Here is a 57,671-nt window from a genome sequence, read left to right as displayed (position 1 = left end):
ACGACAGGCACTTTTTAGATGCTGTATGTACGCATATTGTGGATATTGACTTTAGCAAAATGACTACTTACTCCGGTAACTATACCTTCTGGTATGAGTCCAGTCAGCTTGCCTTAAAACAACGTGGTGATCAAAACAAAAAACTAGAAGAAAAAGTAAAGGAACTGCAGGAATTTATCCAGCGTTTCAGTGCGAATGCTTCCAAATCAAAACAGGCTACTTCCCGTAAGAAAGCGCTTGATAAAATTGACCTGACTGAGATTAAACCATCCAGCCGTAAATACCCTGCTATTATGTTTAACAACGTAGGTGGCAGAGAAGCTGGTGATCAGATCCTTCAGGTAGAAAACCTTTCACTGACCAGTCATGGAGAAGTCTTGTTTAAAGGCGTGAACTTCATGGTCAATAAAGGCGATAAAATTGCTGTTGTTTCTCAGAACAGTTTAGCGACTACTGCTTTTTATAATGTATTAACAGGTCGTGATAAAAACTATACCGGAGAATTCAAATATGGTGTAACGATCAGTACTGCTGATATTCCAAATGATAACTCTTCTTATTTCGAAGGAAAAGATATGAACCTGGTTGACTGGTTAAGAGAATACTCTGACACAGACAAAGACGAGCAGTTTGTAAGAAGCTTCCTGGGCAGAATGCTGTTCTCTGGAGAAGAAGTATTAAAGAACTGTAAAGTATTGTCAGGTGGAGAGAAAATGCGTTGTATGTTCTCTCAGATGATGCTGAGACAAGCTAACCTGTTATTATTTGATGAGCCAACGAATCACCTGGATCTGGAATCAATCACAGCATTGAACAACGGGCTTAAAGATTTCAAAGGAACTGTTTTATTTACTTCACGGGATCATGCCTTAACTGAATCTGTAGCGACCAGAGTTATTGAACTGACACCTAACGGATCAATTGATAAAATGATGAGCTATGATGATTATATCAACAGTGAAGACGTAGCACAAATCAGAGCAGAATTGTATAAATAAGCTTATAACCTGACCCTATAAAAAAGGGGTGTCTGAAAATTTCAGGCACCCCTTTTTACATTTATAACTTAAGAAGCAGGCGTAACTACCTTTTTCTTATTGAAGCTCTTCTGTAAACTTTGATATAAATTCTTAGCCGTATAACGTCCCGGATCAATAATCCTTCTGATCGTATAAATCGGATTCACCTCATCCATTGGCGTAGACAAAATAAACGCCGCCTTAAATCCATGCGCTTTTAATTTGTGCAGGTTAGCTGCCTTGAAAACTCCATAAGGATAAGCGAAGTACTCCACCTTTTTCCCGGTAATTTTCTCTAAAGCCTGCGTAGGCTTATCAATCTGGATGTCCCAGTCTTCATCCGTAAACTGCGCAAAGTTCTTATGGTTCCAGGTATGACTGGCAATCACATGCCCATCATCCGACAGCTCTTTAATCTGCGCTTTGCTCATATATCTTGGTCTGCCGATAGATACAGTCATAATAAAAAACACACCTTTAAATCCATGCTTTTTTAATTCCGCCGCACCAACTGTATATTGATCCAAATCCGTATCATCAAAAGAAATCATAATCGGTTTTGAAGGTAGTTTTGTACCGTAATTCAAATAATCATACAGCTGATCGGGTAAAATAGTATGATAACCACTATCTGCGAGCATCTTCATATGATCCCTGAAATTAGCAGGAGGAATAATATCGTCATGTGCTCTTTGAGAATCCGAAGCTTTCCAGTCCCTGATCTGGTGATAACACAATACCGGGATTTCTTTACGTGAAATAATCGTTTTAGCGTCTGCTGGCAAAGATTTCACAGGAGCAGTTGATTGCTCAGCAACGATTACAGTATCCTTAGCAGTTTTAGCTATTTGTTGTTTAGAATCAGAATGACAGGCGAAAAGAAACAATGAAAGAAAGAGAAATAACGAATGAGGGTGTGTTTTCATGGACGCAAAAATAAATATATTTTACGAACAGTATTAAAATTACCAAACACCTTGCCTTAAAAATTGTTAAATTCAAGTATGGAAAATGAAGAAATCAAAAGAATACTGGAAACAGTGGAACAACAAGTAAGCTCTTCTATTCTTGGCGGAATGGAAGATGCTTATGAAGAGCTGGAGCGTCTGGGTTATATCCTTATTCATCCGGATAGTGCGCACCCCTCCGCAACAATTACGCAAAAGGGAGAAGATTTCCTGGAGAATTACTAACCCGGAGCAATAAAAAGAAGGTCTGAATGAATAAAACGCTGATCAGGCCTTCTTTACTATTTCTTTTTCTGAAGCAGCCATTGCTTATATCTTTCTTCAAGGAAGCCAGACAAATCAGCCAGATATGCTGTTGTCTTTACCGTAAAATGATCTCCCGGATAATATTTAAAAAGCATATCTGCCTGTACCGCTTTCATTTCCTCATTCATTAACCTGACCGGATAATTCAGCATAAAATTATCCTCATCACCTATTGATATCCGTATTTTTCCATTCAGATCTTTACTTAAATCTTTCCAGTTGTCTCTCAGGTATAAAGAAATATCATATTTTTTCCAATTTTCAACAGTATGCTGATTGATCAGCCCTGTTTGAGGATCACAAATTGACTCCGGCAATCCATCATTCCCTTTTTTACTGAATACTGCTTCAAAAGACCGCTGCTGCTCCCCCCTTGAAATTACATTTTCCACCTGGTACATTTCTTTCAAATAAGAAAAAGGAAATCTGCCAGCCACCGTTCCCCCTGGATTGAGCCGCCCCTTAGCATCATAAAACAGGTTACTATCTTTATATAAATTGACATTCAGAAACTTACGGAAATCCACATAATCAGGACTACTGGAAGCCGTAGCCACGAACAGCTTCGGATAATGCGTTTGTAACCATAAAACAGACCAGCCTCCACTACTATGACCCGTTAATAATCTTGCCCCATTACAGCGATACTGCTTTTCCAGCAAAGGAATAAATTCCCGGGTCAGTGCATCTCCCCAGGGGCCATTGTTATCACTATTGGCGTAGGCCGAATGCCCCAAAGCACAATTACCATCCAGAAATACCCGGATCACCGGCGTAGTACCAATTACTGAAGGCAATTTGCCCGTTACAGCCATGTAGTGATGATCACCGCCAAAACCAGTCACGACAAACAGTACAGGAAATTTAGCCGACGGATTTTTATAATATTCAGCAGGCAACTGAACGGCTGCATCTATTGTAAACTTTTTCTGGTAAAAATCACTCAATAATTTGGAAGGAGCTTTAAATTCTTTAATCAATTCTGTTTCCTGAAAAACCTGTTCAGGAACCACCTGATCGGCCAGTAAAGTAAAAGACTGCTTTAAATCTTTACCAATCACTATTTTTTGCGGGTGACTAAATATATTACCCGGACTCGCTTCAATAGCTCTTCCACCCAGATTTAAATCCCATACTGCCTGAATATAATAAGTTCCACGCTCCATTTCTGAAGGTAGCACTGGATATGCAGTTGCCAGATCGTCAATAACCACGCTTTCACCAGGTTTAATCCCTTTAACTTCCACAGCAAAACAATTTAATGGCTCAATACCAATAGATGCAGTTAAGGGCTCAGGATTATTCTTTGATAAGTACAGAAAAACCTTTCCTGTAAAAGGACGGTTTAATGAAGCTGGAGAAAAAGCCACTTTAAATTGCTGTGAAAAACTATTTAAAGCAAAAACAAGGAAGAAAGATAGTAAGTAGCATATCTTTTTGATCATAACGATTTAGAGAATTGATTAAACCCCTAATATACGCGTATGATCGGATATTAAAATTTAAAAGCACTGTAACAGGGTGATGAATCCCGTTACAAGTGCTTACCTATTAACTAAATAATGAAGATCAAATATACTATTAACGCAACACAATTGCAACTATATTGCATTAATAATACAGGCCTGTAACCAATTCATTACAAAAGCAGGCTGCTGATCACCCGTTATTGAATTACATTTTCAAAAGGATTAGCAAATACCTCTTTATTCTGCTGCTGGAGCTCTTCTTCCACAGTCAGCAAACAAGCATTTAAGTCCTGGTGCAATTGCTCTTTCTGAAGATCCTGCGCAATAAATACCAGCTCATTCATCCGGTCACCATAACGCTTATCCCAGCGGTTCTCAATTTCTTTTCTGTTCTCCGTAAAATCCTGGTAATTCAATCTTTCAGAAGGCAGCATACTTGCCCACCAGGTTCCGGCACTCTCAACCCGCAGTGATCCACCCGCCTGCGAAAAATTCAAAGCACGGTCTGGCATAGCCGCTAACCAGAACAATCCCTTTGTTCTGATTACATTCGGAGGGAATTGTTGAGTCAGATAATCCCATAAACGTTCCGGATGAAAAGGTTTGGAAGAACGAAATACTGTGCTGCTGATCCCATACTCTTCAGTTTCGGGCAGATGCGCTGCATTTAACTCTTTAATCCAGCCAGCCCCTTGTGAGGCCTCTTCAAAATCAAACAAGCCAGTATGCAGTATCTCTTTCAAATCGACCTTGCTAAAAGAAGTATCAATTAATTTAGCTGAAGGATTCAATTTCCGGATCACAGCTTTCAACAGCAATAAATCTTCTGCAGAAACCAGATCTGTTTTATTCAGGATAATTACATTCGCAAACTCAATCTGATCTGTTAACAAATTGACTATAGTCCGGCGATCTGCCGTATCATCCACCCATCCCCTGTCCACCAGCAATTCATTGGTACCAAAATCTTTCTTAAAATTAAAACAGTCCACCACGGTCACCATCGTATCCAGTTTACTAAACTTACTTAAGTCAATATTCATGGCCAGATCTACATAACTGAACGTTTGCGCCACCGGAACAGGCTCAGAAATCCCGGTACTTTCAATAATCAGGTAATCAAACCGGTCTTCCTTCGCAAGCTTCTCTACTTCAGCAATCAAATCTTCCCGAAGTGTACAGCAAATACAACCATTACTCATTTCTACCAATTTCTCTTCCGTCCGGGATAACATATTTTCCCGGTGAACTGCATTTGCATCAATATTTATTTCGCCCATATCATTGACAATCAACGCTACCCGCAAGTTTTGTTTATTATGGAGAATATGATTTAACAACGTAGTTTTCCCACTTCCAAGAAACCCACTGAGTACAGTTACAGGTAATAATTTAGTTTTCATTTTATGTGTATATATAATGCAATCAAGTTGCAAATATAGAATAAACAATATAAATGCAATATGATTGCATTTATATTTACCAGGAAATAACAATCCTGAAAACAGCACGTTTACCTATTCAATTGCAGTAGCAAACTCTTTACATATATACTATATGCAATAAACTTGCATATAGTACTTTTGTTAAAAATTAAACAGACCTATACAAATGATATCCATCAAATCAGTTTCACACAGTTATGGCAATGCACACCGCATTGGATTTAAAGACTGGGAAATCAATAATGGCGAACAATGGTTACTTTTAGGAGAATCGGGCAGCGGAAAAACGACGCTGCTTCACATCCTTACCGGGATATTAAAACCAGCTGCCGGAGCAGTAAATATGGATGGCACATCAATCTATTCCCTAACCTCCCGTGAACTTGATCAGTTTAGGGGAAGAAATATAGGGATTATCTTTCAGCGTCCCCATTTAATTAAAAGTCTGACCATTGCAGAAAATCTCGTTATGGCCCAGAGTTTTGCCCGTCTTCCCGAAGATTTGAAAAGAGTAAACGAGGTCTTAACTTCATTAGGTATAGCAGACAAGAAAAACAGTTATCCCAGTGAATTAAGCCAGGGACAACTGCAAAGAGTTTCTATCGCAAGGGCAGTCATTAATAAACCAGCCCTACTAATTGCTGATGAGCCTACTTCGAGCCTGGACGATAAAAATGCACAGGCTGTGCTTGAATTATTGCAGCAACAATCCGGATTAAACCAGGCCACACTAATTGTAGCCACCCATGATAAAAGAGTTAAAGATGCATTTACCCATACTTACGAATTAAAATGAGTCCATTAAAAATCAGCTGGAAAAGTCTGTGGTCTAAACCATTATCTTCCGCATTAAATATTATGCTCATTGCCTTTGGTACAGGGATATTAACAATTTTGCTTCTGGCCTCCACGCAAATCGGGGAAAAACTAGATAACAATGCTAAAGACATAGACCTGGTGGTTGGTGCCAAAGGGAGCCCGCTGCAACTGATTCTGAGCAGTATTTATTATATTGACTTCCCTACCGGAAACATTCCATTGAAAGAGGCACAGGAATTAGCGCGCAGTCCTTTTGTTAAAAAAGCTGTTCCTTTAGCACAGGGCGATAATTACCAGGGTATCAGAATCGTGGGTACAGATAGTAATTTCGTCAGTATCTATAAACTAAAAACCAGTACAGGTAAATTCTGGAGGGCCGATTTCGAGGTGACTATAGGCTCAACCGTTGCCATCAATCAGAAACTAAAAATTGGAGACACCTTTTTCGGTGCCCACGGACTTACAGGCAGCACAGATATTCACAAAACGCATGCATATAAGGTAGTGGGGATTTTAGCCCCTCAGGGCAACGTCACAGACAACCTGATTCTCACTAATATTTCCAGCGTCTGGAAAATGCATGAAGATCATGAAAAAGAAGAAGCTGCAGAACATCATAACCATCAGGAGCACAGACCTGATCAAACCGACCACAGTGATGAAAAGGAAATCACAGCATTGTTGATACAATACAGATCACCAATGTCTGTAGTGATGTTTCCAAGAATGGTGAATCAATCTACCAGTCTGCAAGCTGCCTCTCCTGCGATGGAAAGCACCCGCTTATTCTCACTTATTGGCGTTGGTGTAGATACCTTACAATGGTTTGCCGTCCTGATTATGCTCATCGCTGCTATCAGTGTATTTGTCAATCTGTACAATTCTCTCAAAGAAAGAAGTTACGATCTGGCCATCATGCGGACATTGGGCGCTTCCAGAAGTCAGTTATTCTGTATTGTGATTTTTGAAGGAATACTGCTTACTTTAGCTGGTACAATTATTGGAATGGTTTTGGGACATTTAGTCCTTCAACTTATTGGAAACTATCAGGAAAGCAGTCAGGCCAGGTTAAGTGGTTTTATCCTGCTGAAAGATGAAATTTATTTATTTGTTGCCGGGCTCGCGATTGGTATATTTGCAGCTGTGATTCCTGCCTTGCAGGCTTACCGGTCAAATATCTCTAAGATATTGTCTAAAAACTAAATATGAACATAAGAATGAAACCACTGCTTATTATATTTTTACTATTTTCAGGTTTTGCAGTGAAAGCTCAGCATAATCCGAATGATCAGATCAGTTCTTCCAATTGGGACGTGATTGGAGGAGTAGATTTTAAAATTGTGAAGGATACACAGATGTTTGCCATTTACAATGCCGATATTAAAAAATATGCAAACAAACCATTTGAACTGGAAGGATATTTAGTGCCTATTAAAGATGGGATGAAACAAACTAAATTTATGCTTTCTACCCTTCCGATTAATCAATGTTATTTCTGCGGAAAAAACGGCGTACCGATTATGGTGATGGTTGAGCTTGCTGAACCGATTAAATTCACCTATCAAACTATAACCATCAAAGGAACGCTGAAACTGAGCACCGGAAATGCAATGGATAATCCACCAATAGCTCTAGTGAATGCAAAGTCAATTTAACGAACATGAAAATCGATCCTACTAACATACTCAAAGAACACGCGCTGAAACATACTAAACAAAGAGTTCGTGTTTTAGAAGAAATAGCTTTAGATACTGTTGCCATTTCACAACCCGAGCTGGAGAAAAAGCTCGGCAAAGAAATTGACAGGGTAACACTTTACCGCATCTTAAACATCTATGAGGATAAAGGAATTCTGCACCGGATTATGGATATGAACGGAACCGCTAATTATGCGATTTGTTCTTCTTCCTGTTCAGCAGATCATCACCACGATGAACACATTCACTTCAACTGTACCACCTGCAATAAAATATATTGTCTGGATGTTGCGGTTCCACATAGCACGATGCCAAAAGGGTTTACCGCTAAAACAGTAAATACAACTGCTTATGGAACCTGCGAAAAGTGTAATCTTGATTTAAAAAGAATTAAATAGCCATAAAAAAAGGTGCAGAAGTTAAAACTGGACTGCCCCCAAAAGTTTAGACAAATTTAGTATTAGATTTGTTATAATGAGCCCGATATTCCATCGGGCTCATTCCGTTTAAGTTCAATTTTATTCGTTCCTTGTTGTAGTACCAGATATAGTCATTTATATCTTTTTTGAGCTGATCTGTCGATTCATATTCATTTAAGTAGAAGAGTTCCGATTTTAAGGTTCCGAAAAAGTTTTCAATTATAGCATTATCTAAGCAATTACCTTTTCTGGACATACTTTGGATAATCCCATTTGCTTTTAGCAGTTGCTGATACTTTGGCATCTGGTATTGCCATCCCTGGTCAGAATGCAAGACTAACTGAGAAGTATTCCTAGCTTGTGGTAATACTTTTTTGAGCATGTCCAATACTCCCTTGAAAACCGGCCTGTCAGTGAGTTCATAGCTGATAATCTCCTGATTGAACAGGTCTATTATTGGAGAGAGGTACAATTTCTTTCCCTTGACTTTGAATTCTGTAACATCTGTGGCCCATTTTTGCATAGGTTGGTTAGCCTTGAAATTCCTATTAAGGATATTTGGAGCTATTTTCCCTAGCTTGCCCCTATAAGACCTGTATTTTTTTATCCTGATCAGGCTCTTCAACCTCATTTCTCCCATCAATCTAAATACAGTCTTATGGTTAATAGCCATTCCGACCCGTTTCAGTTGCAAGGTAATGCGCCGATAGCCGAAGCGACCTTTATGGGCATGATAGACCTTGTTGATCTGGATCTTGACCTGTTCGTATTTATCAGGCAAACTGGCCTTCTTAGAATAATAATAAAATGTACTTCTTGCCATGCTAATACAATTCAACAGGGTATCCAGGTCGAACTGATGCCTTAGTTCCATTATGGCTTGCGCTTGTTTTCGGCTTGAACTAAGGCCTGGAGCTTTTTTAGCAGGGCATTCTCTGCACGTAAATATTCATTTTCCCGTAAAAGCTCTTCCTCACGGGTAAGTGGCCTATCCGATTTTCTCGGTTTTCGCTTGTTTGCTGGATTCTCCTTATATGCCATCGGTAGTCTTCCTTTAGGTCGCGGTTCTAGTCCAGATGATCCAAACTTCTCAAATCGTTTCTGCCATTCGATAATTCCCGCATCACTTGAAAGCCCAAAACGTAGCACCGCCGCTCTCAAAGATAACTTTTCTTCACGAATTGACTTCAGGACTGCTAGCTTAAAGGATGGACTAAAAACTCTTTTCCCCTTTCTGGGAAGTAATCCAGGAGCTCCCAGATGCTCGTATATCCTAAACCAATCTTCGAAAAGAGAATAAGTAATCCCGTATTCCTCACCCAGAGATTTTGCAGAACGATAATGTTCCGATATCTGCTTCACACAGTATAACTTGAATTCAAAACTGTGTCTGTTTTTCTTTTTCATAATAATGCCCCCAGAAAGTGTCTAACTTTTTGGGGGCATTGCAAACCTCTGCACCTTTTTTATTATAATTTATCAGGATTAGTGTCCTGCGTGTCCATCAGCACCGTGTGCATGACCGTGACTTAATTCTTCTTCAGTTGCTTCACGTACCGAAAGGATTTTACCACCAAAAATCAGGTTTTTACCAGCCATAGGGTGGTTCAGATCTACTGAAATAGTAGTATCATGAATAGCAGTAACACCTGCTCTGAAGTGATTTCCTTCGTTATCCTGTAAAGGAATTACATCACCTACGTTTGGCAGGTCAACTTCTTTGAACATATCTTTTGGTAAGTCAGCGAAAGCTCCCGGATCTAAATCTCCGTAACCATCAGCTGCACTCAGCTCAAAATTATACTCATCACCAACATTTAATCCAGTTAAATGCTCTTCAAATTTAGGCAACATCATACCTGCACCGTATAAGAATACCAATGCATTTTGCTCATCAGCTTTTTCTACGAAAACTTGTTGTCCCTCTTCATTAGTCGTATGCAGTTCGTACGTTAATGAAACTACTGTATTGGGTTTAATACTCATTGGAATCTTATTTAGTTAATTAATTTTAATGCTTCTTCAACTGTTGTTACAGGCAGCTGACATGATTTATTTCGGCAAATATAGATTTTTGTTTCAATGCTTTGCTTATCTTTTAACAAAGGAAGTACAGAATTTGTTCCTCCTAATATAATTTTGTTTGGAATGTACCTCTCATTCAGCGATTTCCTCACCTCAGTAATGGAATCTCCAGTTAATGCAATTTCATTAATTCCAAACACTTCATTCATCATCTGGATCGCCCAGTTCGAATAAGCAGAGCCATAGGTTTTAATTTGAGGATGCACCGCAGCCAGCATAGCATCTGCTTTTTCCGTATACCGGACCTCATCAAATAATAAGCCCAGATGTTTTAAATTCTGCGCCATAACAGAGTTCGCAGCAGGAATCACATTGTCCATAATCTCATGCTTACGTGCAATCAGCGACTCCCCATTTGCAGGTGTATAAAATAACATCGGGCTATCCAGATCACGGAAGTTGCTCAGCACCCAATCTGTCAGTTTCTTTGCTTCCAGTAACCAGTTATCTTCAAAATCAGCTTCATATAAAGCAATCAATGCTGAGATAAGGAAGGCATAATCATCAAGAAAACCCGTAATCGAGGCCTTATTATGTTTGTAATTCCGGTATAGTCCGCCATTTTCAGCCGTTAAATTAGCCAGAATAAAATCTGCTGCTTTTTTTGCGGCCAGGTAAAACTCTTGCCGGTCAAAAATCTGGCTGCTTTCTGCCAATGCTTTGATCATCATGGCATTCCATGCAGTCAAACACTTATCATCTAAACCAGGATGCATTCTTTTGCTCCGTACTGCCAGTAATTTCTCTTTAGCAAGATTTAACTTCGTGGTGAAATCAGCAATTGGAATCCCTTTTAATTCTGCGTATTCTTCTGGTGTATATTTTCTCAGCAGGATATTGATTTCTTCCTCTTCCCAATTCCCCTGAGCTGTCACATTGAAATAACCGGCCATTAATGCAGCATCAGCACCCAGTATTTTTTCGAATTCCAATAAATCCCATACATAGAATTTACCTTCAACCCCTTCACTGTCGGCATCCAGCGCAGCATAAAATAATCCTTCAGGAGAAGTCATTTCCCGCTCAATCCAGGCAATGGATTCTATAGCCACTTCTTTAAATAACCGGATACCGGAAAACTGATAAGCTTCCGCATATAAACTGATCAGCTGTGCATTATCATACAACATCTTTTCAAAGTGAGGTACATGCCAGTTGCCATCTACCGAATACCTCGCGAAGCCTCCACCAATCTGATCATAAATCCCGCCAAAAGCCATCTTTTCCAGGGTCAGCAGCGTAGACACATGCGTTGCATTCTCCTTCATTAAGTGACTGTAACGCAATAAAAACTGCCAGTTATTAGGTAAAGGGAATTTAGGTGCCCTGTTATATCCACCTTCCATCATATCGAAATTACGTTTCCAGGGTGTAGTAATATCCTGTAAGTCTTTTTCTGTATAAGGCGTAGTTCTGATATTAGGAATAACTTTCTCTGAGTTGCGGATACCTTCAGTTAGCTGAACAGCATACTGCTCTGCTTTGCCCGGTTCAGTTTGCCATAAATCGGCAACATTTAACAAAATATTGATCCAGTCTTCTTTCTTAAAATAAGTACCTCCGTAAATTGGCCGCTGATCTGGTAAACAGATACAATTCAGTGGCCAGCCCCCGCTGCCAGTCATCAACTGGATAGCCAGCATATAAATCTGATCAATATCAGGTCTTTCTTCCCGGTCTACTTTAATGCAAACAAAATGTTTGTTCATCACCTCTGCTACTTCGTGTAACTCAAAGCTCTCCCTTTCCATCACATGGCACCAGTGGCAGGCTGAATAACCAATACTGACCAGAATCAGTTTATTTTCCTGCTTTGCTTTGGCTAATGCTTCTTCCCCCCATTCATACCAGTTTACAGGATTATAAGCATGTTGCAAAAGGTAAGGCGAAGAGGCGCGGATTAAACTATTTGGTTCCAGGTTCATATGACAAAGATAAAAACAATTCTGTACGGGCACGTCACTTCTTATCCTGCATCAACTGATGCGGACGCGGTTCAAGGTATATTTGTATAACGAAAATCAACGCATGTTGTTATTAAAATGAATACAGCAGAAGAAATTCATCAGGCAATCGAAGATTTCAACGCGGGCAAATTTGGTATATTGAATTAAGTACAGGAAAGAAATGAATGAAGAATATATAAATCTGCCCCTGGTTAAGAATCAGGATCAGAACCGTTTCGAACTTAAAGTAGGTGATTACACCGCATTTATAGATTATAAAGAGCGAAGTAAAAAGATCTGGCTCATTCATACCGAAGCACCAGAAGAACTGAAAGGGAAAGGGGCAGCAACCGCAGTGATCGAAAAGACACTGGCCTATATAGAAGAAAACGATTATAAACTGATTCCGCTATGCCCGCTGGTTGTGGCCTACCTTAAACGCCATACCTATTGGAACCGGATATTAGAGGAAAGTATCGATCCTTTTTAATTGATCATTCATAAGAAGCCTCTTAAGGGGGCTTCTTATTTCCGGTAGACTGGCGATTAATAAAAATAAATATTAATCCCTGAATGTATTACCTATTTGATCAGCAATTGCTGAAAAGATAAGCTATCTCCTCTAAATGCATTAAAATCTACTACATGATTGATCCCCGTAATTCTGGCTTTATCGGAGTGCTGCCAAAAAGACCATTTGGTATTCGCGCCAGCTTTCAGCTCTGCTTTATAATAATGCGCAATCCATAAAGGATAGCCATCAAAATGCCCTTTCAGATAATCTTTGTAAAATACCAGCCCGGAATAAATGATAGGTTTTACGCCCGTTTTTCTTTCTACATGTGTAATAAAATCCTTCAGTTCTGCACGCATCTTTTCTGGAGAAACACCACTTAAAGTTTCAATATCAATGACCGGAGGTAAATCTCCAGACTCATACTTAACCGTTTGCAGGAAAAACCTGGCCTGCCATAAACCCGATTTTTTAGGAATAAAATAATGATAAGCACCACAAATGATACCTGCTTTTGGTGCTTCACGCCAATTGCGCTGAAAATAAGGATCCACACTGGAAATCCCTTCCGTAGCTTTGATAAATGCAAATTTGATACTGACATCGTCATCCTTCATTGCCTTTACCTTAATCCAGTCAATTTTCCCCTGGTAAGAAGAAACATCAATTCCATGAATGCTATAACGTTTAGGGATTTGAATATCAAAACTCTTATAAGTCCGGTAATTCGGATCTTCTCCTATATCCAGTATCCACCGGGTTGTCGAAGTAAAAAGCTTTAGTACATACCCATAATATAAGGGGGAAAATAAAATAAGCAGTAATCCTGCAATCACAAACTTCCATTGCAATGAAAGTCCTTTTTTCTTCTTTACAGCAGGCTTTCTCCGTTTGGGAGCTGCTTTTGAGGCCATTTTTGGAGTCGCCTTAGGTACAAGCGGCTGATCAAAAATAAGCTTTCCCTGGTTGGCAGGTGTTTTCTTTAGAGGTGGAGGCACGGGGTAAAAATACAAAAGGGCAGCCATTTGGCCACCCTTTTTGGATAGAATTATCTAAAATTATTTGCTTAGTTCCGCAAAATACTTGTGAAATAAAGGCAAAGTTTCAATTCCTTTATAGTAATTGAATATATCATACTTTTCATTGGGTGAGTGTAAAGCATCACTATCAAGACCAAAGCCTAACAATACAGATTTAATTCCCAGCACATCTTCAAACAAAGCAACGATAGGAATACTGCCACCACCCCTGGTTGGAATTGGTTTTTTACCAAAACTTGTCAGGATCGCTTTTTCAGCAGCACGGTAAGCAATGCTATCAGTAGGGGTAACGACCGGCTCACCACCATGATGTGCAGTCACTTTTACCTTTACAAAATCAGGAGCGATACTTTCAAAATGCTGCTGAAAAATAGCAGAAATTTCATCCGAACTCTGGTGAGGTACCAGGCGCATGGAAATTTTAGCATTTGCTTTGGAAGGCAACACTGTTTTAGCACCCTCACCGATATAACCACCCCAGATACCATTGACCTCTAAAGTTGGTCTTGTTCCCGTACGTTCTAAAGTAGAATATCCTTTCTCCCCCCATTCCGCATTGATATCAAGATCTTTTTTATAGTCATTCAAATCAAAAGGAGCCGAATTTAAAGCAGCTTTTTCATCTGCTGTTAAATCTATTACTTTATCATAGAAAGCAGGAATAGTAATATGATTGTTCTCATCATGTAACGAAGCAATCATTTTGCATAAAATAGTGATAGGATTGGCAACTGCACCGCCATAAACACCCGAGTGAAGATCTCTGTTCGGGCCGGTCACTTCTACTTCCATATAAGCTAAGCCACGTAAGCCGGTTTCAATAGAAGGATTCTCCATGCTGATCATTGAAGTATCAGAAATCAGAACTACATCAGCTTTCAAACGTTCCGTATTTGCTTTGACGAAGACTCCAAGGTTACTGGAACCGACTTCCTCTTCTCCTTCGATCATAAATTTCACATTACAGGCAAGTGTGTTGGTTTTCATCATCAATTCGAAAGCCTTTACATGCATGTAAAACTGTCCTTTATCATCACAAGCACCACGCGCATATATTTTACCATCACGAACAGTAGGCTCAAAAGGAGGCGTATGCCATAATTCCAATGGATCCGCTGGCTGCACATCATAATGACCATAAATTAAAACAGTAGGTAATGCTGCATCAATAATTTTCTCTCCATATATAATAGGATATCCGGCAGTCTCACAAATCTCCACTTGATCTGCACCCGCTTCTTTCAGCTTTTCCGCAACAAAAGCAGCGGTATTCAACACATCACCTTTATATTTCGGGTCTGCACTTACTGAAGGAAAACGTAATAATTCAAACAACTCTTCTAAAAAGCGCTGCTTGTTGTCTTCTACATATTTTTTGATCTCTTGCATAACAAATGATTGTTTATAATTTAAAACCCGCAGCCTTGTTTTTGATGTCAGTCAAGACCCGGTAATTTAAGCGGTTAAAACTAGAAAAAAATTCCCAGAATAGCTGTAAAAAGATCCTTTCTTTCCCGAATGCTACTGCTCATCCTTTTCAAAAAAAAGACGGATATCGACTTCTAATTTTTCGGCAATCAGGGTCAGCATCGTGATATTCGCATCAGTTAACCCAAGCTCTATCCTGCTGATCTGGTGGGGATCCAGCTCGCACCTGAAGGCGAACTCAGAAATGGTCCAGCCTTTGATTTTACGCAATTTCCTGACATTGTTGCCAACGATTAAGATTGCCTCCTGATTTCGCCTTTTCTTAAAAGTTGCTTTAGCCATTTAAGTACGAATGAAGCAAAAAAATCATAGCTAAAAAGTACAGAACTGTACTTTTTATTAAAAGATAAAAATTATAGGTTTAGTAATTAAATATATAGCATATGGAAATTAAACTAGATCAAAACAGTTTACCAGCAGACCAGCAACATATCCGGTTCCAAATTGTTCTTCAGGAGCTTTACGGTATATGGCACGAAGGAATATATATTGCCGATGAAGATATTTTCAAAGTGAATGACGACATCTGGTATGATCTCTGGTCAGAAATTGTAAGATGGGAGCCTATTAACCGGGAGGCAGGAACCCCTAATTAAGCCACACGATACTGTTATAAGCTTGGTCGAAAGATAAAAAATAAAACATGACCTGATTGAAATAAGAGGTATAGTTTTGTTATTTTTGTATCTTTTCATACGCAAAACAGTATTTCAATTTGGATTATTTAGCAGGATTAAACCCTCAGCAACGTGCAGCAGTAGAGAATACTAAAGGACCGGCAATGATTGTCGCTGGTGCGGGATCAGGTAAAACAAGGGTAATTACATACAGAGTCGCACATCTTATTGAAAAAGGTGTGGATGCTTTTAATATTTTAGTATTGACCTTTACAAACAAAGCTTCGAAAGATATGCGTGAGCGTATCTCAAAAGTTGTGGGTACAGAAGCAAAAAACTTATGGATGGGAACATTCCACTCTGTTTTTGCCAAAATACTACGTGTTGAAGCAGAAAAGATAGGTTATCCTTCTAATTTCACTATCTATGATACAGATGATAGTAAAAGTCTGATCAGATCTATTCTGCGTGAAATGCAATTAGATGATAAATTATATAATGCGAACTTCGTATATAACCGGATATCTTCTGCAAAAAACAACCTGGTCAGCCATATAGAATATATGAAAAGTGCCGAAATTCAGGCGGAGGACATTAGCAATAAACGTCCTTTAATCGGCTCTATCTATGAAACTTATACTAAACGCTGCTTTAAAGCAGGCGCAATGGATTTTGATGATTTACTTTTCAAAACCAATGTATTGTTAAAAGATCATCCTGATGTATTGAATAAATATCAGCAGAAGTTTAAATACCTGATGGTCGATGAGTACCAGGATACTAACTTTTCACAATATACCATTGTAAAAAAACTGGCAGCCGCTTATCAGAATATCTGTGTAGTAGGTGATGATGCGCAAAGTATTTATGGTTTCCGTGGTGCTAATATTCAGAATATCCTGAATTTTGAAAAGGATTACCCGGATTTAAAAGTTTATAAATTAGAGCAGAATTACCGCTCTACCCAAAATATTGTTGATGTCGCCAATAGTATCATTGCGAACAACAAAAATCAGCTGGAGAAAAACGTATTTTCTGAAAATGAATCTGGTGACAGAATCAAAGTATCAAGAGCATTTACTGATAATGAAGAAGGTAAAATAGTTGCCGAAGCTATCGTTCAGGACAGAACATCAAAAGGCTTAAATTATAGTGATTTCGCCATTCTTTACCGTACCAATGCCCAGTCAAGAGCAATGGAGGAAGGTTTGAGAAAACTCAACATCCCTTATAAAATTTTCGGAGGACTATCTTTCTATCAGCGTAAAGAGATTAAAGATTTAATTGCTTACTTCCGTCTTACTTTCAATCCAAGTGACGAAGAAGCTATCAAAAGAGTGATCAACTATCCAAAAAGAGGATTAGGTGATACTACAGTTGATAAAATTATAGTAGCTGCTGATCAGCATAACATAACAATGTGGCAGGTAGTCTGCGAGCCGCAAACTTATATTGCCGGCCGGATTGCGAACCAGCTGAATGATTTTTCTGTACTGATTCAGAGTTTTCAGGCCGAAGCCAAGAAGCTGGACGCTTATGAAACTGCATTATATATCGCACAACATTCCGGTATCCTGAAAGAACTGCATACTGATGACAGTGTAGAAGGCCGCAGCAGGTACGAAAACATTCAGGAATTACTGAATGGTATCAAAGAATTTGCTGAACGTGAAGATATTGAAGACAGAAGCCTTGCTATTTTCATGCAGGACATTGCGCTGTTAACGAATGATGACCGTCAGGATGATAAAGAAAAAGATACCGTTTCGATGATGACCATTCACTCGGCAAAAGGACTGGAATTCAAGAACGTTTTTGTGGTAGGGCTGGAAGAGAATCTGTTTCCTTCTCAAATGTCGCTCAATTCAAGAACTGATCTGGAAGAAGAACGCCGTTTATTCTATGTCGCCATTACCCGTGCAGAGAAGAAACTGACCCTGACTTATGCCACTTCACGTTACCGCTGGGGAACGCTGACCAATTGTGAGCCAAGCCGTTTTATCAGTGAGATCAGTGCAAGGTTCCTGGAACTGGAAGTAGTTAAAGCACCCAAAACAAGTTTATCGTCTGATAGCTTTGACGGGGAACGCAGGTCATGGACACAGCAAAGAGATTCTTTCAGCAAACCTAAACCAGCAAGCTCAGGCTCAGCTACTCAGACCGCTCCTGCAAGACCAAAAACCAGTACGATTCTGCCTACTGCGCACATCCCTACACCTGGTTTTACTGCTGATGCAGCCAGTGCATTTCAGAACGGTATGGAAGTGGAACATGAGAAGTTTGGATTCGGTAAAATTATCAATCTGGAAGGTACTTTACCGGACGTAAAAGCGACGGTATTTTTCCAGGGATTAGGAAACAAGCAATTGTTATTAAAATTTGCTAAATTGCGGATTGTAAAATAAGCTTTATCTTTAAACCTTATTACAATAAAACAGGGCCATGGCCCTTATAATCCTCCTTCAGCGAATACCACAAGAAATAAATAGAATGAATTTCGATTACAATACCACAAGAAACGAGTTAATTCTTGCAGAATACGGACGTAATGTACAGAACATGGTGAAGTACATTTGCGAGCTGCCGGATCTGGAAGAACGCAATAAATATGCTCAGGCAGTGATAGATCTGATGGGTTTTTTAAACCCTCATCTAAGGGATGTTGCCGATTTCAAGCATAAATTATGGGACCATTTACACATTATCTCCGGTTATAAAATCGATGTAGATAGTCCCTACCCAAAACCAACTCCTGAAATGGCATTGGTTAAACCTTCGCATATCGGTTATCCGCAGCAAAGGATCAAATACAAGCATTACGGCAAAACTGTTGAGGTGATGATCGAAAGAGCCATCGCAGTAGAAGAACCTGAACGCCGGGCAGCATTGGTACAGGGTATCGCCAACTTTATGAAAATGGCTTATGTCACCTGGAATAAAGACAGTGTGGCCGATGAGACTATTCTAAAGAACCTGAGTGAGTTATCAGGCGGTTTACTGCAGCTGGAAGAAAATATCAACCTGAATAAGGTAGAATTCAGACCTCCGGTAAACAGAACTTCTACCAATACCAACCGCGGGCGCAACAATAACAACAATAATAATAAGGGAAGGCAAAACAATAACAATAATAACCGCCCGCGCAGCAGCAATCCCAATCCAAAACAAAGACATTAAACGAGCAGATTTAAATAAATATAGGTTAATAGCACATGAACGCATTTGAAATTATAGGTGGGAAGAAGTTAAAAGGTGAAATCCATCCGCAGGGGGCTAAAAATGAAGCGTTGCAGATTATATCTGCCGTTTTACTAACAGAAGAGAAAATCACTGTAAGTAATATCCCTGACATCAAAGATGTAAATAAACTGATTGAACTTCTGGGTGATCTGGGCGTTAAAGTAAACCGTTTATCAAAAGACACTTACACATTTGAAGCCAAAAACATCGATCTTGAATTCTTTAAATCAGCTACTTTTAAAGCTAAAGGTGGAAGTTTAAGAGGTTCAATCATGATCGTAGGCCCGCTTCTTGCACGTTTCGGACAAGCAGCCATCCCTAAACCAGGTGGTGATAAAATTGGACGCAGAAGACTGGACACTCACTTTCTTGGATTTGAAAAATTAGGTGCCAAATTTGTTTATAACGCTAAAGAATCGTTCTTTAATGTAGATGCAACAAACCTTAAAGGTGCTTATATCCTTTTAGATGAAGCCTCTGTAACTGGTACAGCGAATATAGTAATGGCTGCAGTACTGGCTAAAGGAACTACAACGATCTATAACGCTGCCTGTGAGCCTTATTTACAGCAGTTATGTAAAATGCTTAACCGCATGGGGGCCAGGATATCCGGAATTGGTTCTAACCTGCTGACTATCGAAGGGGTGACAAAACTAGGTGGTACTGAACACAGAATGTTACCTGATATGATTGAGATCGGATCTTTCATCGGCCTTGCAGCCATGACAGAATCAGAGATCACGATCAAAAATGTATGTTATGATGAATTGGGTGTTATACCTGATGTATTCAGAAAGTTAGGGATCAATTTTGAACGCAGGGGTGATGATATTTACATCCCTTCTCAAAAGCATTATATTATTGATACTTTTATCGACGGATCTATCCTGACTATTGCAGATTCACCATGGCCAGGCTTCACTCCTGACTTGCTGAGTATTGTATTAGTGATTGCAACTCAGGCAAAAGGTTCAGTCCTGATTCACCAGAAAATGTTCGAAAGCCGTTTATTCTTCGTAGATAAACTGATTGAAATGGGTGCTCAGATCATTTTATGTGACCCGCACAGAGCTACTGTAAACGGAATCAACAAACAATATAAATTAAGAGGTATCAGCATGACTTCTCCTGATATCAGAGCCGGAGTATCCTTATTAATTGCAGCTTTATCTGCAGAAGGCACTTCAACGATCTACAATATAGAACAAATTGAGCGTGGTTACCAGGATATTGACACACGTTTACGTGCATTAGGTGCACAGATTAAACGTGTTGATGCGAATTCTCCATCACACTAGTTCATTTAAAATTACAGTAAAGCCAGGATTTGATCCTGGCTTTTTTTTTTACCATAACTCCCCATCGATCCAATTAATCCATATACAGAGAAATAATCACTATTATAAAATAAAATGTAACTTCATTAACACCCCGGTGTCTTATTACAAAAGATAAAGACCAGATGCGTTTCAATTCTACACCTCAAACCACGACACTCCTTATTTACCTGTTTGCCCTGATCAGTCTTACACTTCATCTGATTGGCTTAAATAACTATGGTATTGGCCGGGATGAATTTTTACATATCGCTCTTGGTAACCATCCCGCGGCAGGTTATATGGAAGTCCCCCCCTTTATAGCGTGGATAGCTAAATTTTCCATTACCTTTTTTGGTGACAGCGCTTTTGCAATCAGGATAATCCCCGCTACTTTCGCTGCCTTAACTATACTGACTGCAGGTTTCATCGTTAAAGAAATTGGCGGCAGAAATTTTGCCATCACCATCAACGGTCTTGCACTTTGTTTGTCTCCCGCATTTCTGGCTTCAGGGTACCTGTTACAGCCCGTAGTATTTGATCAGTTCTGGTGGGTGCTCACCTACTTTTTGCTGATTAAATACACCTTTACCCGGCAAAGCAAATATTTACTCTTCCTTGGCCCTGTTATCGGCCTTGGTCTATTAACAAAATATGCAATCCTGTTTGTGATTATTGCAATCATTGCCGGCCTGTTACTCACAGCACAACGAAAATTACTAGTCAAAAAGCAGCTTTATATGGCTGTATTCATTGCATTACTGATTTTCTTGCCGAATATTATCTGGCAATACCTGCACCACTGGCCTGTACTTACCCACATGAAAGAGCTTACAGCAACTCAGTTGGTTCACAATACAGCCATAGGATTTATTAAAGCACAGCTGATCTCTAATGGAACTGCAGTGCTGCTATGGATACCGGGCCTGCTTTTACTGCTCTTTCATAAAAAAATGGCAAACCTCAGGTGGATGGGTTTCAGTTATTTCCTTCTTTTGGCGCTGCTGATTTATTTCAAAGGAAAACCTTATTATGCTTTCGGCGTATACCCCGTATTGTTTGCTTTAAGTGCTTATGGTATTGAGCTTGTAACCCAGCGCACAAATACTTCACTAAAATATGTGATTGCTTTTCTGGTGCTCTTACCAAATGCGGTTTTCATGCCTATGTTTATTCCTATCTTACCCATTGACCGGGCTGTAGTCTATTTCAAATCCCTGCACATGGATGATTTCCTTTATTGGGAAGACGGAAAGAAACACCAGACCACACAAGATTACGGAGATATGTTCGGTTGGGAAGAAATGACTGCAATCACAGCTAAAGCCTATGCTATGATTCCTGAAAATCAACGCAACTCGACTACAATCTTTGTCGAAAATTATGGAGAAGCCGGTGCAATTGACCATCTCGGCAAAAAGTACAAGCTCCCGCCAGTGGTATCCTTAAGCAGTAGTTTTACCCTTTGGGCACCTGAGCGTATTCCTTATCAATGTATTATCTATGTAGATGATAAAGGACAGGTAGAAAAAATTAAACCAGCCTACGCTAAGGCTGAACTGATTGGGACAGTCACCAATAAATTATCCAGAGAATACGAAACAAAAATATGGCTGCTTACAGGGGCAAAGGTCGATATTAACCCGGTTTATCAGTCTGCATTGAAAGAGAAAAGACAATGACAGGATATAAAAATAGCTTGCCGGATATCCTGCAAGCTATTTTTATAAAACATTGAATACTATATCTTATGCAGAGATTGCATTGATAATATCATACTGCGTAATAATTTCAAAATTACCGTTTTCATCTTCAACAAGTACTGCACTGTTCTCTTTATTGATTAATGAAGAAATCTTATCAATTGAAGTGTTCATATCTACAAAAGGGAAAGTAGCAGACATAATCTCTTTTACCGGGGCAGATTTCAACGAAGGATTTTCTAATAATGCTTTCAGGATATCCCCTTCAGCTAATTTACCAACGACCATTCCCTGCTGCGTAACCGGGATCTGAGAAATATTCAGCATATTCATCGTATTGATAGCTTCTACAATCGTTTTTTCACAATCAATAGTTACAATCTCAGATTGCTCTTTTTTGGCCAGAATAGATTTAGCTGTTAACTTTTCGTCTGTAAGGAAACCGCGTTCTCTTAACCAGTCTTCATTATACATCTTACCCATATAACGGCTACCGTGATCATGAAAAATCACCACAACAACATCTTCAGGCTTTAATTTATCTTTTAACTGTAAAAGTCCGGCAATTGCTGAACCAGCAGAGTTACCTACAAATATTCCTTCTTTACGGGCAATATCACGCGTCATTAATGCCGCATCCTTATCCGTTACTTTTTCAAAAAGATCAATAATATCAAAGTTCACGTTTTTAGGAAGAAAATCTTCTCCGATGCCCTCAGTGATATAAGGGTAGATCTCATTTTTATCTAAAATACCGGTCTCTTTGTATTTTTTGAAAACTGATCCATAAGTATCAATTCCCCATACTTTGATATCAGGATTCTGTTCTTTCAAATATTTTCCGGTACCTGATATTGTCCCGCCTGTACCTACACCTACCACCAGGTGTGTAATTTTACCTTCAGTTTGTGCCCAGATCTCTGGCCCTGTCTGCTCATAATGCGCTTCAGTGTTAGCCAGGTTATCATATTGATTAGGTTTCCATGAATTTGGTACCTCACGCTCCAGGCGTGAAGAAACAGAGTAATAAGAACGTGGATCTTCAGGCTCTACGTTAGTAGGACATACGATTACTTCTGCACCAAAAGCACGTAAAGCATCCACTTTTTCCTTAGATTGCTTATCTGTGGTTGTGAAAATACATTTATATCCTTTAATAATAGCAGCCATAGCAAGGCCCATCCCGGTATTTCCGGAAGTTCCTTCAATGATGGTTCCACCAGGTTTAAGCTTACCGCTTTTTTCTGCGTCTTCTATCATCTTTAAAGCCATACGGTCTTTAATAGAGTTACCTGGATTGGTAGTTTCCACCTTAGCCAGTACAGTCGCCTGAATTTCTTTCGTAACGTTATTCAATCGCACCAATGGTGTATTGCCAATAGTTTCTAATATATTATTATACCACATGTTACAAAAGTACGACTTGATTCCTAGAATTTTATTTCTATTAAATATTCGTAATCATATTTTGTATAATTCAATTTAATGAAATTATATTCTGAATTGACTCCAGGAACCCCATCTTCACTTAGCTTTTATATGGCAAAACAGGCTACAACCGGGTGCTAAATCAGCTGATATATCTTTCCGGGAAGCGAAATCAGGACACCTTTCATCTCCAGATTGAGCAAATGAAGTGCAAGCTTACCCTGTTGGATATCAGCTTTTAGTCCAAGTTCATCTATACTTTGCGGAGCCGTTTTAAGGAGATTAATCAGCACGTGCTCTATCCCGGAAAGCCCGCAAGGTAAATTCTCCTGCAGAACAGGGCTGACCGTCTCTGCAGCTTCCCAGCCCATGTAATAAACCAGATCTTTAGCCTCGTTAATCATTCCTGCACGGTTCGTTTTAATCAGAAAATTACAACCCTCACTATATTCATCTGTCGTGCGGCCAGGAAAAGCATAAACTTCTCTGTGATAAGAATTCGCAATTCCGGCAGTAATCAAAGCCCCTCCTTTAATTGCCGCCTCTATGACAACCACTACATCAGCCAGTCCGGCAATAATCCGGTTCCGCTTTGGAAAATTCCCCTTTTCAGGAGTCGAATTCAGCAGAAATTCAGAAAGCAAACCACCCTGTTCAAGCATCTTTTTTGCAATTTGATGATGCGCAGCAGGATAAATACGGTCCAGCCCGTGCCCCAGTACCCCCACAGTTGGAATACCATAAGTTAAGCTTTGCTGGTGTGCCGAGACATCAATTCCATAGGCCAGTCCACTCACAACCAGCACATCATAATGTTGTAACAAAGCAACCAGCTGCTGACAGAGCATTTTCCCATAGGGAGTAGCCCTTCTGGAACCTACAATGCTGACAATCCTGGGATGATTCAAATCAGCCGTGCCCTTATAATATAAAAGTACCGGCGCGTCAGCACATTCCTTTAGTCGTTGCGGATAATTTTCATCTGTGTAAAAAAGGACTTTAACCTGATGTTCTTGCAGTAAGTCTGCATGCTCAGCAGCCAGTTTAAGCGCATCAGACTGAAGAATAGCAGTAATTTTTGAAACGTTTAAACCTTCCACCTCTGCTAATTGTGCCCTGGTGGCAGCAAATATAGCTTCAGGAGTTCCAAAATGGGACAGCAGGTGTTTTGCGGTTACCGGCCCTATAGCTTTAAGCAGGGTCAGTGCGATTTGACAAGTTAAACTCATCGGCTAAATTAATACTTAGCCTACTGATACTGGTAATTTATTATCCCTTAATTAACAAGGGATATAAACCACAAATTTAGTCTCGAAGAAATCTTCTTCAAAATAGGCAGCTAATGGATATAATTCAGCTTTAAGTCTTGATTCTTTAATTTCTTCTTCCAATTCCCCTCCTTTTAAATACAAAATACCGTTGGCAATTGCATTTTTAGAGTTTTTATTGAATTTATCTTTAATCCATGGATAAAAATCTATCAGACGGGTAACTGCGCGGGATACCACGAAATCATATTTATCGTCCACCTGCTCTGCTCTTAAATGAGATGCTTTTACATTTTTCAAGCCCAGTGCAGCAGCAACTTCAGTAACCACCTTAATCTTTTTACCAATAGAATCTACCAGGTGAAACTCTGTTTCAGGAAATAATATTGCTAAAGGAATACCCGGAAAACCGCCTCCAGTACCCACATCAAGGACTTTTTCCCCTGGTTTGAATGTACAGAATTTAGCGATTCCTAAAGAATGCAGGATATGACGCTCATATAATTCTTCAATATCCTTCCTGGAGATCACATTGATCTGCGCATTCCAGAAACTATATAATTCAAACAACTGATCAAACTTTCCGATCTGATCTGCACTGAGATCTTTAAAATACTTTTGTACGAGGGCTGAGGTTATTTCCACTTTACTTTTTTAACAAATATAGACAGAATGCCATTAAACACCAGAAAAATGAAAAGCAGAATATCCAAAACAGGAAACCACCATCTCAAATCAGGGTAATTGAGGCGTTTGAGCAAACGGGGATAAATAAAACTTCTAATGATCAGGCTCAGTGCAAAAACACCACCAGCCAGGTAATTAGCAGGTTTAAAAAACAATAATGCGACAAACAGCGCATAGAACAGAAACTGAAATATAATCTGTACAGATAAAATAAATTTATGTCTGGCTTTGTAGAATTTACCGGCACCAAAATGTCTTTTCTTCTGTCTGAGGTAAGCTGAGAAACTCGTATTTGGCACAGACCACACCTGTGTGCTGCGGTTTAAACGAATTTCTGTATTGCGGGCCGTAGCATGTGCATTCACGAATAAGTCATCATCCCCTGATGGAATGTGCATATGTGCTGCAAAGCCTTTATTCTTAAAAAACAGAGACTTTTTATAGGCCATGTTTCTGCCAACGCCCATATAAGGCATGCCCTGAATAGCAAAAGCCAGGTAATTGACAGCAGTAAAAAAGGTCTCAAAACGGATCAGACTGTTCAATAAACCACGTTTACGGATATAAGGAGAGTATCCAAGTACAATTGCCGTCTCGTCATTTTCCGGCTGCTGCATTCCTGATAACCAGTGCTCTGAAGCAGGTACACAATCTGCATCTGTAAAAACCAGCCACTCATGAGCAGCGGCCTTAATTCCCATGGTTACCGCGAATTTTTTACCGGCAATAAACTTTTCTCCTTCAGCAACTGTCACTACTTTCAGGTGTTTATATTGTGCAACAAAGCCTTTCAATACTTCGCGGGTTTGATCCCAGGAACGATCATTCACTACAATAACCTCAAAATCAGGATAGTCCTGCTGTAAAACTGCAGGTAAATACTGCGTCAGGTTTTCTGCCTCATTCCGCGCGCAAATAATTACGCTCAATGGCCTGGCAGCCTGTGCTGGCAACTCTTCTACTTTAACAAGGGCCAGTTTTAAATGTATAAATAAACTAAAATACAGCTGAACGGCAAAACAAAAAACGAGGGCACCCAGCAGGCAACTCTCTAGTAAGGTTAATTCCACAATGGTTTTTTTGACAAGCGCCAAATTTCTGATTTTTAATCTGTAATGCAGCCATATATTGATAAAAAAATCGAGAACCGGGTGTTTTTTCATACTTTTGCCGAGATTTTTTGAAGCGTACACACATTTATGAAATTTACCTTACAGGCAAACGACCCTCAGTCAAAAGCAAGGGCAGGAACAGTTACTACTGCTCATGGAGATATCCAAACACCGATTTTTATGCCCGTGGGCACCGCAGGAACGGTAAAAGCCGTTCATCAGCGCGAGCTTAAAAATGATATTGATGCACAGATTATTTTAGGAAATACTTATCATTTATACTTGCGGCCAGGACTTGACGTGCTGGAAGGTGCAGGTGGATTGCATAAATTTATAGGCTGGGACCGCCCGATTTTAACAGATAGCGGAGGCTACCAGGTCTATTCTTTAAGTAAAGTCAACAAAATCAAAGAAGAAGGAGTTACTTTCCGTTCACATATTGACGGTTCAAAACACCTTTTCACTCCTGAATATGCAATGGATATTCAACGGACTATCGGTGCTGATATTATTATGGCTTTCGATGAATGTACGCCTTATCCATGTGATTATAAATATGCAGCGAATTCAATTAACATGACTCACCGCTGGTTAAAACGTTGCTGCGCACGTTTTGATACCACTGAGCCTAAATATGGCTTCGATCAAACCTTATTCCCTATAGTTCAGGGATCTGTTTACAAAGACCTGAGAAAGAAATCTGCAGAATTTATTGCTTCCATGGGGCGTGAAGGAAATGCGATTGGCGGCCTTTCGGTAGGAGAGCCAGCAGAAGAAATGTACGGCATGACCGAAGTAGTCTGCGACATTTTACCTGCCGATAAACCACGTTATTTAATGGGTGTGGGTACTCCGATCAATATTTTAGAAAATATAGCGTTAGGAATAGATATGTTCGACTGTGTAATGCCGACCAGAAATGCGAGGAACGGAATGCTTTTCACCAGAAACGGGATCATTAACATTGGCAATAAAAAATGGGCTGATGATTTTTCTCCTATCGATGCAGAAAGTGATTTATACGCTGACCAGGTTTATTCAAAAGCATATCTGAGGCACCTGATGCATTCGAAAGAAATGTTAGGTGCGCAAATTGCAACTTTGCATAACCTCCATTTCTACCTTTGGTTAGTTAAAGAAGCCAGAGAAAAGATCATCAGCGGCGAGTTTTACGCCTGGAAAAACAAAATGGTGACTATATTAGGGAATAAATTATAAATGAATATCCTCAAGGGCAGATTTAAAATTATTGACCGTTATATTATCGGGAAATACCTGGGTACATTCATTTATACCCTGAGTATTTTCGTGGTCATTATCGTAATTTTTGATTTATCAGAAAAAATGGACGACTTCTTAAGAAGTAAGTTGTCTGCCTGGCAGGTTCTTTCCCAATATTACGCAGGTTCTATTCCTTTTTACGTAAACATGCTTTCTCCGCTGATCAACTTCATTGCCGTAATTTTCTTTACCGCAAAAATGGCCGATCAGACTGAGATTGTCCCGATTTTAAGCGGAGGTGTAAGTTTCAATCGTTTTTTACAACCCTATTTCATTTCCGCATTTATCATATTTGCAGCCAATCTGGGTTCCAATTTATATGTTCTCCCCTATACCAATCAGCTCAAGAATACGTTTGAAAACACCTATGTAAAAAAAAATGACCCAACCAGTAAGCTCCAGATTCACATGAAATTAGATAACAATACCTATATCTATATGGAGAGTTTTGAGAATAAAACCAAAACGGGTTACCGTTTTATGCTGGATAATTTCAAAGGTGATGTACTGACTAAAAAGGTAATTGCAGATCAGATTAAATGGGATTCACTAAAACGCAGCTGGAAATTAACCAACTATTCGATCAGAACAATCAACGGGCTGAAAGAAAATATGTTTAAGAGCGTTGATAAGCCTAAAGATACTATTCTGGATATGCGTCCGGATGATTTCTCTGCCTATGATAACATTTATGAGATCTTAACCAATAAGGAGCTTTCTGATAAGATCAAAAAGGAAAAAACCAGGGGTACAGGTATAGAAAATGATTTACTTTTCGAACAATATAAACGTTGGTTACAACCGCTTTCGGCATTTGTATTAACCCTGATTGGAGTCGCGCTTTCTTCCCGTAAGGTAAGAGGAGGTGTTGGCCTGCCTTTAGGCATAGGGATTATTCTGAGTTTCCTTTACATTGTGATGAACCAGTTTGCGAAGATGTTCTCGCTCAAAGGCGGAATCCCACCCCTGCTGGCTGTTCTGATCCCCACTATATTCTTCGGATTACTGGGTCTTTATCTGTTAAAAAAAGCACCTAAATAATGAAACCGCTCTCTCCTTCGGAAATCAACAGAAACCTGCTGATTCTTCATGCTACTGTTTTTATCTGGGGATTCACCGGAATTCTGGGTGCGCTGATCTCTATTGGTTCAGTTGAAATGGTCTGGTACAGGGTATTAATTGCCAGCATCACTTTACTGATCTATTTTAAAGCTACAAAATTCAGTATCAGGGTAACAAAAAAAGAGTTTCTGCAGTTCTTTTTTACTGGCAGTATTGTAGCCCTTCACTGGATTCTTTTCTTTCAGGCCATCAAAGTATCAACAGTATCCGTAACGCTGGTATGCCTCTCCTCTTTCACCTTGTTTACCGCGATCCTTGAACCTGTCATTAAAAGGACCGCGATTCAGCTCAGCGATATCTTTATTGGAATAGTGATCATTTTTGGGATTTATCTGATCTTTCATTTCGAATCCAATTATACAGCGGGCATCATTTTCGGTCTTTCTGCAGCAGTAGCTTCCAGCTTGTTCTCTATCATCAATTCTAACTTTGCACAAAAAAGCGATGCCAAAGTAATTAGCTTTTATGAGCTTTCCGGTGCTTTTTTCTGGATTACCATTTACCGTTTATTTGACCATAGCCTGCTGAATGAAAGTTTCAACCTGAGCGTATCCGACTGGATTTACCTGATGATACTAGGAACGGTCTGTACCGCGCTTGCTTACATTGCCGGGGTCTCTGTGATGCGCACACTGTCTGCTTTCCGCGTTGCACTGATCAGTAATATGGAACCTGTTTACGGGATTATTTTAGCCTTCCTTTTCTTTGGCCACAAAGAGACGATGTCTGCCGGATTTTATATGGGTTCTGCCCTGATTTTAGGCGCTGTATTCTTATATCCAATCTATAAGAAACGCCAGAGTAAAAGTTAATTATCTTCCAGGGTAACCAAATTTCCATTTAAATTTAGCATATAAATTTGTTGATAATTTGTGCGGAATAACTGTATCTTCAGCACAAGGAAAAACATCCATTCAAAAAAACAATTCTTTTAGTACAACAACATAATGCACTATAAAACAAAGAATAATAAATTTATAATCACTGCCTTAATACTACTCATCTCAATTTTTATCACAGATAAAGCCACCGCTCAGATTTTTGGCGGACAGCAGAACCCTTTTGGTGTAAACTGGAGACAAATCAATACCTCAGGATTCCAAATCATTTACCCGGTAGAAATGGAAACTGAAGCACAGCGGATGGCCAATAATATCCGCTACATCTTTCCTAAAGTTGGCCGCAGCCTGAATGTCAGGAAAACCACCATTCCGATTGTATTTCAAAATCAGGGTGTAATTGCAAATGGCTTCGTTCAGCTTGGCCCTAAAAAGTCAGAATTCAACACTACCCCTCCCCAGCAATTTGATAGTCAGGACTGGTTGAATAACCTGGCCGTCCATGAATTGCGTCACGCTGCTCAGTTCGATAAGCTGACTAGTGGCAGGCCTTATCCATTTCCCGAAGAAGTTTACTTCGCATGGATGGGGGTAAGTATCCCTTTATGGTTCTTTGAAGGAGATGCAGTTTCCAATGAAACTTCTCTGACCGATGTGGGACGCGGCAGACAGCCCAACTGGATTATGCCTTACCGGACTGCGCTGCTGCAAGGAAAAAACCTCTCTTACAGTAAAGCAAATTTCGGTTCTCAAAAAGATGTGACACCAGGTTATTATCAGACCGGTTACCTGATGGCTTCTCAAATCAGACAAGCTGCCGGAAAGTTTGTTTTCGACAGCGTATTAACTGATATTAAAGATCGTCCGGTGCGCATTTATCCATTTGCCAAAAGTCTTAAAAAATTCAGTGGCAAAAACGGTAAGCAATGGTACGAATATACTTCGGCAAAAGTCAAAGCAGACTGGGAAAAGCAAGCCCGGCTTAGTCCTGTTAAAGATTATGCGGTATTGAACCGGGAAGCAAAATATGCAACAGACTATTTCCTTCCGGTGAAAATGCCTGACGGAAAAATCCTGGTCCTTAAACAAAGTAAAGCTATGCCAGCAGCGCTGATGCTGATCGATAAAGATAAAAAAGAGCAAAGAATACAAGGAATTGGTCAGCAGGAGCAACCTTGGTTCAGTTACGCAAACGATCTGATCGTCTGGGACGAAGTCAGGCTCGATCCGAGATTTCAACAAAGGAGTTACAGCGTAATCTGTACTTATAACCTGCAAACCAAAAAACTGAATAAGTTAAGTTCCAGATCAAGAATCTTCTCTCCTACCCTTTCTGCGGATGGGTCTAAGATCGTTGCCGTACAAATTGACCTGAGCAATAAAGTAAAATTAATCGTGATGGATGCTGCAAATGGTAAGATCCTCCGGACATATAAGAATCCTGAAAACCTGTTAATCCAAACCCCATCTTTCAACAATGACGGCTCTGTAATTACTTATATCAGTGTCAAAGAAGCAGGTAAAGCACTCTGGACAGTGGATGCTGACGGCAAAACTACTCAACTGATCAGTGAAACTCCGCAACAATTAAGCAGGCCAGTATTCATCGGTGCAAACATCGCCTTTAACGCCCATTACAATGGAATCAACAACATTTACAGTATCAACGTCAATTCTAAAAAAATAAATGCCCTGAGCGCTTCTAAATATGGCGCATTTAATCCTTCGGTAATTAAAGGAACAGACAGTATCTTATTGAATAGCTATAACCTGTTTGGCTATGAAATTGCGCAAACAAAAATTGAGGAACAGCCTGTCGGCAAGGACAATTTTGTCTTCTTTGGCGCAGCTGCCGAAAAACAGGAAAATACAGGCAATGTATTTGATCACATCCCCGACAGCAGTTTTACTTCCGCACCTTACCACAAGTTAGGCCACCTGATCAATGTACACAGTTTAATCCCGGTAATAGAGGATGAATACAAAGGAGGCTTACAATTCAGGTCAAACAACTTATTGAATACTTTTGATGCTTATGCCGGAGTAAACTATCAGCGCGATCTTGGCAGGTTTGAATATAATGCAGGAGCCAGCTTTAAAAGTTTATATCCTATTTTCAACCTGACTTACAGTAACCGGCCGCGCAGAACTTTTTATTCTACAGGGTCAGGTACTAAACAAGGAGACTGGCGGGAGAATTATGTCAGACTGCAGGCAGTTGTTCCCATTAATCTGAGTGCACAAAATCACAATTATAATTTTTCGGTGAATGCAGGAACAAGCTATACGCAAAGATACGATGCGCAGAATTTACCTGCCAATTTTGTCACCGCACTCCGGTTTCCATTAGAAACAGGATTCACCTTTACCCATACCACCAGAACTGCTGAAAGAGATATCGCCCCAAAATGGGCACAGATTTTAAGGTTTTCTTATTATAGCCAGCCTTTCGACAAACAGTTAACCGGAGATTTATTTACAGTAGCAGGTTTTCTTTATTTTCCCGGACTGGCTAAAAACCACTCCTTCCTCGCCAATTTCAATTACCAGGAGGCAACCGGAATCAGGACTTACAATAACGATATCAATACAGTATATGGTTACAACAATATCATGGCGAAAAGCAGGCTTAAAAATACTTTGCTTTTCAATTATCGTTTCCCTCTTTTTTATCCTGATGCAGAAATTGGCCCGCTGGCTTATATCAGAAATGTGAGGGGCGGTATATTCTGTCATTATGAGAATCTGGGTACAGACAGCAATATGTCCCAGCCTAAAACTTATGGATTTGAATTACATGGCAATATGAATCTGCTGCGTTACCAGCCGAATGTTGATTTAGGTACAAGATTTGTGTTTGTAAACAAAGAATATCATCATCATCCTATTTTTGAATTAATTGTTAACTATACTTTCTAAGCTCATGCGTACTAAAACCATCCTGATCATCATTCTCACCGTATTAATCACTATTTTTCTGATGATGAATACAGACGCAGTACAATTCGACTTTATATTCATTAAAAAGGACATTTCTAAATTACTGGTTGTAGGAATATGCACATTTGCTGGTTTCCTGCTGGGATATTGGGCAGGCCGTCCAAGAACTGTCATCAGTACTTATGATAGAAATGAAGACGAAATCCTTCCCGTTAATCCACCTCCTGTAAAAGGCGCTTTGAGTGACGAAGACAGAGATTATATCAGCTAAGCCTTTTTACAATTCAAATACGTCGTTATACCGTGCAATATGGAATCCGTTTTTAAGAACAGTTTTTGTTTGTCCGCTTTGTGGATTCAATAAAGGATTGGTATGGTTCATATGGATAAAATAAATTTTATCTTTTTCCTGTAACGGCAGATTTTTGAACAGTTCCATACTCTCCACCACTAAAGGGTGCGGAATTTCAGCAATTGGTCTGTTGTTCATCTCCGCGGCATCGTAAAATGTAGCATCAATAAACGCATAATCTACCTTCTTGATTTCATCTGCAATATTTTTGTCCCATTTGGACCATTTGTCAATATCCGGGATAAACAATGCTTTTTTATTTGGCCCTTCGATCTGATAACCAACTGTTTCAGAAAACTCATCCCGGTGCGGGACTTTAAAAGCCGTTACTTTAATATTCGAAGACAGCGTATTTGTCTGTCCGTTCTGAACAGGCCTGATGCTGATATTATTCAGGGTAATCAGTTGGCTCCACGGCCCGTTATGTTCCAGAAAATACTTCATTTTTGGCATAGCATAAACGGGTACTTGTCTGGAGTTCAAAGCTTCCCTGCCCAGATACATTAAACCTGTGTAATGACCCATATGTGCATGTGTGATAAAAATACCGTCAGGAACTTCTTTAGCACCAAATTCAGCGGCATTTTTTAAAGCTTTCGACTGAAAAGTAAAATCCGGGGTAGCATCAAATAACCAGGTTAATTTATGCTCCGGATCAATGACCCCCAAAGAGGAAACCATACGGGTTGGGTCTGGATTAATGAACAATTTTTCACAACACGTCTTCATACAGCCAATATGTGGCGAGCCACCATCCTGCACATTACCCAATACAATCAGAGATGGGGTAACAATTTTTAATTTATCTTGCGGATGGATGATAGACTGTCCATTTGCCTGAATAAAAATTAGTGAAAGCAGTACTATAGCAGCTGATATTTTCATAGTTTCGCCAAAGTAAATAAAAATAATTATTTAACCTATGTCCCACAGAGTATACCTGTATAACACCAGCGAACCAGATGCCTATAATGAGCAAAGCATAGAAATGATGGAATGGGGATATGAACTTTCTATTCTGCTTCATCCATTATTAGTTAGTGACGGCCGTATTATTGCAGACGGGAGCTTTGATGTACATCTTAGTTTTAATCCGGAGGAACCAGAAGATAGCCCTGTTCTTTTTTACCACGCTGAAGCAGGTATAGCAAACTTCAAAAGATTCTACAACTTCATCGAAAAGCATCAGGATGAATTAATTGCTCATACAGAAGCTTTTCAACTCGCTAAAGAACGTCTTTTTAATTATCTGGATGGCTTGGATCAGCCTTATTTCCTGCTCAATGCTTCTGATGTATTTAACATGAGCGACGAAACCCATGGCGATCAGGCACAGGAATGGCTGGAAAACATCAGGTATAACAATGCAATTCTCACCAATGCGATGGACACTGATGATTGCTCGCAGTTAAATCTTTCTTTGGCCTCCGGATTCACGGGCCAGGGTTTCACAAATTTCAAAGAACTGCTGAATTACGAAGGATTTGATTATGGATGGGCAATGATTGATCATCCTGCACCCGCAGATACTGAGATTTTTGAAGAAAATGGACTGAAAGGTTTAAAAGATGGAGCAGGAAAAATCATAATTGCTCCGGTTTATGAGCACATTTATGATTTTAGCTATGATGATATTGCTGTGGTCTCCACAGGCGGTAAGTTCGGCTATGTAAACAAAAGTGGTCAGGAATTTATAAAGCTTCAATTTGATGACGCCTTTGATTTTGAAGAGGATTATGCTGCTGTAGTCAAAGCAGGCCAATATGGCTTAATTGATAAAAAAGGATTGGTTGTTCTTGATTTCCAATATCAGGATCTGACAGATATACTTTCAGACGGCCGCTATTTCACGGCCAGGTTAAATGATCAATGGGGAGTCGTTGATATAAAAAATACAATCCTCATTCCTTTTGAGCATGAAGAGCCTGTAACCTCCGACGATTACGGATCAACCTTTATGATTCCTGTTCCGGATAAAGAGACAAAATTAATCTATACTAACCGTTTTATAAGGCTAACTGAAGGCAGCCCGCAATGGGTGAACAGCTTCAATATCCCAGGGGAATCCTATCTCTATGAACTTATCAAAAGCGAAAACACAACAGAGAATTTATTATACAATGATCAGGCACAACTGCTGATCAGCGGCTATGAAAAGATAAAAGAGAATCTCTACACCATTTTCATCCTTAGAAAGCAGAAAAAACAAGGCTTAATCGATTATAAAGGGCAACTGCTTCTTGGTTTCGATTATGATAAAATTGAAAAACTTGACCTGGTTTTAAACGAACCAATTCAGCTTTTATATCCGGCAATACCTGATGAAGCGAAGGATGAATACTGCACATTTCTAAAAATCAAGAAAGGTAAGAAATATGGAATTTATCTTTCAGTGGGTAATTTTAATCAGCAAATCACTGAACTGTGCTACGACCAGATCAATGTATTGAATCAGACTACCCTTGCTGTTCAGCAAAATGGTTTATGGGGTGTGATCAATGCATTCGGAAAATCCGGGTCACCTGTTAGCTATGATTTTATCATCAGCAGCAATGATCACGAAGACTCTTGTTATGCTTATAAAGACAATCAGGTCTATTTGATTAATCAAGATACGATCACAGATGCCGACCCGCAAATATTGCAGGATTATATTGATTCCAATAGTGCATATGAGTTTTACTATTTCAATGCAGATCAGGCTATTCAGCTTCAAGCCTTCATCAATAAAAATCTTCCTCCGGGAGATTCGCTTTATAAACTGGCAAAAGCATTGCTGGCAACAGGAAAAAAAGCGGATATAGCAAAAGCTGTCAAACTTTTTCAGGAGGCCGTAACACTGAATCATGCGTATTCGATGAATGATCTGGCTCTTATCTATGAAGATGCAGATGACCTTTATCCGGAATATAAAAACGAAGAAGCATCCTTCCAATTATTTCTGAGCTCAGCAAAAGCAGGTTCTGTTGTGGGAATGTACAACACAGGTATTTGTTATTCGGCTGGTATGGGAATTCCGCCGGACGAGTTGCAAATGTGTTATTGGTATACACAGGCCTTTGAAGCAGGTTACCAGCCAGCAGCTTTTAAGCTCGCAACCTATTACTATGACGTTTTGCCAAGAACCCCTGAAAATTACGAACTGGCTTTAAAGTATTATCTGATAGCAGAAAAAGAAGATGAAAACGTGAATGTCGAATTAGCCTGGCTATATAACCATCTTGGCGACACCGCTAAAGCATTGCCTTATTTAGTGAAGGCAGCTGCCGATAATGAAAGTTATGCGCATTGGCAGCTCGGTACTTATGCACAGGATGGGATAGAAATGAAAGTCAATATCCCACTGGCCATTGACCGCTATAAAAAAGCAGCAGAATCAGGTTATGAAGAAGCCAACCTGAATTTATATGAGGTTTACACGTATGTACCTGGTTTTGAAAACAAGATTTTAGCAGAAGAATACAAAGAAAAAGTAAAAGCATCAGGATTTGAGATCCCGGTAGCCAGACAAAGCCTTCTGGATAAATTTATCAATATATTCAGAGGCAAAAAGTAGTGTGCAGAGGGTAAAAAATAGTTATCCTTCAAAAATCAAGGATAACTATTTAATATTTTGTTTAGCTCAATGCCTGCTCAATATCAGCAATAATATCATTGATATGTTCCAGCCCGATAGAAAGGCGGACAGTTCCCTGTTCAATACCCACCTGCAACCTTTCTTCTTCAGTCAGTTTCGCATGCGTACTTGTTGCCGGATGGGTAGCAATAGAACGGGTATCGCCAAGATTCGCTGAAATAGAAAACATCTTCAGTTTATCCATAAAGCTTCCTGCTGCTGTTACACCACCATTAATCGTTAATGTTACAATACCACCACCCAGCTTCATTTGCTTTTTAGCAATATCATATTGCGGATGTGAAGGTAAAAACGGATACCTGACCTGTTTAACTTGAGGATGTGCTTCTAAAAATTCAGCTACTTTTAAAGCACTTTCACAATGTCTGTCCATACGAACAGCCAGTGTTTCTAAACTCTTGGAAAGTATCCATGCATTAAATGGTGACATCGCCGGCCCGCTATGTCTTGCGAAACCTTCAATTTGTCTGATCAGTTTATCAGAGCCCAAAATCACACCACCTAAAGTACGTCCCTGTCCATCAATAAATTTCGTGGCAGAGTGTATAGAAATATCAGCACCATATTTTAGTGGCTGCTGTAAATATGGAGTTGCAAAACAGTTATCAACGATCAGTAATATATTATGTTTTTTAGCCAGCTGGCCAATCCATTCTAAATCGATAATATCAATTCCGGGATTAGAAGGTGTTTCCACAAAAATTACTTTAGTATTTGGCTGAATACCATTTTCCCATTGTTCTTTTTTATCCAGGTCAGCATAAGTATAGGAAATATTCCATTTAGGAAAAATCCCATTCAACAGCTGGTGAGAAGAACCGAAAACAGAACGGCTTGATAAAATATGATCTCCTGCACTCAGAAAAGTAGCAAAAGTGGTAAAAATAGCAGCCATACCTGTAGCAGTTACCCAACCCGTTTCAGCACCCTCCAGCGCTGCCATCTTTTCAATCAGCTCTGAAGTATTAGGATTGGCATAACGGCTATAAACATTTCCTTCTTTTTCATTCGCAAACAAGGCGCGCATCTCTTCGGAGTCGTCAAACTTATAACTTGAAGTTAAGTAAAGGGGTACTGAATGTTCTTTATACTGACTGCGTTCAGTTTGCAAACGGATGGCCAGGGTTTCAAAATTATCTTCTTGCATGTTATTAATTATGGATAGTATATGAAAAGTTGATGGTCGCTGAACGGCCCAGAATATTTGAAACCGAACAGTACTTATCAAAAGTCAGGGCTAAAGCTCTTTCCACCTTTTGTTCATTCAGGTTTCCGTAAAGCTCAAAATGGATATCAATTACCTCAAAAACCGGAGGGACTTCTTCCTCCTTACGAGTGGCATTTATTTTAATTTTAATATCGTTGAGTGGTTCTTTCTGCTTGGTCAGTACATTCACCACATCAATCCCGCTGCATCCACCTAAGCCAACCAGTAACATTTCCATAGGCCTGAAACCTTTACCTTCCCCGCCTATCTTAGGATTTGCATCCAGTTCGACTGTTTTTCCTCCCGAATTTTCGGCTTCAAAATTGAATAAACCGCTCTTACGTATTAAGTTGATTTCCATTGCTAGCTTAAATATTATAAAACACTTGATTATCTTTTTCCAGTTGCGGTAAGGTGACTGCCTGCTCAAATATCGCAAATACACTTGAACCACTGCCACTCATTAACGCAAATTTTGCACCCGCATGATAAAGCTGCTCTTTTATCCGGGCAATTTCAGGATATTTAGAGAAAACAGTATGCTCAAAATCATTTTTCAATGATTTTCTCCATTCACTTACAGGAAGTTGAATCAGTTCCTTCAATCCGGTTTCCGGAAAAGCAGGCTGCAATGTACCGAAGGCTGCTGCTGTAGAAACATGTACCGGAGGTTTGACCAAAACTATGAAATATCCGGACAGATCCAGACTTATTGCAGCAAACCGGTCTCCTTTTTCTGTAGCAAACACAGGTTCATTCCTGATAAAGAAAGCACAATCAGCACCCAGAATTCTCGCATAATCCTCCATTGCCGTTATGGTCAGACCTAATTTAAACTTAGTATTCAACAACTTAATCAGAAATGCAGCATCAGCTGACCCTCCGCCCAGACCAGCACCCACTGGAATATGCTTTAATAAAGTGAGTTGCTGGGCAGGGATATCAAAATCTTTCTGAATCAGGTTAAACGCTTTCAAACAGATATTATCAGTCATTTCACCAGGAATATCAATCCCTCTGATCTGGCAGGAAACCTTCGCAGCATCAGTGATTTCTACTACATCATATAGCCTTACCGGATAAAAAACTGTTTCCAGATTATGATATCCGTCAGCTCTTTTTTCAATAACATTTAAGCCGAGATTTATTTTGGCATTTGCAAATGCGAGCATTGGCGTGTTTTTAAAGGTATGGATCGCAAACTTACAAAAGGAAGGAATATTCTGCCCTATTATATTCGCCTATTTTTTACATTATTTGTTTTAGTTTTGTATTTTAAGCGAAATTATCCTCCAACATGAAACAATATCTGGACTTAATGCAATACGTGCTGGACCATGGGGCACAGAAACACGACCGGACGGGAACAGGGACCATCAGTACATTTGGCTATCAGATGCGTTTTAACCTTCAGGAAGGTTTTCCTATGGTGACCACAAAAAAATTACACCTTAAATCAATCATCCACGAGCTGATCTGGTTTTTAAAAGGTGATACCAACATCAAATATCTCAAAGACAATAACGTCAGAATATGGGATGAATGGGCAGATGAAAATGGGAATTTAGGCCCTGTTTATGGCTCACAGTGGCGGTCATGGCCAACACCAGACGGCAGGCTGATCGATCAGATCAGCAATATCATCCATACCCTCAAAACGAATCCGGATTCAAGAAGGATTATTGTTTCCGCATGGAATGTAGCCGATATTGACCAGATGGCTCTTCCTCCATGTCATGCACTCTTTCAATTTTATGTGGCCGATGGCAAATTAAGCTGTCAGCTTTATCAGCGCAGTGCAGATATATTTTTAGGTGTACCCTTTAATATTGCTTCTTATGCCCTGCTCACGATGATGGTTGCCCAGGTATGTAATCTTGAATATGGTGAGTTCATCCACACTTTGGGCGATGCACACTTATATAATAATCATATGGAACAGGCAAAACTGCAATTAAGCAGGGATACCAAAACTTTACCTGTCATGGAAATCAATCCGGAAGTCAAAGACATTTTCAGTTTCAAATTTGAAGACTTTAACCTGAAAAACTACGAACCACATCCGCACATTAAAGGAGCTGTTGCCGTATGATCGTCTCTATCATTGTTGCCATTGCTGAAAATAATGGAATAGGAAAGAATAATCAACTGTTATGGCACCTGCCAGGAGATCTGAAACACTTTAAGACTACCACCAGCGGCCATACGGTGATCATGGGCCGCAAAACATTCGATTCTGTAGGTAAACCGCTTCCAAATCGCCGCAACATTGTCATTACCCGCGAAACCGGTCTGGAAATACCAGGGGCAGAAGTGGTTCATACACTGGAAGCAGCCATTGCGCTTTGCGACCCTGACGAAGAAGTGTTTATTGTAGGCGGCGCACAGATCTATAAAATGGCAATGGATATCACCGATAAAATTTATCTGACGGTTGTTAAAGGCCATTTTGATGCAGATACATTTTTTCCGGCCATAGACCCGGATAGCTGGAAAGAGGAAAGCAGCAACAGCTACGGGCCGGACGAAAAAAACAACATTGGTTATACAATTTCAACTCTTGTTCGAAAATAGTTCCCAAACCTCAATAAATATTATATAAGGCTGACTATTAATTAAAAAATTAATTAGATTTGCCGACTTGTTGAAAAAAATATACAGCATAGACAAATAATTACAAACAAAAATGCAAGGTAAAGGTTTCATTAAATTTATGGCAATACTATTAGGTATTGTCTGCGTGTATTCCCTCTCGTTCAATTTCGTTACGTCGAAGGTAGAAAAAGACGCTAAAGCGTATGCTAAAGGCGATCCGACTAAGGAAAAAGCTTATTTGGACTCCATGTCAACCGTCCCGGTTTATCCAATATTCGGGTTTGACTATCAGTTCTGTAAAGGGAAAGAAATCAATTTAGGTCTTGACCTTAAAGGTGGTATGAACGTAACGATGGAGATATCGTTAGGTGAATTGGTAAAATCATTAGCAAATCATACCGATGATGCTAATTTTAACAAAGCACTTGCTACTGCCCAGACTCAGCTGAATGCTGGTGGTAAAGATTTCATCAGTTTGTTTGTCAATGAATTTGAAAAAATCAGCCCGAACGTAAAACTTGCAGATTATTTCTCTAACCAGGATAATGCACAGCAGTTAAAAGCGAATGCCAGCAATGCTGACGTTAAGAACTACTTATCGAAAGAAGCTTCCAGCGCAATTGACCGTTCATTTATCATTATCAGAAGCCGTATTGACGGATTTGGTGTGGTAAGTCCTAACATGCAGAAACAAGAAGGTACTAACCGTATCCTGATTGAGATGCCAGGTGTTCAGGATAAAGAAAGGGTTCATAAATTATTACAAGGTTCTGCAGAATTACAATTCTGGCAGGTGTATCAAAATGAAGAGGTTTACTCGATCATGGAGAACATCAACAAAACCCTTGCCTCTACTTTAAAAGATACTGCTGCAGTAACGACAGTAAAAGACACTGCTGCAAAAGGAAAAAGTGCACTGGCTAACTTAGCTAAGAAAAGCACTACCGGAAAAGATTCTGCTGACGTAAAGACAAAAGAACTTTCTAAATCCAACCCATTATTCGCTTTATTAAACATCCCTACTTACCAGAATGAAAAAGGACAACCTGCTTTACGTCCTGGTCCAACTGTTGGATGGGTTGCACAAAAAGATACGGCTAAAGTAAACTCTTACTTCAGAAGACCAGAAGTTGTTTCTATCATTCCTCAGAGTTTCAAATTCATGTGGAGTGTAAGACCAATGGATGGTACTAAAGTTTTTGAACTTTATGCAATCAAATCTGTATCTCCGGATGGAAAACCTGATTTAGGTGGAGAAGCGATCAGTGATGCCCGTCATGATTACGATCAGAAAGGTAAACCTGAAGTGACCATGTACATGACTGGTGAAGGTGCACAGAAATGGAAAAAAATCACTGCAGAAGCTTCCGCTGATGCAAACAATAAAAAATCTATTGCAATCGTTCTGGATAATGCAGTTTACTCTGCACCTACTGTTCAGAATGAAATTCCTAATGGTATCTCTTCCATCACTGGTAACTTTACAGTGAATGAAACACAGGATTTAGCAAACATCTTAAAAGCCGGTAAATTACCAGCTCCGGCACGTATTGTTGGAGAGTTTGTAGTTGGTCCATCTTTAGGAGAAGCAGCGATCCACAATGGTTTACTCTCATTCGTACTGGCATTCATCGTGATCCTGGTATTCATGGCGTTGTATTACAACAAAGCAGGTTGGGTAGCTAACCTTGCCTTAGTGATCAACTTATTGTTCATCATGGGTATCCTGGTTTCACTGGGGGCGGTATTGACTTTACCTGGTATTGCTGGTATTATCCTGGTTATCGGTTTATCGGTAGATGCGAACATCCTGATCTTCGAACGTGTAAGAGAGGAATTAGCACATGGTAAATCAACTGCTGTAGCCATCAAAGAAGGTTTCAAACATGCAATGCCTTCTATCATTGACTCCAACGTTACGGTATTAATTTTAGGTGTTATCCTTTACGCATTCGGTAGCGGCCCGGTTCAGGGTTTTGCAACTACTTTATGTATCGGTATCCTTTCTTCTTTATTCTGTGCGGTATTAATTTCGCGTTTAGTATTCGAAGGCTTACTGAACAAAAATGCAAATATCACTTTCGGTAACAAAGCAACTATCCACGCCTTTAAAAACATCGCGTTTAACTTTGTTGGCCGCAGAAAGATTTATTATACCATCTCTTCTATCATCATTATCTTAGGTATCATTTTCTACTTCAAAAACGGTGGATTAAGATTAGGTATTGACTTTAAAGGAGGAAGAACTTACATCGTTCATTTCGATAAAGGAATGAATACAGAAGATGTAAAAGCGAAATTAGCTCCAAGCTTCCAGAATGAAGAAATTCAGGTTAAAACTGCTGGTGCTGACAACGAGTTAAAAATCACGACTACTTACCATATCGCTGACCAGAATGCTGGTGCTGATAAGATTGTAGAAGATGCATTAAAAGCTGGTTTAGCCACAACAGGAGCTAAATACACGATTGAGAGTAACCAGAAAGTAGGGCCAATTATTGCGAGTGACCTTGTTTCAAGTGCTTACACAGCTATCTTATTCTCTTGTGTGCTGATGTTTGTTTACATCATCGTCAGGTTTAAGAAAGTAAACTATGGTTTAGGTGCAGTTATCGCATTATTCCATGACGTGTTACTGGTATTATCATTCTATACTATCCTTGATGGTGTTTTACCATTCTCTTTAGAGATTGGTCAGGATTTCATCGCAGCGATCTTAACAGTTATGTCTTATACGATGACTGAAACAGTAGTTGTATTTGACCGTATCCGTGAGAAACTTGCCGAGACTGGTAAAGATGACTTGTATGGTGAAGAACGTAATACACTAATCAACTTCGCGTTGAACAGTACATTAAGTCGTACCATCTTAACTTCATTAACCGTATTCTTCGTATTACTTGTGGTCTTCATCTTTGGTGGAGAAAGTATCCGTGGATTTATCTTCGCGCTATTAATTGGTCGTGTAATCGGTACATACTCTTCATTATGTATCTCTACTCCAATTGTAATCGACTTAGGCAAAAAACACGCATAAGTAACATCATAACATTTAAAAGCCTTCTTCTGAAGTGCCCCCAAAAAGTTAGACACTTATTGGGGGCATTTTTATGAATAGAAAAACAAAGTTTAGTTTAAGCTTCAAGGAAGCTTTGGTGAAGGAGGTTGTTTCCGGGTCAATCGGATCAAGGGAACTTTCCAGAAAGCATGGCATCAACGACCGATACCTACGCCGTCTGGTCAAGAATTACGAGGACCGTGGTAGCTTGAGCCATCAGCAGGGCAATAATATATACGACAAGGCACTCAAGGTTGCATGCGTTCTTTCGGTGATAAAAAAGCGTTTATCTTTGAGCGAGGCGGCCACATGTTTCGGGATCCCCAGCGACAGCACCATCGTCCACTGGATGAAGCTCTATGGTGAATTTGGCGAGGAAGGTCTTGAAACTACCAAAGTTGGCCGTTCAAAGAATATGTCGGCACCAGATAACAACAGGATAAAAAAGAAGAAGGATCCATTAGATCCACAGGCAGCTTTGCAGGAGGAGCTGGAGTTCCTACGTGCAGAAAATGCATATCTAAAAAAGCTAAGTGCCTTAATTCAACAGGAAAAGTCCAAAGCGCGCGAACCAAAGCCAAAGCGGTCGAAGAATTAAGGCATACCTATGACCTGCATCTATTATTGTCTGCTTCTGAACTGGCGCGGAGCACGTTCTACTATCACCTTAAACATGCTAAAGAAGATAGGTATGCACCTGCCAGGAAGCTGATCTCCGATATCTTTCACAGACACAGGGGGCGTTATGGATATCGGCGGATAACGGCAGCGCTCAAGCAACAGGGCTGTACGATCAACCACAAAACGGTGTCAAGGATTATGGGCGAACTTGGGCTAAAATGTACACTGAGGCCTAAAAGATACCGATCCTATAAGGGAGACCATGGAAGGATTGCGCCCGATCTGGTGAGGCGAGGTTTCAAAACCGAGCTGCCGAACCAAAAGTGGGTCACTGATGTTACGGAATTTGCAGTGGCAGGCCAGAAACTCTATCTCTCCCCGATACTCGATCTCTACAATTCAGAGATCATTTCTTATCATCTAGACGTCCGGCCCAATTACGGGCTGGTCGGCAGAATGGTAGAAATGGCATTTGAAAAACATGCCGACCTCAACGGCCTAATACTGCATTCCGACCAGGGATGGCACTATCAGATGAAATCCTATCAGCGTGCGCTAGAAAAGAAGGGGGTGCTACAGAGCATGTCCAGAAAAGGCAACTGCCTGGACAATGCGGTAATGGAGAACTTCTTCGGAATACTAAAATCAGAACTATTCTACGTGAAAAAATATACATCAGTCGAAGAACTCAAAACAGATATCAAAAGTTATATTGAATACTACAACAATGACAGGATCAAAATGAAACTAAATGCAAAAAGTCCGGTACAATACCGGACTCTTGCAGCCTAATTTTTTAAAGTTAAATTTGTCTAACTTTTTGGGGGCACTTCATTCTGGAAATCAGGAGAAGGCTTTTTTGTTTTCAATCCAGGGCAGTTTTTCCATTCCGGAAAGCCTCCTTATTTCTGTTATTTCGTATTTTTACTTACATTGAGCCCTTGCACAAATAACCAGCGTGCACTAAAATGTATGAGCCAGAAAGCGATTAAACTAATCGAATGTCCGAGAGATGCCATGCAAGGCATTCATGATTTTATTCCTACAGCTTTAAAAGCGGCTTATATCAATTTGTTGCTGCAAGTCGGATTTGATACGATAGATTTTGGCAGTTTCGTTTCCCCAAAAGCTATTCCGCAGCTTACTGACACCAGGGAAGTTTTGGCCCGGCTGGATCTGAGTAATACGCAAAGCAAATTATTAGCTATTGTTGCCAATCTTCGTGGTGCTGAAAATGCGATGCTCTTTCCTGAAATCGACTATGTGGGCTTTCCATTTTCCATCTCTGAAACTTTTCAGCAAAGGAATACAAATTCCAGTATTCAGGAATCACTGGCCACCGTAGAACAAATGCTGGAATTATGTGATAAAAATCAGAAGACTGCAGTAGTTTACCTGTCTATGGGTTTTGGTAATCCATATGGAGATGCTTATCACACAGAAATTGTAGAACAGTGGGCGTCAGTATTAGTAGAAAGAGGCACTAAAATTCTCTCTCTTTCAGATACTACAGGAGTTTCTACACCAGAAAAGATTGAAGAGTTAATGCCCCTGCTGCTCAGGAAATTTCCGGAAACAGAAATAGGGCTGCACTTACACAGTACTCCGCAGACGCGTAAAGAAAAGATTGAGGCTGCTTACCGCAATGGATGCAGACGTTTTGATAGTGCTTTAAAAGGATTCGGCGGTTGCCCTATGGCAGCCGATGACCTGACTGGTAACCTGGCCACCGAAGAACTGATTACTTATCTTCAGCAACAAGGAGAAACCTTGAATCTGAACCTGGATAAATGGCAGGAGGCGATGTTGCTGTCTTCGAAAGTATTTCAAGGAATATAACCTCACCTGCTACCAATTATTTATTTCTTAACCATTCTGAAGTGCTGTATTCCAGCTTCTTCGAACTGTTCACCTTCTACTGCAAAGCCAAACTTCGCATACAGGCTCACAGCTTCCACCTGCGCGTTTAAATAGATCGCGCTTGCACTATCCGGTATATCGGCTAAAGCGGCCGCTACAAGCGCCTGTCCTACCCTTTTGCCCCTGTATTCTTTTAATACTGCAAACCGCTCTAATTTATAGCCGTTTTCGGTTTTCCGCCACCGGCATGCACCACAAGGATGATTGTCCAGTAAAGCCAGGAAATGATGAGAAACATCTTCATTTTCCCATTCCAGTTCCGGCGGACAGCCCTGTTCTACCACAAAGACTTGTTTACGGATTGCGAATGCACTTTCCAATTCTTCCTGCGTCCTGATCTTATTTACCTGAAGTAGTTCCATGATGTTTGGGTTTAAATAAATGCTTCGCTTTGATTGCACTAACTTCCTGCGCGGCATCAATAGAATGAGAACAATGAATATCGGTTTCTTGTTTTGCTAATGCTGCTAATGTGACATAGAATTTATGTAACTGATCTAATTCAGCTTCAGTCAAGTCTTCAATATCCACCATCCTGTTACTTGCCCGTTCATGCGCGGCCAGTAATTCATTCAGTTTAAGCTGTATCGCCTTGCCGTCTTTATTCTGAGCTTTCTGGATTAAAAAGACCATTAAAAATGTAATAATCGTTGTTCCGGTATTGATCACCAGCTGCCAGGTTTCCGAATAATGAAAAACCGGGCCGCTCACTGCCCACACCACGACAATTAACAAAGCGATAATAAAAGCTGAAGAGCTGCCTGTAAATTTGGTTGCAGCATTAGAGAACTGCTCAAATAGGTTGTTTTTCTTTCCCGGGGTTTTCATAGCTTTTTTTTCAGCTAATTTGATGATTAAAACGCATTTACAGCGTATAACCGGAAAAAATAAATCATAAAAAAAACGCTTCAGAATGACTCTGAAGCGCCTTAAAGATTTTTTTCTTTACTTATAATTTATCACTTGCATTTCTACAGTTCAAATCTTCAAAAGCCTGAGTTAAACGTTTAACAAATGCTTCTTCTCCTTTGCGTAACCAAACACGTGGATCATAGTATTTTTTATTTGGTTTATCATCTCCATCAGGATTTCCGATTTGTCCCTGAAGATAAGCTTCATTCGCTTTGTAGTAATCCAGAACACCTTCCCATAATGCCCATTGCATATCAGTATCAATGTTCATTTTGATTGCACCATAAGAAATAGCTTCCCTGATTTCTTCCTGAGAAGAACCTGATCCGCCATGGAATACAAAGTTAATTGGTTTTTCAGCTGTTAATCCTAATTTCTCTTTGATATAATCCTGAGAGTTTTTAAGAATTACCGGTTGCAATTTAACGTTACCTGGTTTATAAACACCGTGAACATTACCAAAAGCCGCAGCTACAGTAAATTTATCACTTACTTTACTCAATTCTTCATAAGCATAAGCTACTTCAGAAGGCTGAGTATATAATTTAGAGCTATCTACATCACTATTGTCCACACCATCTTCTTCACCACCAGTTACACCCAGTTCGATTTCGATAGTCATGCCCATTTTAGCCATACGTGCTAAATATTTAGCTGAGATCTCCATGTTTTCTTCAATTGACTCTTCAGAAAGATCCAGCATATGTGAAGAGAACAATGGTTTACCAGTTTCAGCAAAGAATTTTTCACCGTGATCTAACAGACCGTCAATCCATGGCAATAATTTTTTAGCTGCGTGGTCAGTATGTAATACTACCGCAACACCATAGTGTTCCGCTAATAAATGAACATGTTTTGCGGCAGATACTGCGCCTAACACACATGCATTTAAGTTATCATTATTCAATGTCTTACCTGCATAAAATTGCGCGCCACCATTTGATAACTGGATCATGACTGGTGAATTCACCGCTTTAGCAGTTTCCATAACCGCATTGATGGTATTTGTTCCGGTAACATTAACTGCAGGCAATGCAAACTGATGTTTTTTAGCCTGCTCAAATAATTCCTGAACAGCATCTCCGTAAATTACGCCTTTATAGCCTTTTAAACTCATTGTTATTAGATTTTGTTTAAGCCGAAGTTAGGAAAAATATTAGCCCGGGCAAACCTTAGCTGGTATTATTTTCATTGTATCAATTATTGACATGGATGATTATTTCAATTGCTATATCAATATAGTCAAAGCTCATGTCCTGATATTTTATAAATTATAACCTGTTAAACTATTATAGAATTTATACGAAATCTAGGTTAAGCTGTTCTGATTTTTTTTCGTTTCTTTGTAATCGCATTTTTCAACGAATAACATGGCTTGGTTTAAGAGAGAAAAAAAAGGTATCAGTACGCTGACAGAAGAAAAAAAGAAGCGCCGGATGGCTTATGGAACAAGTGTCCTAATTGCAAGAAAGCATTACACAGCGCGGACCTTATCGAAAATAAATACGTTTGTCACTATTGTGATTATCATTTGAGAGTTGGTTCCAAAGAATATTTTCAGGTATTGTTTGATAACAATGAATTTAAAGAACTTTTTGCTGACCTGACCTCAGGAGATCCGCTTAACTTCACAGACAGTAAACCTTATACAGAACGTTTGGTTGACACAATGGCTAAAACAGGCCTGAAAGACGCTATCCGTTCAGCAGTAGGTAAAATTGAAGGCGAAGACCTGGTAATTGCCTGTATGGACTTCAATTTCATTGGTGGTTCTATGGGTTCTGTAGTAGGAGAGAAAATCGCGAGATCTATTGATTACAGTATCAAACATAAAATTCCATTTCTGATGATCTCCAAATCAGGAGGGGCCAGAATGATGGAAGCCGCATTCTCACTGATGCAAATGGCAAAAACATCTGCTAAATTAGCTTTGCTTAACCAGGCAAAAATTCCTTATATCTCTTTATTAACTGATCCGACTACCGGTGGTGTAACCGCATCTTATGCGATGCTGGGTGATATAAATATTGCAGAACCAGGTGCACTGATTGGATTTGCAGGCCCGAGAGTAATTAAAGAAACGATCAAAAAAGACTTACCAAAAGGTTTCCAGACTGCTGAATTTGTGCAGGAACATGGCTTCCTTGACTTTATTGTAGACCGCAGGGCGATGAAAGCCAGGCTGGCTACTTTCCTTAAAATGGTAAAGAACTAGGTTAACCTGTTGCCTGTTGGCCAGGCTTCACTATAAATTAAGAAATCCCCTGCAGAATAGAAGTTAAACCTTCCATTCCGCAGGGGATTTTTATTTTGCTTCTTACAAGCAACGGTTAATTATAAATAGAATTGAATCCCTAAACGGGGATTAAAGAAGTCACTTCCAAAACTAAAAGATCTGAAATCAGTTAAGGTTGCCTCTTCAGTTTTCCAATGCTGTTTTGCATATTGAAATCCGGTAATTGACAGTTCGATCCCGATTCTTTTAGAAGGAAACAATGCAAATCCCGGAGATAAGGTTGCGCTATAAAAATTACTCTTCAAATCTTTTTCCCCCATTGCTTCATTACCTTTTATATTCCGCCAGTTTACAGCTGCTTCCAGCTGACCAAAAAATTTAAGTTGCGGTGTGATACCCACATAATATCTCCCGAATGGGCTTACGCTTACAACATAAGCTTTTCTTCGCACAGATCCTATTTCTCCCCCCTCTACCAAATTCTGGGTATAAGCAGTATGCACATATCCTAATCCGGTTCCTATGACCAGATTATCCGTCACAAAAATTCCCACCGCAGGATTGATTCCTAAGTTAGTATTTCTGTCTGTCATGCTGGTACCTTTGTAGCTATTGAAATAAGCATATCCTCCTAAAAGTATTTTTCCTTTTTCTGTCTGCGCCATGCAGCTAACTGATATTGATATTAAACCAATAAAAATTAATACTATTTTCTTCATAATGATATAACTCAGGACTAGAAATGAAATTGAATACCAATTTTCGGCGCGAAGAAATTCGTTCCTAAATTGAAAGCATTATCCTTATTCACAGCCTTCGAATTCTTGTTCTCGGTTTTATTCCATGCATAAGATAGCCCATCTAAAGAAAGTTGTATGCCAATCCTTTTGGTAGGAAAATAGGCAAACCCAGGCTCTATACTTACCCCTATCGATGTAGTTTTAGAATTTGATGCAGGTGCAACACTAACAGCCGGGCTGGTAGTCCCTGTTGCAGACTCCAGATTTCCCCATTTCATTGGAACAGAAAACTGACTGAAAAATTTGAACCGATCAGATATATTTACATAATGCCTGATAAAAGGACTTATCATAAAATAGTCAGTCGTATTTTTCTGATTTAAAAGGTACTGCGTTTTTTCGCTGTTCTGCTCTGTTATCCTTGAATAACCAATGCCTAAACCCAAGGCCAGATTATTCTTTACAAAGTAACCTATACTTGGAAGCAAGGTTAAACTATTTTGCTTACTTTCTGTAGCATCGTTATTACTTTTGGAATTGGAATAACCTATTGATCCTCCTGCAATAGTCTTACCTTTTTCAGTTTGGGCATTGGCTGCCAGGGCAAATGCAGAAAGCATCGCCAGTGTTAAAATTTTTTTCATACAGTGTTTCATTTGTGTATTCAATGTTAAACATAAAAGATGATAATTAATATTTATAATTAAAATAAATTTATCTATACAATATAAAAATCATCAATAATTAATCTGATGCAAATAAAAACCAATAAAAAAGCGGTTAGTTATCTCATTTAACTATAGATGAGATAACTAACCGCTTTTTACATGTATTTATTCTGCTGAGCTATGCTTTCAGAACCGTTTAATATTCCTACTCTGTTGACATAGAATACGGGAAATCACTTTCCGAAGTTCCTCTGGTCTTGTTAGGCGCAGCAGTCATATCGAAATCAAGTGTAGCCCCTTTAACTAAATCAGAGTGACTTAACCAGTTTTTACCATAAGCCTTACCATTGTATTTCAACGCATTGATATACTTGTTATCTGCACTGTTTGCACCAGCATTGATTACAATCTGTTTTCCATTATCCAGGTTCACCGTTACTTTTTTGAATAAAGGTGCACCAACCACATATTGATCCGTAGCCGGAGTAACCGGATAGAAGCCCATAGCAGAGAAAACATACCAGGCAGAAGTCTGTCCGTTATCCTCATCTCCACAATAACCATCAGGAGTAGCTTTATACATCCTGTTCATCGTTTCTCTTAACCAGTACTGAGCTTTCCAGGGTTGTCCGGCATAGTTATACAAGTAAATCATGTGTTGTATCGGCTGATTACCATGTGCATACTGCCCCATATTTGCAATCTGCATCTCTCTGATCTCATGAATTACAGAACCATAATAACTGGCATCAAAAACAGGAGGCATGGTAAATACTGAATCCAGCTTTTCCACAAATTTGTTTTTACCCCCCATTAGTCCAACCAGGCCATTTACATCCTGGAAAACAGACCATGAATAATGCCAGCTGTTTCCTTCTGTAAAAGCATCTCCCCATTTAAACGGATTAAAAGGTGATTGGAATGAACCATCTTTATTCTTTCCACGCATTAAGCCCGAAGAAGGATCAAAAATGTTTTTATAATTCATGGCTCTTTTCTTATAGATATCAATTTCAGCAGCCGGTTTTTTCAATGCTCTTCCCAATTGATAAATCGTAAAATCATCGTAAGCATACTCTAATGTTCTGGCCGCATTCTCATTCAGCTTAACGTCATAAGGCACATAACCTAACGCATTGTAATACTTTACACCAGCTCTTCCAACAGCTTCATTTGGTCCTTCATTGTTCGCACCATGTTTCAGTGCTTCAAATAAACTCTCAATATCATAACCACGTAACCCTTTGATGTAAGCATCCGCAACTACAGAAGCCGAATTGTTACCAATCATACAATTCGCATAACCAGGGCTTGACCATTCAGGCAACCATCCACCCTCTTTATAATCATTGACCAGTCCTTGCTGCATTTCTTTATTGATTGCAGGGTACACCAGGTTTAAGAATGGATACAACGCCCTGAAGGTATCCCAGAATCCAGTACCAGCAAACATATACCCTGACATAGTTTTGCCATTATAAGGGCTCCAGTGAACAACTTTATTATTCGCATCCAGCTCATATAGTTTATTCGGGAAAAATAAAGTGCGGTATAAACTTGAGTAGAAAGTACGTGTCTGATCAACAGTACCGCCTTCAATAGAAATCTTACCTAAAGTCTTGTTCCATACCGCTCTTGACTTTTGCTGCGTCGCTTCAAAAGTATCATTTGCCAGCTCTCTCTTTAAACTGATTTCAGCCTGTTCAACACTAATAAAAGACGAAGCAACTTTCATCCCTATCTTTTCTCCTTTTTCAGTCTTAAATCCTATGATCGCACCAGAATGATCACTTTTCAGTTCCAGCGTATCTTTTGCCAGCGTATTTCCATGCCATGTATTTGCAGAAGAAATAGCTTTATCAAAATAAATAACAAAGTAATTTTTAAAATTGGCAGGCAGCGGGCCACTTGCATAGCGGGTGCTGTACCCGATTACTTTTCTTTCCTTCGGAATAACTTTAATATATGATCCTTTATCAAAAGCATCAATCACCACATAAGAACTATCAGATTTCGGGAAAGTAAAGCGAAACTGAGCTGCACGCTCTGTAGGTGTAATTTCAGTAGTTACATTCGCATCAGCCAGGTACACACTGTAATAATATGGCTTTACAATTTCTGCTTTATGAGAAAACCAGCTTGCACGCTCATCCTGGTTAAATTTCATTTTACCAGTTACCGGCATCACCGAGAATTGCCCGTAATCATTCATCCACGGAGAAGGCTGATGTGTTTGTTTGAATCCTCTGATTTTATCCGCATCATAAGTATAAGCCCATCCATCCCCCATTTTACCGGTTTGAGGAGTCCAGAAATTCATTCCCCATGGAACTGCAATTGCAGGATAAGTATTACCATTAGACAGGCTTGGTTTACTTGCTGTCCCCATGAGCGGATTAACCCAGTCAACCGGGTCTGTCACTTTACCTGCTTGCTGCGCCAGTACAGGCAGAGCAGCAGAAATAAGTAATGCTGATAAGAAATGTTTCATCATTTGTTTAGTGTGATTTATAGCGTATAATATGATTATACGGATAACATTCATATTTGGTTAAAGAATTAAAAACGATTTAGCAAAGCAGTAAACAAACCTTTTCATACAATAGCTAAATCTATCCCCTAATGTAATAGAGAAAACCTTAACAGACAAATAAATCAGGTAATATTTGCGGGATAGAATTCATTAAATCCCCGTTTATAAACAAAAAACCCTGAATCAGCTATTGAATCAGGGTTTTCTTTAGAAATAATATTTTTATCAGAAATCTCTTCCAGGTGTAGTACCAGGCTCATGACCTGCACCCAAAGGCTTATTCTTTCTTTCGGGTCTGTTCGCAAACGCAGATTTTCCAGACGCCGACTCAGAAGACGTTTCGCCACTGCTCAAATCTTCATCATTGTCAGTTTCTTTATAAACCGTTTTCTTTTTTTCTTCTTCGTGATCGTGCTTTTCCGGAGTATTCATAACCAATGTTTTAATTAAAAATTATTGACAATTAACTACACAACAAGCCGGAAAAAATATAGTTTCTATTATTTTATAATAAATAGCTGCCAGCACTAATAATTACAAAGGATGGTATAAATAAACCTGTTTTTTGACCCTGCTGATAATCTCATTAAAATACAGCTCTTCTTTTTCCGGTACATTGGTCATCAGCACTAAAGAATGAGAAACATCAGTAATTGTTCCCAGTTCCTGCGCTCCTCTACCGGAAAAGCAGCATGATACAATTCCTCTACAAAGGATAAATACGGACTCTTATTATTCTCTATAGCTACGTATTGCATAATTGTGCTAAAAAAAAAGCCCTGACCAGCGGTCAGAGCTTTTTGTAATCAATAAAATTCTTAAACGGCGATATTCTGTTCTACAATATGTTTCACCTTTTCTATCACATAATCAATTTCCTCTTTCGTATTCAACTTACTGAACGAGAATCTGACTGACGGACGATTCGGATCAGTACCTATAGCAGTCAAAACATGAGATCCGATATTGGAACCCGAAGAACAAGCACTTCCGCCAGATGCAGAGATACCATTAATATCAAGGTTAAACAATAACATATCAGACATATCCATTGCCGGAAACGATACATTCAGAACCGTATATAAACTTTTCTCAGGATCAGTTTCTCCATTAAAACTAATCGCAGGAATTTCTTCAACCAGTTTATCTTTCATGTAAGTTTTCAATTCCTGGATATAGGTCTGATGCACATCCATATGACTATAAGCAATTTCCAATGCTTTTGCCAACCCTACAATTCCATATACGTTTTCAGTTCCGCCACGCATATTGCGTTCCTGCGCACCACCAAATATCATCGGACTGATTTTTACCGTATGGTTAACAAATAAAAAGCCTACCCCTTTCGGACCGTGCAATTTATGCGCTGCACAAACTATAAAATGTGCTTTAATCTTTCTGACATCATGCACATAATGACCCATGGTCTGTACCGTATCACAATGATAAATAGCCTCATAACGCTCACAAATATCGCCTGCCTTTTCCATATCGGTCAGGGTTGCCAATTCATTATTTGCATGCATTAAAGAAACAAAAGAACGTGAATTCTCTTTTAACAGTTGTTCCAGGTGATCATAATCAACATTACCTTTAGCATCAATATTCACAAAGCTCAGCTTATCAATAACACCATCTTTTAATAACTGGCCCAGCGTATGCTCAACCGCATGATGTTCAATTTTTGAAGTAATGGCATGTTTGATTCCAAAAGCTGCAATACCACAACGTATAGCTGTATTATCAGCTTCTGTACCACCCGAAGTGAAAAATATCTCAGCAGGTGTCGCATTCAGTAATCCAGCTACAGTTTTACGGGCCTTTTCAATCAATGTACGCACCTCACGGCCCTGCGCATGAATTGAAGATGGATTACCATAATAATTCTCCATCACATTAATCATTTCAGCCATAACCTCTTTATCCAGAGGCGTAGTTGCAGCATTATCTAAATAGATCCTGTTCATTCTGTATTAATTCAATTTTAAAATTTCTTTGATGTCTGATATAATTTTGTTCGCCAGGTTTTCAGCTACAGTTTCATTTTCCGCTTCACTGTAAATACGGATAATTGGTTCTGTATTTGATTTGCGCAGGTGAACCCATTCATTATCGAACTCTATTTTTAATCCGTCAATAGTACTGCTGGGCTGATTTTTGTATTTTTCCTGTACTTTAACCAACAAAGCATCAATATCCATTTCAGGAGTTAAAGTGATCTTATTTTTAGAAATATGATAATTCGGGTAGCTGCTTCTTAATAAAGACACAGATTTACCGAATTTGGCAAGATGTGTTAAAAACAAAGCAATACCTACCAAAGCATCACGTCCGTAATGTAATTCAGGATAAATGATTCCGCCATTTCCTTCACCACCAATAATTGCATGGGTAGCTTTCATCTGGTTTACCACATTCACTTCACCCACAGCAGCAGCATTGTATTCACCGCCTGCTCTAAGGGTTACATCTTTTAAAGCTCTTGTTGATGATAAGTTAGAAACTGTATTACCAACCTGGTTCTTCAAAATATAATCAGCTACAGCAACTAAAGTATATTCCTCACCGAACATCGTTCCGTCCTCACAAACAAAACACAAACGATCCACATCAGGATCAACTACAATACCCAGATCTGCCTGTTTACTTTGTACTACTTTGGCAATTTCAGTCAGGTTTTCCGGCAATGGTTCCGGATTATGAGGGAACTCACCATTTGGCTCACAATACAGTTCGAATACCGTCTCCACTCCTAATGCCTTTAATAAAGCAGGAATAAAAATACCACCTGTAGAATTCACACAGTCAATTGCAATTTTAAAATTTGCTTTTCTGATCAGTTCAACATCAACCAGCGGCAAAGCCAGAATTACGTCAATATGTTTTTGCAGATAAGAATCGTCATAAATAACTTTTCCAAGGTCATTCACCTCAGCAAAAGAAAAATCAGCTCTTTCAGCAATTTCTAATACTTCTTTACCATTTTCATCATTGATAAACTCACCCTTCTCATTTAAAAGTTTCAGTGCGTTCCATTGCTTGGGATTATGGCTGGCTGTCAGAATAATTCCACCACCCGCTTTTTCCATCGGGACAGCAATTTCAACAGTTGGTGTAGTAGATAAACCCAAGTCTATCACTTCAATGCCCAGTCCCTGTAAAGTACCAGTCACGAGGTTATTCACCATGTCTCCCGAGATCCGTGCATCCCGTCCAAGTACGATTTTCTTAATATTCGTATTTTTAATTACCCACGAGCCGTAAGCTGCGGTAAACTTCACTATATCAATAGGTGTTAGCCCATTTCCAGCGATTCCGCCGATAGTTCCCCTGATTCCTGAAATAGATTTTATAAGTGTCAACTGCTATGAATTTTGTTTTCCAAAAATAGTAAAAATTTAAGTAGGCGGTGTCATATTTAAGATAAATTGGCTCGAATGTCCACCCAGTTGCATTCCTAATCACTATATTTGCTTTTTCTAAATTTAAGACGGTCCTTATGCAGCGAAAGTGGTTTCAATATTGGTTCAATTCTCCCTATTATCATATTTTATATAGTCAGCGTAATGACGCTGAAGCAGAGTTTTTAATTGATAACCTGACAGCTTACCTGAAACCAGCACTACACTCCCGTATACTGGATATCGCCTGCGGCAGAGGCCGCCATTCCGTTTACTTAAACAAAAAAGGATTTGATGTTACAGGAATTGACCTTTCTGAACAAAGCATCAAATACGCGAAGCAGTTTGAGCAAAAACATCTTCATTTTTTTGTACATGATATGCGTAAACTGGGCTATATCAATTACTATGATATTGCCCTGAACCTCTTCACCAGTTTCGGATATTTTGATACCGAGAAAGATCATGTGAATGCACTTAAATCTTTTAGAAAAAGTATCAAAGAAGACGGGACCGTAGTCATAGATTATTTCAACACACAGAAAATCATCAGTAACCTGACTCACAAAGAGACGAAGACCCTTGAAGGTATAGAATTCGATCTGCGTAAATTCGTTGCCGAAGGTAAAATCATTAAACATATCAACTTTGAGCATAAAAGCAAGCACTATGCTTTTGAAGAGCGTGTACAAGCATTCAGTCTGGCTGATTTTGAACGGATGCTTGAAAAAAGCGGATTAAAGATCATCAATACATTTGGCAGCTACAGCCTGGAAGAATTTGATGCAGCTAAATCTGACAGATTAATCCTTGTTTGTAAAAAAGCATGATAGAGAGCCTGCATACCTTCGATGTAGAACTGTTTCTGAAAATCCACAGAGGACTCTCCAACGGTTTCCTGGACTGGTTTCTGCCACTGATGCGGAACAGGTACACCTGGGCTCCCTTATACCTGTTTATTATCATTTTCAGTTTCAAAGAATATAAAAAAAGAGGCTGGTATATTATAGGCGGGGTACTGCT

Annotated in this window: 54 protein-coding genes and 1 pseudogene (2 of these 55 only partly in view); 27 read left to right on the top strand and 28 right to left on the bottom strand. The window is 39.5% G+C overall.

Annotation, left to right across the window (positions count from 1 at the left end; genetic code table 11):
• On the top strand, positions 1–998 hold the 3' portion of the coding sequence (locus AB3G38_RS22545; protein ID WP_367865951.1) for an ABC-F family ATP-binding cassette domain-containing protein. It extends 628 nt beyond the left edge of the window; only the last 998 of its 1,626 coding nucleotides appear in the window; its start codon lies off the left edge, out of view; its stop codon occupies positions 996–998.
• A 68-nt stretch (positions 999–1,066) separates the two neighbouring features.
• On the opposite strand, the gene AB3G38_RS22540 is transcribed toward AB3G38_RS22545, so the two are convergent.
• Complete coding sequence (locus AB3G38_RS22540) at positions 1,067–1,945, bottom strand: polysaccharide deacetylase family protein (protein WP_367865950.1); 879 nt, start codon at positions 1,943–1,945, stop codon at positions 1,067–1,069.
• Between the two features lie 78 nt (positions 1,946–2,023).
• Here AB3G38_RS22540 and AB3G38_RS22535 point away from each other — a divergent pair, with 78 nt between their 5' ends.
• Positions 2,024–2,212: a hypothetical protein gene (locus AB3G38_RS22535; RefSeq protein ID WP_367865949.1), complete on the top strand. Its 189-nt coding sequence runs from the start codon at positions 2,024–2,026 to the stop codon at positions 2,210–2,212.
• Between the two features lie 56 nt (positions 2,213–2,268).
• Here AB3G38_RS22535 and AB3G38_RS22530 read toward each other — a convergent pair whose 3' ends face one another.
• Both AB3G38_RS22530 and AB3G38_RS22525 read right to left on the bottom strand, forming a co-directional pair.
• Positions 2,269–3,738, bottom strand: coding sequence for an alpha/beta hydrolase-fold protein (locus AB3G38_RS22530; protein ID WP_367865948.1), 1,470 nt, complete (start codon positions 3,736–3,738; stop codon positions 2,269–2,271).
• 221 nt (positions 3,739–3,959) lie between these two features.
• Entirely contained in the window at positions 3,960–5,165 is a 1,206-nt protein-coding gene (locus tag AB3G38_RS22525) for a GTP-binding protein (RefSeq protein ID WP_367865947.1), read from the bottom strand.
• 208 nt (positions 5,166–5,373) lie between these two features.
• On the opposite strand from AB3G38_RS22525, the gene AB3G38_RS22520 reads away from it, so the two are divergent.
• From AB3G38_RS22520 to AB3G38_RS22505, 4 genes are read left to right on the top strand one after another with little or no spacing between them, the layout of a single operon-like run.
• A complete protein-coding gene (locus tag AB3G38_RS22520) occupies positions 5,374–6,003 on the top strand; it encodes an ABC transporter ATP-binding protein (protein WP_367865946.1) in 630 nt (209 codons plus the stop codon).
• Positions 6,000–7,229: an ABC transporter permease gene (locus AB3G38_RS22515; protein WP_367865945.1), complete on the top strand. Its 1,230-nt coding sequence runs from the start codon at positions 6,000–6,002 to the stop codon at positions 7,227–7,229. The genes AB3G38_RS22520 and AB3G38_RS22515 overlap by 4 nt, the downstream gene beginning before the upstream one ends.
• A 2-nt stretch (positions 7,230–7,231) precedes the next feature.
• Positions 7,232–7,681: a hypothetical protein gene (locus AB3G38_RS22510; protein ID WP_367865944.1), complete on the top strand. Its 450-nt coding sequence runs from the start codon at positions 7,232–7,234 to the stop codon at positions 7,679–7,681.
• Positions 7,682–7,686: 5 nt separating this feature from the next.
• Positions 7,687–8,121, top strand: a complete 435-nt coding sequence (locus AB3G38_RS22505) for a Fur family transcriptional regulator (RefSeq protein ID WP_367865943.1) — start codon at positions 7,687–7,689, stop codon at positions 8,119–8,121.
• A 46-nt stretch (positions 8,122–8,167) separates the two neighbouring features.
• On the opposite strand, the gene AB3G38_RS22500 is transcribed toward AB3G38_RS22505, so the two are convergent.
• From AB3G38_RS22500 to AB3G38_RS22485, 4 genes are all read right to left on the bottom strand, one after another.
• Complete coding sequence (locus AB3G38_RS22500) at positions 8,168–9,016, bottom strand: IS3 family transposase (protein WP_367864487.1); 849 nt, start codon at positions 9,014–9,016, stop codon at positions 8,168–8,170.
• Positions 9,016–9,504, bottom strand: a complete 489-nt coding sequence (locus tag AB3G38_RS22495) for a helix-turn-helix domain-containing protein (RefSeq protein WP_367865942.1) — start codon at positions 9,502–9,504, stop codon at positions 9,016–9,018. The genes AB3G38_RS22500 and AB3G38_RS22495 overlap by 1 nt, the downstream gene beginning before the upstream one ends.
• 123 nt (positions 9,505–9,627) lie before the next feature.
• Entirely contained in the window at positions 9,628–10,128 is a 501-nt protein-coding gene (locus AB3G38_RS22490) for a peptidylprolyl isomerase (RefSeq protein WP_367865941.1), read from the bottom strand.
• Between the two features lie 11 nt (positions 10,129–10,139).
• Positions 10,140–12,152, bottom strand: a complete 2,013-nt coding sequence (locus tag AB3G38_RS22485) for a thioredoxin domain-containing protein (RefSeq protein WP_367865940.1) — start codon at positions 12,150–12,152, stop codon at positions 10,140–10,142.
• A 202-nt stretch (positions 12,153–12,354) separates the two neighbouring features.
• Between AB3G38_RS22485 and AB3G38_RS22480 the strand changes: the two genes are divergently transcribed.
• Positions 12,355–12,663 (top strand): GNAT family N-acetyltransferase, encoded by a 309-nt coding sequence (locus AB3G38_RS22480; RefSeq protein WP_367865939.1) that lies wholly within the window; start codon positions 12,355–12,357, stop codon positions 12,661–12,663.
• A 92-nt stretch (positions 12,664–12,755) separates the two neighbouring features.
• Here AB3G38_RS22480 and AB3G38_RS22475 read toward each other — a convergent pair whose 3' ends face one another.
• The 3 genes from AB3G38_RS22475 to AB3G38_RS22465 all read right to left on the bottom strand — a co-directional run bounded on the left by AB3G38_RS22475 (position 12,756) and on the right by AB3G38_RS22465 (position 15,497).
• Entirely contained in the window at positions 12,756–13,685 is a 930-nt protein-coding gene (locus tag AB3G38_RS22475) for a glycoside hydrolase family 25 protein (protein ID WP_367865938.1), read from the bottom strand.
• Positions 13,686–13,745: 60 nt separating this feature from the next.
• On the bottom strand, positions 13,746–15,116 hold the full coding sequence (locus AB3G38_RS22470; protein ID WP_367865937.1) for a dipeptidase: 1,371 nt from the start codon (positions 15,114–15,116) through the stop codon (positions 13,746–13,748).
• A 132-nt stretch (positions 15,117–15,248) separates the two neighbouring features.
• Complete coding sequence (locus AB3G38_RS22465; protein WP_367865936.1) at positions 15,249–15,497, bottom strand: helix-turn-helix domain-containing protein; 249 nt, start codon at positions 15,495–15,497, stop codon at positions 15,249–15,251.
• A 101-nt stretch (positions 15,498–15,598) separates the two neighbouring features.
• On the opposite strand from AB3G38_RS22465, the gene AB3G38_RS22460 reads away from it, so the two are divergent.
• The 5 genes from AB3G38_RS22460 to AB3G38_RS22440 all read left to right on the top strand — a co-directional run bounded on the left by AB3G38_RS22460 (position 15,599) and on the right by AB3G38_RS22440 (position 22,070).
• Positions 15,599–15,811 (top strand): hypothetical protein, encoded by a 213-nt coding sequence (locus AB3G38_RS22460; protein WP_367865935.1) that lies wholly within the window; start codon positions 15,599–15,601, stop codon positions 15,809–15,811.
• Between the two features lie 119 nt (positions 15,812–15,930).
• On the top strand, positions 15,931–18,237 hold the full coding sequence (locus tag AB3G38_RS22455) for an ATP-dependent helicase (protein WP_367865934.1): 2,307 nt from the start codon (positions 15,931–15,933) through the stop codon (positions 18,235–18,237).
• An 85-nt stretch (positions 18,238–18,322) separates the two neighbouring features.
• The gene (locus AB3G38_RS22450; protein WP_367868781.1) at positions 18,323–19,009 is read left to right on the top strand and encodes a DUF4290 domain-containing protein; all 687 of its coding nucleotides are present in this window, start codon (positions 18,323–18,325) and stop codon (positions 19,007–19,009) included.
• Between the two features lie 35 nt (positions 19,010–19,044).
• On the top strand, positions 19,045–20,370 hold the full coding sequence (gene murA / locus AB3G38_RS22445; protein ID WP_367865933.1) for a UDP-N-acetylglucosamine 1-carboxyvinyltransferase: 1,326 nt from the start codon (positions 19,045–19,047) through the stop codon (positions 20,368–20,370).
• Between the two features lie 164 nt (positions 20,371–20,534).
• A complete protein-coding gene (locus AB3G38_RS22440) occupies positions 20,535–22,070 on the top strand; it encodes a glycosyltransferase family 39 protein (RefSeq protein ID WP_367865932.1) in 1,536 nt (511 codons plus the stop codon).
• 66 nt (positions 22,071–22,136) lie between these two features.
• Here the strand turns inward: AB3G38_RS22440 and AB3G38_RS22435 are convergent, their stop codons facing one another.
• From AB3G38_RS22435 to AB3G38_RS22420, 4 genes are all read right to left on the bottom strand, one after another.
• On the bottom strand, positions 22,137–23,498 hold the full coding sequence (locus AB3G38_RS22435) for a pyridoxal-phosphate dependent enzyme (protein ID WP_183887431.1): 1,362 nt from the start codon (positions 23,496–23,498) through the stop codon (positions 22,137–22,139).
• Between the two features lie 158 nt (positions 23,499–23,656).
• Positions 23,657–24,748, bottom strand: coding sequence for a DNA-processing protein DprA (dprA, locus tag AB3G38_RS22430; protein ID WP_367865931.1), 1,092 nt, complete (start codon positions 24,746–24,748; stop codon positions 23,657–23,659).
• Positions 24,749–24,799: 51 nt separating this feature from the next.
• A complete protein-coding gene (rsmG, locus tag AB3G38_RS22425) occupies positions 24,800–25,432 on the bottom strand; it encodes a 16S rRNA (guanine(527)-N(7))-methyltransferase RsmG (RefSeq protein ID WP_367865930.1) in 633 nt (210 codons plus the stop codon).
• Positions 25,423–26,637, bottom strand: a complete 1,215-nt coding sequence (locus tag AB3G38_RS22420) for a glycosyltransferase (protein WP_367865929.1) — start codon at positions 26,635–26,637, stop codon at positions 25,423–25,425. The genes rsmG and AB3G38_RS22420 overlap by 10 nt, the downstream gene beginning before the upstream one ends.
• A 36-nt stretch (positions 26,638–26,673) precedes the next feature.
• Between AB3G38_RS22420 and tgt the strand changes: the two genes are divergently transcribed.
• The 5 genes from tgt (at position 26,674) to AB3G38_RS22395 (ending at position 33,039) form a co-directional block, all read left to right on the top strand.
• Positions 26,674–27,804 carry a tRNA guanosine(34) transglycosylase Tgt gene (tgt, locus tag AB3G38_RS22415; protein ID WP_367865928.1) on the top strand — a complete coding sequence of 377 codons (1,131 nt, stop codon included), beginning with the start codon at positions 26,674–26,676 and terminating at the stop codon, positions 27,802–27,804.
• Positions 27,805–28,908 (top strand): LptF/LptG family permease, encoded by a 1,104-nt coding sequence (locus tag AB3G38_RS22410; RefSeq protein WP_367865927.1) that lies wholly within the window; start codon positions 27,805–27,807, stop codon positions 28,906–28,908.
• Entirely contained in the window at positions 28,908–29,801 is an 894-nt protein-coding gene (locus tag AB3G38_RS22405; RefSeq protein WP_367865926.1) for a DMT family transporter, read from the top strand. The genes AB3G38_RS22410 and AB3G38_RS22405 overlap by 1 nt, the downstream gene beginning before the upstream one ends.
• Before the next feature lie 135 nt (positions 29,802–29,936).
• On the top strand, positions 29,937–32,747 hold the full coding sequence (locus AB3G38_RS22400; protein WP_367865925.1) for a TolB family protein: 2,811 nt from the start codon (positions 29,937–29,939) through the stop codon (positions 32,745–32,747).
• A 4-nt stretch (positions 32,748–32,751) separates the two neighbouring features.
• Positions 32,752–33,039: a LapA family protein gene (locus tag AB3G38_RS22395; RefSeq protein WP_367865924.1), complete on the top strand. Its 288-nt coding sequence runs from the start codon at positions 32,752–32,754 to the stop codon at positions 33,037–33,039.
• Positions 33,040–33,045: 6 nt separating this feature from the next.
• On the opposite strand, the gene AB3G38_RS22390 is transcribed toward AB3G38_RS22395, so the two are convergent.
• Positions 33,046–34,005, bottom strand: a complete 960-nt coding sequence (locus AB3G38_RS22390; RefSeq protein ID WP_367865923.1) for an MBL fold metallo-hydrolase — start codon at positions 34,003–34,005, stop codon at positions 33,046–33,048.
• A gap of 37 nt (positions 34,006–34,042) precedes the next feature.
• Here AB3G38_RS22390 and AB3G38_RS22385 point away from each other — a divergent pair, with 37 nt between their 5' ends.
• Positions 34,043–36,676, top strand: coding sequence for an SEL1-like repeat protein (locus AB3G38_RS22385; protein ID WP_367865922.1), 2,634 nt, complete (start codon positions 34,043–34,045; stop codon positions 36,674–36,676).
• A 61-nt stretch (positions 36,677–36,737) separates the two neighbouring features.
• On the opposite strand, the gene AB3G38_RS22380 is transcribed toward AB3G38_RS22385, so the two are convergent.
• The 3 genes from AB3G38_RS22380 to ispE are packed head-to-tail and all read right to left on the bottom strand — an operon-like array spanning position 36,738 to position 39,136.
• Positions 36,738–37,904: a PLP-dependent aspartate aminotransferase family protein gene (locus tag AB3G38_RS22380; RefSeq protein WP_367865921.1), complete on the bottom strand. Its 1,167-nt coding sequence runs from the start codon at positions 37,902–37,904 to the stop codon at positions 36,738–36,740.
• 4 nt (positions 37,905–37,908) lie between these two features.
• On the bottom strand, positions 37,909–38,325 hold the full coding sequence (locus AB3G38_RS22375) for an OsmC family protein (RefSeq protein WP_367865920.1): 417 nt from the start codon (positions 38,323–38,325) through the stop codon (positions 37,909–37,911).
• Positions 38,326–38,332: 7 nt separating this feature from the next.
• Complete coding sequence (ispE, locus tag AB3G38_RS22370) at positions 38,333–39,136, bottom strand: 4-(cytidine 5'-diphospho)-2-C-methyl-D-erythritol kinase (protein WP_367865919.1); 804 nt, start codon at positions 39,134–39,136, stop codon at positions 38,333–38,335.
• 125 nt (positions 39,137–39,261) lie between these two features.
• On the opposite strand from ispE, the gene AB3G38_RS22365 reads away from it, so the two are divergent.
• The 6 genes from AB3G38_RS22365 (at position 39,262) to AB3G38_RS22340 (ending at position 46,077) form a co-directional block, all read left to right on the top strand.
• The gene (locus tag AB3G38_RS22365; RefSeq protein WP_367865918.1) at positions 39,262–40,056 is read left to right on the top strand and encodes a thymidylate synthase; all 795 of its coding nucleotides are present in this window, start codon (positions 39,262–39,264) and stop codon (positions 40,054–40,056) included.
• Entirely contained in the window at positions 40,053–40,538 is a 486-nt protein-coding gene (locus AB3G38_RS22360; protein ID WP_367865917.1) for a dihydrofolate reductase, read from the top strand. Before AB3G38_RS22365 ends, AB3G38_RS22360 begins: the two co-directional genes overlap by 4 nt.
• A gap of 112 nt (positions 40,539–40,650) precedes the next feature.
• Positions 40,651–43,596 (top strand): protein translocase subunit SecDF, encoded by a 2,946-nt coding sequence (secDF, locus tag AB3G38_RS22355; RefSeq protein WP_367865916.1) that lies wholly within the window; start codon positions 40,651–40,653, stop codon positions 43,594–43,596.
• A 73-nt stretch (positions 43,597–43,669) separates the two neighbouring features.
• The gene (locus tag AB3G38_RS22350) at positions 43,670–44,215 is read left to right on the top strand and encodes a transposase (protein ID WP_367865484.1); all 546 of its coding nucleotides are present in this window, start codon (positions 43,670–43,672) and stop codon (positions 44,213–44,215) included.
• Positions 44,134–45,030, top strand: a complete 897-nt coding sequence (locus tag AB3G38_RS22345; RefSeq protein WP_367868740.1) for an IS3 family transposase — start codon at positions 44,134–44,136, stop codon at positions 45,028–45,030. Before AB3G38_RS22350 ends, AB3G38_RS22345 begins: the two co-directional genes overlap by 82 nt.
• Before the next feature lie 180 nt (positions 45,031–45,210).
• On the top strand, positions 45,211–46,077 hold the full coding sequence (locus AB3G38_RS22340; RefSeq protein WP_367865915.1) for a hydroxymethylglutaryl-CoA lyase: 867 nt from the start codon (positions 45,211–45,213) through the stop codon (positions 46,075–46,077).
• A 20-nt stretch (positions 46,078–46,097) separates the two neighbouring features.
• On the opposite strand, the gene AB3G38_RS22335 is transcribed toward AB3G38_RS22340, so the two are convergent.
• The 3 genes from AB3G38_RS22335 to fbaA all read right to left on the bottom strand — a co-directional run bounded on the left by AB3G38_RS22335 (position 46,098) and on the right by fbaA (position 48,187).
• Positions 46,098–46,520: a GNAT family N-acetyltransferase gene (locus AB3G38_RS22335; RefSeq protein ID WP_367865914.1), complete on the bottom strand. Its 423-nt coding sequence runs from the start codon at positions 46,518–46,520 to the stop codon at positions 46,098–46,100.
• On the bottom strand, positions 46,498–46,986 hold the full coding sequence (locus tag AB3G38_RS22330) for a low affinity iron permease family protein (RefSeq protein ID WP_367865913.1): 489 nt from the start codon (positions 46,984–46,986) through the stop codon (positions 46,498–46,500). Before AB3G38_RS22330 ends, AB3G38_RS22335 begins: the two co-directional genes overlap by 23 nt.
• A gap of 121 nt (positions 46,987–47,107) precedes the next feature.
• Positions 47,108–48,187, bottom strand: coding sequence for a class II fructose-bisphosphate aldolase (fbaA, locus tag AB3G38_RS22325; protein WP_068402559.1), 1,080 nt, complete (start codon positions 48,185–48,187; stop codon positions 47,108–47,110).
• Between the two features lie 253 nt (positions 48,188–48,440).
• Here fbaA and accD point away from each other — a divergent pair.
• Positions 48,441–49,285: pseudogene (accD, locus tag AB3G38_RS22320) on the top strand (acetyl-CoA carboxylase, carboxyltransferase subunit beta).
• 119 nt (positions 49,286–49,404) lie between these two features.
• On the opposite strand, the gene AB3G38_RS22315 reads toward accD, so the two are convergent.
• From AB3G38_RS22315 to glmM, 7 genes are all read right to left on the bottom strand, one after another.
• Complete coding sequence (locus AB3G38_RS22315) at positions 49,405–49,971, bottom strand: porin family protein (RefSeq protein ID WP_367865912.1); 567 nt, start codon at positions 49,969–49,971, stop codon at positions 49,405–49,407.
• 71 nt (positions 49,972–50,042) lie between these two features.
• Positions 50,043–50,690: an outer membrane beta-barrel protein gene (locus AB3G38_RS22310; protein ID WP_367865911.1), complete on the bottom strand. Its 648-nt coding sequence runs from the start codon at positions 50,688–50,690 to the stop codon at positions 50,043–50,045.
• A 229-nt stretch (positions 50,691–50,919) separates the two neighbouring features.
• The gene (locus AB3G38_RS22305; RefSeq protein WP_367865910.1) at positions 50,920–53,208 is read right to left on the bottom strand and encodes a GH92 family glycosyl hydrolase; all 2,289 of its coding nucleotides are present in this window, start codon (positions 53,206–53,208) and stop codon (positions 50,920–50,922) included.
• 264 nt (positions 53,209–53,472) lie between these two features.
• Positions 53,473–53,679: a hypothetical protein gene (locus AB3G38_RS22300; protein ID WP_367865909.1), complete on the bottom strand. Its 207-nt coding sequence runs from the start codon at positions 53,677–53,679 to the stop codon at positions 53,473–53,475.
• Between the two features lie 197 nt (positions 53,680–53,876).
• Positions 53,877–54,005, bottom strand: a complete 129-nt coding sequence (locus AB3G38_RS22295; protein WP_367865908.1) for a hypothetical protein — start codon at positions 54,003–54,005, stop codon at positions 53,877–53,879.
• 60 nt (positions 54,006–54,065) lie between these two features.
• Entirely contained in the window at positions 54,066–55,214 is a 1,149-nt protein-coding gene (locus AB3G38_RS22290) for a cysteine desulfurase family protein (RefSeq protein WP_367865907.1), read from the bottom strand.
• A gap of 6 nt (positions 55,215–55,220) precedes the next feature.
• On the bottom strand, positions 55,221–56,609 hold the full coding sequence (gene glmM, locus AB3G38_RS22285) for a phosphoglucosamine mutase (protein WP_367865906.1): 1,389 nt from the start codon (positions 56,607–56,609) through the stop codon (positions 55,221–55,223).
• A gap of 137 nt (positions 56,610–56,746) precedes the next feature.
• On the opposite strand from glmM, the gene AB3G38_RS22280 reads away from it, so the two are divergent.
• A complete protein-coding gene (locus AB3G38_RS22280) occupies positions 56,747–57,478 on the top strand; it encodes a class I SAM-dependent methyltransferase (protein WP_367865905.1) in 732 nt (243 codons plus the stop codon).
• Positions 57,475–57,671 carry the 5' portion of a phosphatase PAP2 family protein gene (locus tag AB3G38_RS22275; protein WP_367865904.1) on the top strand. Its footprint extends 367 nt past the window's final position, so only the first 197 of its 564 coding nucleotides appear in the window; it begins with the start codon at positions 57,475–57,477; its stop codon lies off the right edge, out of view. Before AB3G38_RS22280 ends, AB3G38_RS22275 begins: the two co-directional genes overlap by 4 nt.

Origin of the sequence: Pedobacter sp. WC2423 (assembly GCF_040822065.1) — a bacterium.
GTDB lineage: Bacteria > Bacteroidota > Bacteroidia > Sphingobacteriales > Sphingobacteriaceae > Pedobacter.
Note: the sequence above shows the minus strand (reverse complement) of the source record. Positions and strands in the feature narration are given on the sequence as shown.

What these genes read in the sequence shown, in the direction of transcription:
- AB3G38_RS22540 (WP_367865950.1), bottom strand. Translation starts at nt 1,945, where the DNA reads ATGAAAACACACCCTCATTCGTTATTTCTCTTTCTTTCATTGTTTCTT.
- AB3G38_RS22535 (WP_367865949.1), top strand. Translation starts at nt 2,024, where the DNA reads ATGGAAAATGAAGAAATCAAAAGAATACTGGAAACAGTGGAACAACAA.
- AB3G38_RS22530 (WP_367865948.1), bottom strand. Translation starts at nt 3,738, where the DNA reads ATGATCAAAAAGATATGCTACTTACTATCTTTCTTCCTTGTTTTTGCT.
- AB3G38_RS22525 (WP_367865947.1), bottom strand. Translation starts at nt 5,165, where the DNA reads ATGAAAACTAAATTATTACCTGTAACTGTACTCAGTGGGTTTCTTGGA.
- AB3G38_RS22520 (WP_367865946.1), top strand. Translation starts at nt 5,374, where the DNA reads ATGATATCCATCAAATCAGTTTCACACAGTTATGGCAATGCACACCGC.
- AB3G38_RS22515 (WP_367865945.1), top strand. Translation starts at nt 6,000, where the DNA reads ATGAGTCCATTAAAAATCAGCTGGAAAAGTCTGTGGTCTAAACCATTA.
- AB3G38_RS22510 (WP_367865944.1), top strand. Translation starts at nt 7,232, where the DNA reads ATGAACATAAGAATGAAACCACTGCTTATTATATTTTTACTATTTTCA.
- AB3G38_RS22505 (WP_367865943.1), top strand. Translation starts at nt 7,687, where the DNA reads ATGAAAATCGATCCTACTAACATACTCAAAGAACACGCGCTGAAACAT.
- AB3G38_RS22500 (WP_367864487.1), bottom strand. Translation starts at nt 9,016, where the DNA reads ATGGAACTAAGGCATCAGTTCGACCTGGATACCCTGTTGAATTGTATT.
- AB3G38_RS22490 (WP_367865941.1), bottom strand. Translation starts at nt 10,128, where the DNA reads ATGAGTATTAAACCCAATACAGTAGTTTCATTAACGTACGAACTGCAT.
- AB3G38_RS22485 (WP_367865940.1), bottom strand. Translation starts at nt 12,152, where the DNA reads ATGAACCTGGAACCAAATAGTTTAATCCGCGCCTCTTCGCCTTACCTT.
- AB3G38_RS22480 (WP_367865939.1), top strand. Translation starts at nt 12,355, where the DNA reads ATGAATGAAGAATATATAAATCTGCCCCTGGTTAAGAATCAGGATCAG.
- AB3G38_RS22470 (WP_367865937.1), bottom strand. Translation starts at nt 15,116, where the DNA reads ATGCAAGAGATCAAAAAATATGTAGAAGACAACAAGCAGCGCTTTTTA.
- AB3G38_RS22465 (WP_367865936.1), bottom strand. Translation starts at nt 15,497, where the DNA reads ATGGCTAAAGCAACTTTTAAGAAAAGGCGAAATCAGGAGGCAATCTTA.
- AB3G38_RS22460 (WP_367865935.1), top strand. Translation starts at nt 15,599, where the DNA reads ATGGAAATTAAACTAGATCAAAACAGTTTACCAGCAGACCAGCAACAT.
- AB3G38_RS22450 (WP_367868781.1), top strand. Translation starts at nt 18,323, where the DNA reads ATGAATTTCGATTACAATACCACAAGAAACGAGTTAATTCTTGCAGAA.
- murA (WP_367865933.1), top strand. Translation starts at nt 19,045, where the DNA reads ATGAACGCATTTGAAATTATAGGTGGGAAGAAGTTAAAAGGTGAAATC.
- AB3G38_RS22440 (WP_367865932.1), top strand. Translation starts at nt 20,535, where the DNA reads ATGCGTTTCAATTCTACACCTCAAACCACGACACTCCTTATTTACCTG.
- AB3G38_RS22435 (WP_183887431.1), bottom strand. Translation starts at nt 23,498, where the DNA reads ATGTGGTATAATAATATATTAGAAACTATTGGCAATACACCATTGGTG.
- dprA (WP_367865931.1), bottom strand. Translation starts at nt 24,748, where the DNA reads ATGAGTTTAACTTGTCAAATCGCACTGACCCTGCTTAAAGCTATAGGG.
- AB3G38_RS22420 (WP_367865929.1), bottom strand. Translation starts at nt 26,637, where the DNA reads ATGAAAAAACACCCGGTTCTCGATTTTTTTATCAATATATGGCTGCAT.
- tgt (WP_367865928.1), top strand. Translation starts at nt 26,674, where the DNA reads ATGAAATTTACCTTACAGGCAAACGACCCTCAGTCAAAAGCAAGGGCA.
- AB3G38_RS22410 (WP_367865927.1), top strand. Translation starts at nt 27,805, where the DNA reads ATGAATATCCTCAAGGGCAGATTTAAAATTATTGACCGTTATATTATC.
- AB3G38_RS22405 (WP_367865926.1), top strand. Translation starts at nt 28,908, where the DNA reads ATGAAACCGCTCTCTCCTTCGGAAATCAACAGAAACCTGCTGATTCTT.
- AB3G38_RS22400 (WP_367865925.1), top strand. Translation starts at nt 29,937, where the DNA reads ATGCACTATAAAACAAAGAATAATAAATTTATAATCACTGCCTTAATA.
- AB3G38_RS22395 (WP_367865924.1), top strand. Translation starts at nt 32,752, where the DNA reads ATGCGTACTAAAACCATCCTGATCATCATTCTCACCGTATTAATCACT.
- AB3G38_RS22390 (WP_367865923.1), bottom strand. Translation starts at nt 34,005, where the DNA reads ATGAAAATATCAGCTGCTATAGTACTGCTTTCACTAATTTTTATTCAG.
- AB3G38_RS22385 (WP_367865922.1), top strand. Translation starts at nt 34,043, where the DNA reads ATGTCCCACAGAGTATACCTGTATAACACCAGCGAACCAGATGCCTAT.
- AB3G38_RS22380 (WP_367865921.1), bottom strand. Translation starts at nt 37,904, where the DNA reads ATGCAAGAAGATAATTTTGAAACCCTGGCCATCCGTTTGCAAACTGAA.
- AB3G38_RS22375 (WP_367865920.1), bottom strand. Translation starts at nt 38,325, where the DNA reads ATGGAAATCAACTTAATACGTAAGAGCGGTTTATTCAATTTTGAAGCC.
- ispE (WP_367865919.1), bottom strand. Translation starts at nt 39,136, where the DNA reads ATGCTCGCATTTGCAAATGCCAAAATAAATCTCGGCTTAAATGTTATT.
- AB3G38_RS22365 (WP_367865918.1), top strand. Translation starts at nt 39,262, where the DNA reads ATGAAACAATATCTGGACTTAATGCAATACGTGCTGGACCATGGGGCA.
- AB3G38_RS22360 (WP_367865917.1), top strand. Translation starts at nt 40,053, where the DNA reads ATGATCGTCTCTATCATTGTTGCCATTGCTGAAAATAATGGAATAGGA.
- secDF (WP_367865916.1), top strand. Translation starts at nt 40,651, where the DNA reads ATGCAAGGTAAAGGTTTCATTAAATTTATGGCAATACTATTAGGTATT.
- AB3G38_RS22350 (WP_367865484.1), top strand. Translation starts at nt 43,670, where the DNA reads ATGAATAGAAAAACAAAGTTTAGTTTAAGCTTCAAGGAAGCTTTGGTG.
- AB3G38_RS22340 (WP_367865915.1), top strand. Translation starts at nt 45,211, where the DNA reads ATGAGCCAGAAAGCGATTAAACTAATCGAATGTCCGAGAGATGCCATG.
- AB3G38_RS22335 (WP_367865914.1), bottom strand. Translation starts at nt 46,520, where the DNA reads ATGGAACTACTTCAGGTAAATAAGATCAGGACGCAGGAAGAATTGGAA.
- AB3G38_RS22330 (WP_367865913.1), bottom strand. Translation starts at nt 46,986, where the DNA reads ATGAAAACCCCGGGAAAGAAAAACAACCTATTTGAGCAGTTCTCTAAT.
- fbaA (WP_068402559.1), bottom strand. Translation starts at nt 48,187, where the DNA reads ATGAGTTTAAAAGGCTATAAAGGCGTAATTTACGGAGATGCTGTTCAG.
- AB3G38_RS22315 (WP_367865912.1), bottom strand. Translation starts at nt 49,971, where the DNA reads ATGGCGCAGACAGAAAAAGGAAAAATACTTTTAGGAGGATATGCTTAT.
- AB3G38_RS22310 (WP_367865911.1), bottom strand. Translation starts at nt 50,690, where the DNA reads ATGAAAAAAATTTTAACACTGGCGATGCTTTCTGCATTTGCCCTGGCA.
- AB3G38_RS22305 (WP_367865910.1), bottom strand. Translation starts at nt 53,208, where the DNA reads ATGATGAAACATTTCTTATCAGCATTACTTATTTCTGCTGCTCTGCCT.
- AB3G38_RS22300 (WP_367865909.1), bottom strand. Translation starts at nt 53,679, where the DNA reads ATGAATACTCCGGAAAAGCACGATCACGAAGAAGAAAAAAAGAAAACG.
- AB3G38_RS22295 (WP_367865908.1), bottom strand. Translation starts at nt 54,005, where the DNA reads ATGCAATACGTAGCTATAGAGAATAATAAGAGTCCGTATTTATCCTTT.
- AB3G38_RS22290 (WP_367865907.1), bottom strand. Translation starts at nt 55,214, where the DNA reads ATGAACAGGATCTATTTAGATAATGCTGCAACTACGCCTCTGGATAAA.
- AB3G38_RS22280 (WP_367865905.1), top strand. Translation starts at nt 56,747, where the DNA reads ATGCAGCGAAAGTGGTTTCAATATTGGTTCAATTCTCCCTATTATCAT.